At 62.5% G+C, this 55,135-nt stretch carries 54 protein-coding genes, 1 tRNA gene, 2 rRNA genes and 3 pseudogenes (1 of these 60 running past the window's edge); 28 read left to right on the top strand and 32 right to left on the bottom strand.

Going from position 1 to position 55,135, the window contains the following annotated elements:
- Positions 1-77 precede the first annotated feature (77 nt).
- The 7 genes from SL003B_RS03330 (at position 78) to SL003B_RS23240 (ending at position 4,574) form a co-directional block, all read left to right on the top strand.
- Entirely contained in the window at positions 78-503 is a 426-nt protein-coding gene (locus SL003B_RS03330) for an Hsp20/alpha crystallin family protein (protein ID WP_013651408.1), read from the top strand.
- A gap of 14 nt (positions 504-517) precedes the next feature.
- Complete coding sequence (locus SL003B_RS03325) at positions 518-916, top strand: Hsp20/alpha crystallin family protein (RefSeq protein ID WP_013651407.1); 399 nt, start codon at positions 518-520, stop codon at positions 914-916.
- A gap of 20 nt (positions 917-936) precedes the next feature.
- Positions 937-1,428: an Hsp20/alpha crystallin family protein gene (locus SL003B_RS03320; RefSeq protein WP_013651406.1), complete on the top strand. Its 492-nt coding sequence runs from the start codon at positions 937-939 to the stop codon at positions 1,426-1,428.
- 114 nt (positions 1,429-1,542) lie between these two features.
- Positions 1,543-2,034 carry a phosphate-starvation-inducible PsiE family protein gene (locus SL003B_RS03315; protein ID WP_013651405.1) on the top strand — a complete coding sequence of 164 codons (492 nt, stop codon included), beginning with the start codon at positions 1,543-1,545 and terminating at the stop codon, positions 2,032-2,034.
- Entirely contained in the window at positions 2,031-3,149 is a 1,119-nt protein-coding gene (locus SL003B_RS22630) for a S1C family serine protease (RefSeq protein WP_013651404.1), read from the top strand. The genes SL003B_RS03315 and SL003B_RS22630 overlap by 4 nt, the downstream gene beginning before the upstream one ends.
- 9 nt (positions 3,150-3,158) lie before the next feature.
- Positions 3,159-4,103: a zinc metalloprotease HtpX gene (locus SL003B_RS03305; protein ID WP_013651403.1), complete on the top strand. Its 945-nt coding sequence runs from the start codon at positions 3,159-3,161 to the stop codon at positions 4,101-4,103.
- A 216-nt stretch (positions 4,104-4,319) separates the two neighbouring features.
- Positions 4,320-4,574: a hypothetical protein gene (locus SL003B_RS23240; RefSeq protein ID WP_148259244.1), complete on the top strand. Its 255-nt coding sequence runs from the start codon at positions 4,320-4,322 to the stop codon at positions 4,572-4,574.
- Here SL003B_RS23240 and SL003B_RS03300 read toward each other — a convergent pair.
- Entirely contained in the window at positions 4,566-5,138 is a 573-nt protein-coding gene (locus SL003B_RS03300; protein WP_013651402.1) for a recombinase family protein, read from the bottom strand. The two genes, SL003B_RS23240 and SL003B_RS03300, sit on opposite strands and share 9 nt — an antisense overlap.
- Positions 5,139-6,226: 1,088 nt before the next feature.
- Here SL003B_RS03300 and SL003B_RS03295 point away from each other — a divergent pair.
- Positions 6,227-6,856: a tyrosine-type recombinase/integrase gene (locus SL003B_RS03295; protein WP_242390322.1), complete on the top strand. Its 630-nt coding sequence runs from the start codon at positions 6,227-6,229 to the stop codon at positions 6,854-6,856.
- Positions 6,857-7,086: 230 nt separating this feature from the next.
- Here SL003B_RS03295 and SL003B_RS03290 read toward each other — a convergent pair whose 3' ends face one another.
- Both SL003B_RS03290 and SL003B_RS03285 read right to left on the bottom strand, forming a co-directional pair.
- Entirely contained in the window at positions 7,087-7,698 is a 612-nt protein-coding gene (locus tag SL003B_RS03290) for an acyl-homoserine-lactone synthase (RefSeq protein ID WP_013651400.1), read from the bottom strand.
- A 105-nt stretch (positions 7,699-7,803) separates the two neighbouring features.
- Complete coding sequence (locus tag SL003B_RS03285) at positions 7,804-8,013, bottom strand: helix-turn-helix transcriptional regulator (RefSeq protein ID WP_013651399.1); 210 nt, start codon at positions 8,011-8,013, stop codon at positions 7,804-7,806.
- 47 nt (positions 8,014-8,060) lie between these two features.
- On the opposite strand from SL003B_RS03285, the pseudogene istA reads away from it, so the two are divergent.
- Both istA and istB read left to right on the top strand, forming a co-directional pair.
- A pseudogene (gene istA, locus SL003B_RS03280) lies at positions 8,061-9,515 on the top strand (IS21 family transposase); the annotation flags it as partial.
- Positions 9,516-9,552: 37 nt separating this feature from the next.
- A complete protein-coding gene (istB, locus tag SL003B_RS03275) occupies positions 9,553-10,323 on the top strand; it encodes an IS21-like element helper ATPase IstB (RefSeq protein ID WP_013650723.1) in 771 nt (256 codons plus the stop codon).
- On the opposite strand, the gene SL003B_RS22625 is transcribed toward istB, so the two are convergent.
- Positions 10,256-11,023, bottom strand: coding sequence for a helix-turn-helix transcriptional regulator (locus SL003B_RS22625; protein ID WP_013651396.1), 768 nt, complete (start codon positions 11,021-11,023; stop codon positions 10,256-10,258). The genes istB and SL003B_RS22625 overlap by 68 nt on opposite strands.
- A gap of 176 nt (positions 11,024-11,199) precedes the next feature.
- Here SL003B_RS22625 and SL003B_RS03265 point away from each other — a divergent pair, with 176 nt between their 5' ends.
- From SL003B_RS03265 to SL003B_RS03250, 4 genes are all read left to right on the top strand, one after another.
- The gene (locus tag SL003B_RS03265; protein ID WP_049792543.1) at positions 11,200-11,853 is read left to right on the top strand and encodes a ParA family protein; all 654 of its coding nucleotides are present in this window, start codon (positions 11,200-11,202) and stop codon (positions 11,851-11,853) included.
- A 1-nt stretch (position 11,854) separates the two neighbouring features.
- The gene (locus SL003B_RS03260; protein ID WP_013651394.1) at positions 11,855-12,082 is read left to right on the top strand and encodes a hypothetical protein; all 228 of its coding nucleotides are present in this window, start codon (positions 11,855-11,857) and stop codon (positions 12,080-12,082) included.
- Between the two features lie 278 nt (positions 12,083-12,360).
- Positions 12,361-13,956 carry a type IV secretory system conjugative DNA transfer family protein gene (locus SL003B_RS03255; protein ID WP_049792542.1) on the top strand — a complete coding sequence of 532 codons (1,596 nt, stop codon included), beginning with the start codon at positions 12,361-12,363 and terminating at the stop codon, positions 13,954-13,956.
- Between the two features lie 15 nt (positions 13,957-13,971).
- Positions 13,972-14,343 (top strand): hypothetical protein, encoded by a 372-nt coding sequence (locus tag SL003B_RS03250; RefSeq protein WP_041375347.1) that lies wholly within the window; start codon positions 13,972-13,974, stop codon positions 14,341-14,343.
- 6 nt (positions 14,344-14,349) lie between these two features.
- Here SL003B_RS03250 and SL003B_RS03245 read toward each other — a convergent pair whose 3' ends face one another.
- The 3 genes from SL003B_RS03245 to SL003B_RS03235 all read right to left on the bottom strand — a co-directional run bounded on the left by SL003B_RS03245 (position 14,350) and on the right by SL003B_RS03235 (position 17,281).
- Positions 14,350-16,041, bottom strand: a complete 1,692-nt coding sequence (locus SL003B_RS03245; RefSeq protein ID WP_013651392.1) for a relaxase/mobilization nuclease domain-containing protein — start codon at positions 16,039-16,041, stop codon at positions 14,350-14,352.
- Positions 16,031-16,582, bottom strand: coding sequence for a plasmid mobilization protein (locus SL003B_RS03240; RefSeq protein ID WP_041375346.1), 552 nt, complete (start codon positions 16,580-16,582; stop codon positions 16,031-16,033). The genes SL003B_RS03245 and SL003B_RS03240 overlap by 11 nt, the downstream gene beginning before the upstream one ends.
- A 504-nt stretch (positions 16,583-17,086) precedes the next feature.
- On the bottom strand, positions 17,087-17,281 hold the full coding sequence (locus tag SL003B_RS03235) for a hypothetical protein (RefSeq protein WP_041375345.1): 195 nt from the start codon (positions 17,279-17,281) through the stop codon (positions 17,087-17,089).
- A 483-nt stretch (positions 17,282-17,764) separates the two neighbouring features.
- Between SL003B_RS03235 and SL003B_RS03230 the strand changes: the two genes are divergently transcribed.
- Complete coding sequence (locus SL003B_RS03230; RefSeq protein ID WP_013651390.1) at positions 17,765-18,451, top strand: hypothetical protein; 687 nt, start codon at positions 17,765-17,767, stop codon at positions 18,449-18,451.
- A gap of 20 nt (positions 18,452-18,471) precedes the next feature.
- Positions 18,472-18,831 carry a hypothetical protein gene (locus SL003B_RS03225; RefSeq protein WP_013651389.1) on the top strand — a complete coding sequence of 120 codons (360 nt, stop codon included), beginning with the start codon at positions 18,472-18,474 and terminating at the stop codon, positions 18,829-18,831.
- A gap of 15 nt (positions 18,832-18,846) precedes the next feature.
- On the opposite strand, the gene SL003B_RS03220 is transcribed toward SL003B_RS03225, so the two are convergent.
- The 7 genes from SL003B_RS03220 to SL003B_RS23230 form a co-directional block, all read right to left on the bottom strand.
- A protein-coding gene (locus SL003B_RS03220; RefSeq protein WP_085997572.1) for an IS3 family transposase occupies positions 18,847-20,036 on the bottom strand; the annotation gives its coding sequence in 2 pieces (ribosomal slippage) (positions 18,847-19,784 and positions 19,784-20,036; 1,191 coding nt in all).
- A 305-nt stretch (positions 20,037-20,341) separates the two neighbouring features.
- Entirely contained in the window at positions 20,342-20,560 is a 219-nt protein-coding gene (locus SL003B_RS03210; protein WP_041375359.1) for a hypothetical protein, read from the bottom strand.
- Positions 20,561-21,080: 520 nt separating this feature from the next.
- Entirely contained in the window at positions 21,081-21,446 is a 366-nt protein-coding gene (locus tag SL003B_RS03205) for a hypothetical protein (RefSeq protein ID WP_013651385.1), read from the bottom strand.
- A 281-nt stretch (positions 21,447-21,727) separates the two neighbouring features.
- A complete protein-coding gene (locus SL003B_RS03200) occupies positions 21,728-22,237 on the bottom strand; it encodes a hypothetical protein (protein WP_013651384.1) in 510 nt (169 codons plus the stop codon).
- A 66-nt stretch (positions 22,238-22,303) separates the two neighbouring features.
- A complete protein-coding gene (locus SL003B_RS03195) occupies positions 22,304-22,600 on the bottom strand; it encodes a DUF736 domain-containing protein (protein ID WP_041375792.1) in 297 nt (98 codons plus the stop codon).
- A gap of 910 nt (positions 22,601-23,510) precedes the next feature.
- Entirely contained in the window at positions 23,511-23,762 is a 252-nt protein-coding gene (locus SL003B_RS03190; protein WP_013651382.1) for a hypothetical protein, read from the bottom strand.
- Positions 23,763-24,135: 373 nt separating this feature from the next.
- Entirely contained in the window at positions 24,136-24,321 is a 186-nt protein-coding gene (locus tag SL003B_RS23230; RefSeq protein ID WP_148259243.1) for a hypothetical protein, read from the bottom strand.
- A 386-nt stretch (positions 24,322-24,707) separates the two neighbouring features.
- Between SL003B_RS23230 and SL003B_RS03180 the strand changes: the two genes are divergently transcribed.
- Positions 24,708-24,965, top strand: coding sequence for a hypothetical protein (locus tag SL003B_RS03180; RefSeq protein ID WP_013651380.1), 258 nt, complete (start codon positions 24,708-24,710; stop codon positions 24,963-24,965).
- Here the strand turns inward: SL003B_RS03180 and SL003B_RS23775 are convergent.
- Positions 24,932-25,060 (bottom strand): annotated as a pseudogene (locus SL003B_RS23775) (beta-ketoacyl-ACP reductase); the annotation flags it as partial. The gene SL003B_RS03180 and the pseudogene SL003B_RS23775 overlap by 34 nt on opposite strands.
- A 264-nt stretch (positions 25,061-25,324) precedes the next feature.
- Positions 25,325-25,669 carry a phasin family protein gene (locus tag SL003B_RS03175; protein ID WP_013651379.1) on the bottom strand — a complete coding sequence of 115 codons (345 nt, stop codon included), beginning with the start codon at positions 25,667-25,669 and terminating at the stop codon, positions 25,325-25,327.
- 144 nt (positions 25,670-25,813) lie between these two features.
- Here SL003B_RS03175 and SL003B_RS03170 point away from each other — a divergent pair, with 144 nt between their 5' ends.
- Genes SL003B_RS03170 through SL003B_RS03155 form a run of 4 tightly spaced genes read left to right on the top strand, consistent with a single transcriptional unit; the run spans position 25,814 to position 30,771 of the window.
- A complete protein-coding gene (locus tag SL003B_RS03170) occupies positions 25,814-26,404 on the top strand; it encodes a TetR/AcrR family transcriptional regulator (protein ID WP_013651378.1) in 591 nt (196 codons plus the stop codon).
- A complete protein-coding gene (locus tag SL003B_RS03165) occupies positions 26,401-28,182 on the top strand; it encodes a PHA/PHB synthase family protein (protein WP_013651377.1) in 1,782 nt (593 codons plus the stop codon). Before SL003B_RS03170 ends, SL003B_RS03165 begins: the two co-directional genes overlap by 4 nt.
- Positions 28,183-28,189: 7 nt before the next feature.
- Entirely contained in the window at positions 28,190-29,596 is a 1,407-nt protein-coding gene (locus SL003B_RS03160) for a bifunctional enoyl-CoA hydratase/phosphate acetyltransferase (RefSeq protein WP_013651376.1), read from the top strand.
- Positions 29,593-30,771: an acetate/propionate family kinase gene (locus tag SL003B_RS03155; protein WP_013651375.1), complete on the top strand. Its 1,179-nt coding sequence runs from the start codon at positions 29,593-29,595 to the stop codon at positions 30,769-30,771. Before SL003B_RS03160 ends, SL003B_RS03155 begins: the two co-directional genes overlap by 4 nt.
- 217 nt (positions 30,772-30,988) lie before the next feature.
- On the opposite strand, the pseudogene SL003B_RS23225 reads toward SL003B_RS03155, so the two are convergent.
- The 6 genes and pseudogenes from SL003B_RS23225 to SL003B_RS03130 all read right to left on the bottom strand — a co-directional run.
- Positions 30,989-31,087, bottom strand: a pseudogene (locus SL003B_RS23225) (IS1595 family transposase); the annotation flags it as partial.
- A gap of 66 nt (positions 31,088-31,153) precedes the next feature.
- Positions 31,154-32,953, bottom strand: coding sequence for a ParB/RepB/Spo0J family partition protein (locus SL003B_RS03150; protein ID WP_013651373.1), 1,800 nt, complete (start codon positions 32,951-32,953; stop codon positions 31,154-31,156).
- Positions 32,954-33,017: 64 nt separating this feature from the next.
- On the bottom strand, positions 33,018-33,332 hold the full coding sequence (locus tag SL003B_RS03145) for a hypothetical protein (protein WP_013651372.1): 315 nt from the start codon (positions 33,330-33,332) through the stop codon (positions 33,018-33,020).
- Positions 33,333-33,347: 15 nt separating this feature from the next.
- Positions 33,348-33,740 carry a DUF2958 domain-containing protein gene (locus SL003B_RS03140; protein ID WP_013651371.1) on the bottom strand — a complete coding sequence of 131 codons (393 nt, stop codon included), beginning with the start codon at positions 33,738-33,740 and terminating at the stop codon, positions 33,348-33,350.
- A 380-nt stretch (positions 33,741-34,120) separates the two neighbouring features.
- On the bottom strand, positions 34,121-34,903 hold the full coding sequence (locus SL003B_RS03135) for a DNA helicase UvrD (protein WP_013651370.1): 783 nt from the start codon (positions 34,901-34,903) through the stop codon (positions 34,121-34,123).
- 78 nt (positions 34,904-34,981) lie between these two features.
- A complete protein-coding gene (locus SL003B_RS03130; protein WP_013651369.1) occupies positions 34,982-35,842 on the bottom strand; it encodes an SDR family oxidoreductase in 861 nt (286 codons plus the stop codon).
- A 180-nt stretch (positions 35,843-36,022) separates the two neighbouring features.
- On the opposite strand from SL003B_RS03130, the gene SL003B_RS03125 reads away from it, so the two are divergent.
- Positions 36,023-36,388: a winged helix-turn-helix transcriptional regulator gene (locus SL003B_RS03125; protein WP_242390321.1), complete on the top strand. Its 366-nt coding sequence runs from the start codon at positions 36,023-36,025 to the stop codon at positions 36,386-36,388.
- Positions 36,389-36,401: 13 nt separating this feature from the next.
- On the opposite strand, the gene SL003B_RS03120 is transcribed toward SL003B_RS03125, so the two are convergent.
- The 3 genes from SL003B_RS03120 to slyA are packed head-to-tail and all read right to left on the bottom strand — an operon-like array spanning position 36,402 to position 39,695.
- On the bottom strand, positions 36,402-38,033 hold the full coding sequence (locus SL003B_RS03120) for an MDR family MFS transporter (RefSeq protein ID WP_013651367.1): 1,632 nt from the start codon (positions 38,031-38,033) through the stop codon (positions 36,402-36,404).
- Entirely contained in the window at positions 38,026-39,216 is a 1,191-nt protein-coding gene (locus tag SL003B_RS03115) for an HlyD family secretion protein (protein WP_041375341.1), read from the bottom strand. Before SL003B_RS03115 ends, SL003B_RS03120 begins: the two co-directional genes overlap by 8 nt.
- Complete coding sequence (gene slyA, locus SL003B_RS03110; protein ID WP_013651365.1) at positions 39,201-39,695, bottom strand: transcriptional regulator SlyA; 495 nt, start codon at positions 39,693-39,695, stop codon at positions 39,201-39,203. The genes SL003B_RS03115 and slyA overlap by 16 nt, the downstream gene beginning before the upstream one ends.
- 146 nt (positions 39,696-39,841) lie before the next feature.
- On the opposite strand from slyA, the gene SL003B_RS03105 reads away from it, so the two are divergent.
- Together SL003B_RS03105 and SL003B_RS23220 are read left to right on the top strand one after the other, a co-directional pair.
- A complete protein-coding gene (locus SL003B_RS03105) occupies positions 39,842-40,315 on the top strand; it encodes a universal stress protein (protein WP_013651364.1) in 474 nt (157 codons plus the stop codon).
- Positions 40,275-40,658 carry a hypothetical protein gene (locus tag SL003B_RS23220; RefSeq protein ID WP_148259242.1) on the top strand — a complete coding sequence of 128 codons (384 nt, stop codon included), beginning with the start codon at positions 40,275-40,277 and terminating at the stop codon, positions 40,656-40,658. Before SL003B_RS03105 ends, SL003B_RS23220 begins: the two co-directional genes overlap by 41 nt.
- Here SL003B_RS23220 and SL003B_RS03100 read toward each other — a convergent pair.
- Entirely contained in the window at positions 40,655-41,239 is a 585-nt protein-coding gene (locus SL003B_RS03100; RefSeq protein ID WP_013651363.1) for a tyrosine-type recombinase/integrase, read from the bottom strand. The genes SL003B_RS23220 and SL003B_RS03100 overlap by 4 nt on opposite strands.
- Positions 41,240-42,418: 1,179 nt before the next feature.
- Here SL003B_RS03100 and SL003B_RS03095 point away from each other — a divergent pair.
- Positions 42,419-44,140: an ATP-dependent nuclease gene (locus SL003B_RS03095; RefSeq protein ID WP_013651362.1), complete on the top strand. Its 1,722-nt coding sequence runs from the start codon at positions 42,419-42,421 to the stop codon at positions 44,138-44,140.
- Entirely contained in the window at positions 44,133-45,551 is a 1,419-nt protein-coding gene (locus SL003B_RS03090; RefSeq protein ID WP_013651361.1) for a UvrD-helicase domain-containing protein, read from the top strand. Before SL003B_RS03095 ends, SL003B_RS03090 begins: the two co-directional genes overlap by 8 nt.
- Positions 45,552-45,836: 285 nt before the next feature.
- On the opposite strand, the gene SL003B_RS03085 is transcribed toward SL003B_RS03090, so the two are convergent.
- Together SL003B_RS03085 and SL003B_RS03080 are read right to left on the bottom strand one after the other, a co-directional pair.
- Positions 45,837-46,994 carry a porin gene (locus SL003B_RS03085; protein ID WP_041375340.1) on the bottom strand — a complete coding sequence of 386 codons (1,158 nt, stop codon included), beginning with the start codon at positions 46,992-46,994 and terminating at the stop codon, positions 45,837-45,839.
- 454 nt (positions 46,995-47,448) lie between these two features.
- Positions 47,449-48,357 carry an ArdC family protein gene (locus SL003B_RS03080; protein WP_013651359.1) on the bottom strand — a complete coding sequence of 303 codons (909 nt, stop codon included), beginning with the start codon at positions 48,355-48,357 and terminating at the stop codon, positions 47,449-47,451.
- Positions 48,358-48,932: 575 nt separating this feature from the next.
- Between SL003B_RS03080 and SL003B_RS03075 the strand changes: the two genes are divergently transcribed.
- Together SL003B_RS03075 and SL003B_RS23505 are read left to right on the top strand one after the other, a co-directional pair.
- Positions 48,933-50,900, top strand: coding sequence for a type IV secretory system conjugative DNA transfer family protein (locus SL003B_RS03075; RefSeq protein WP_013651358.1), 1,968 nt, complete (start codon positions 48,933-48,935; stop codon positions 50,898-50,900).
- A gap of 91 nt (positions 50,901-50,991) precedes the next feature.
- Entirely contained in the window at positions 50,992-51,153 is a 162-nt protein-coding gene (locus SL003B_RS23505) for a hypothetical protein (protein WP_206771955.1), read from the top strand.
- 355 nt (positions 51,154-51,508) lie between these two features.
- On the opposite strand, the gene SL003B_RS03065 is transcribed toward SL003B_RS23505, so the two are convergent.
- From SL003B_RS03065 to SL003B_RS03050, 4 genes are all read right to left on the bottom strand, one after another.
- Entirely contained in the window at positions 51,509-52,468 is a 960-nt protein-coding gene (locus tag SL003B_RS03065) for a replication protein RepA (protein WP_206771954.1), read from the bottom strand.
- Between the two features lie 228 nt (positions 52,469-52,696).
- Positions 52,697-52,773 (bottom strand) — tRNA-Met (locus SL003B_RS03060).
- A 100-nt stretch (positions 52,774-52,873) separates the two neighbouring features.
- Positions 52,874-52,988: ribosomal RNA gene (gene rrf / locus SL003B_RS03055) — 5S ribosomal RNA — on the bottom strand.
- Between the two features lie 304 nt (positions 52,989-53,292).
- Positions 53,293-55,135: ribosomal RNA gene (locus SL003B_RS03050) — 23S ribosomal RNA — on the bottom strand; it runs 877 nt beyond the window's last position.

Here is a 55,135-nt window from a genome sequence, read left to right as displayed (position 1 = left end):
CACATCCGGCCGGCACCGTTGCTCGGTCCCTCCATGCCGACGGTTCGGGGGCATCGATCAGCAACAGGAGGCCAGCAATGCTCTACCCGACATATCTGCGCCGCAGCGATCCCTTTGCGCTGATGCGCTCCATGATGCGCGATCTCGACCGCGGTTTCTGGCCGCCGTCCCGCGCGGCGTTCCCGGCGGTAAATGTCTGGCAAGGCCCTGAGGCCGTTGCCATCGCCGCTGAACTTCCCGGCATCGAACCGGGCGACATTGAAATTTCGGTCAAGGACAACGTCCTGACGCTTTCGGGCGAACGCAAGGCGCCCGAGGTTCCCGACGGTGCGCGCTGGCACCGCAACGAACGCGGTTACGGCAGGTTTTCCCGCGCGATCCGCCTGCCATTCGCGGCTTCGGATGACAAGGTCGAGGCGAGGATGACGAACGGCGTATTGCGGATCGTCATCTCCCGGCCCGAGGAAGAAAAGCCGAAGAAAATCGAGATCAAGGCAGCCTGAGAGGAGCTGGAACGATGAGCACCGACATCACGCAAGCCGCCGAAAAGACGCCGACCGACGCGCCTGAAACCGCCGCCGGCGGACGCATCTATCGCCCGTTGACCGATATCGTCGAGACCGATCAGGGTGTCTCCATGATGCTTGAAATGCCTGGAGTCGCCGCCGATGCGGTCGAAATCACGCTCGAAAATCGTGTGTTGACGATCCGCGGCAAGGTTGACCCGGTGCGGCCGGAAAACCTCGAACTTGCCTATGCTGAATATGGCGAGGGCGATTTCGAGCGTGCCTTCACGCTTTCCGAGGACTTCGACCCCGATAGGATCGAAGCCGAGATGCGTGGAGGTGTCCTCACCCTGACGCTCCCCCGAGCCCCTGAAGCGCAGCCGAAAAGGATCGCCGTCAAGGGCGCCTGAAAACCGAAGGAGACCATATCATGCAGATCAAAGACCTCATTCCCTGGGCGCGCAAGGACGGCGCGCCAGATTCCAAGAGCAGCGAAGATAACCCGATCGCGACACTCCAGCGCGAAATGAACCATGTGTTCGAGAACTTCTGGAACCGGGTCGGTCATTTCGAATGGCCCTTTGGCAGCGGCGAAGCGAAATCCGACGTGGTCGAGACCGACAAGGCGATCGAAGTATCGATCGAGCTGCCGGGCATGGAGATGAAAGACATCGAGGTGACGGTCAACGATGACATGTTGACTGTGAAGGGGGAGAAGAAGATCGAGCGCCAAGAGGAGAAGAAGGGATACTATCTCTCCGAGCGCAGCTACGGCGCAATCTACCGGACAATTCCGCTCCCTCCCGGTGTGGATGGCGAAAAGGCGCAAGCATCCTTCAAGAACGGGGTTCTGACGATCAAGCTGCCCCAGACCCCCGAGGCGCAGGCGAAGGTCAAGCGCATCGAGGTCAAGAACGGCTGATTTGCCAAATCGGGTGTCGCCGGTTTGCGGCGCCCCCTCCGCTCCGTGCGATATCGCACCGTCTGGCGAAGCCCCGGGGAGCTTGTCTCTCCGGGGCGGCTTTCGAGGGCAATCATGAAGGACTTGCAACGATCCGGGCTGACCCGTGAACAATGGTCGGCGATGACGCTCTACGAGAAGTTCGAACAAGTTGTCATCTTCGTCCTCAGCGTCATCATTGCGGCGATCGTCGTGGCATCGGTCTGGGCGCTGATGCGCGAAGTCGTGAACCGCTTGGTTCTGGGGGCATTCGACACTCTCGATTACGCCACCTTCCAGGTGGTGTTCGGCATGATCTTCACCGTGGTGATCGCGCTCGAGTTCAAGCGCTCCCTTCTTGTTGCGACCGAACGCAGCTTCGGGATCCTCCAGGTCCGCACGATCGTGCTGATCGCGCTCCTCGCCATCGCGCGCAAATTCATCATCCTGGACCTCGGCGAGACGGAATCATCCAAGATTGCCGCACTCGCGGGCGCGGCGCTTGCGCTCGGGACTGTCCATTGGCTCGTGCGCGATCAGGACCGACGCGAACAGCCCCCTACTAAAAATGCAGATGGCGGTCAATGAACCGAACCTTTTTCATTCGACTTGTTTCAGCAACCTCTGCCGCGCTCCTTATCATAATTGTGTGGCAGAGCTTTCCTATCATTCAGGGCGTTGTGCTCGGTCGGTTTGCCGAACCGCGCGCCGTGGCTCCGCGCGGCGACTTGGCGGCGTTTGAACAAAGCACCATCACGGTATTCAACGCCGCTCGAGACAGTGTCGTCTTCATCACGACGGCCGAGCGTGTAGTCGATCCCTGGACCCGGAATGCCTATGACGTTCCGCGCGGGAACGGTTCAGGATTCGTCTGGGACGAACTCGGTCATGTGGTGACGAACAATCATGTTATCGCCGGCGCGAGCCGGGCAGTCGTCAGGCTGGCTGATGGCCGTGCCTTCTCCGCGCGCCTGGTGGGGCGCGCCCCCGAGCACGATCTGGCAGTCCTGCATATCGGCGTAGGTTCTGACCGGCCACCGCCAATCCCCATCGGCACCAGCAACGAGTTGCGTGTCGGTCAGAGCGTGTTCGCCATCGGCAATCCGTTTGGCCTGGACTGGACGATGACGACCGGAATTGTCTCGGCTCTCGGCCGCGAATTGCCGGGAGAAGGCAGTCTCCCGATACGTGGCCTGATCCAGACGGACGCAGCAATTAACCCCGGAAATTCCGGTGGGCCTTTGATCGACAGCGCGGGGCGTCTGATCGGCGTCAACACGGCCATTTTCAGTCCATCTGGCGGCAGTGCAGGGATCGGCTTTGCGGTGCCCGTCGATACGGTCAACCGGGTGGTACCACAGCTCATCGCTCGCGGCAGCTATGCACCGCCACGACTCGGCGTCTTATTCGATCCTCGGATCGATTCAATGCTCGTGCAAAATGGCACTTCCGGCGTCCTGGTCCTCGGAGTCGATCCTGACGGTCCCGCGGCCCGCGCGGGACTGGTGCCCGCCCGCATCAGCGGCGATGGACTCATTGTCGCCGGCGACCGGATAGTCGGCCTTGGCGCGACCAAAGTTGACGAAGCTGTTGACCTGATCGCGGCGCTCGAAGCGCATCGCCCTGGGGACCAGGTTGAATTGCATATCCGGCGCGGCGATCAACGCAAGAGCTTCAAGATCACACTCGGCGAACCGCGATAGGAGCCGGAAATGCCCGCTGTCTCGACGAGGCATCGATTTATCAATCTCGTCCAATCCGCGCTCTTGCTTGGCCTTATGGCGATGATCGCCTGGGTGTCCATGACAGCGGTCGTCGGCGCGGAGGTCGGGCTGCTGCTTGCCTTCGGAATGGTTGCGGGTCTGATTTTTGCCCCCAATCTGCCGCAAGACTTCTTGCTGTCCGCATATCAGGCGGAGCGCATAACGGGACGTGATGCGCCCGGCCTTGTCGCAGGAATAGCGGAACTTGCGCGACGTGCCGATTTGCCGCGCGCGCCGAAGCTCTATCGCGTATCGAGCCCGTTGCCGAACGCCTTCGCGATGGGCAGTCCGGAAGACAGTACAATCTGCGTCACCGATGGACTGCTTCAACTCCTCGACGGTCGCGAACTCGTCGGCGTCCTGGCTCACGAAGTTGGCCACATCGCGAACCGCGACCTGTGGATCATGGGATTGGCAGATATGATGTCACGGTTGGTTTCCATCGCGAGTTGGCTTGGACAATTCCTGCTGCTCCTCAACCTACCTCTTATTTCCGCGGGCGCGGTCTATGTTCCGTGGCATATCGTGGCGCTTCTCATCTTCGCGCCCACCTTGATGGCGCTCGTGCAGCTCGGCCTGTCGCGCACCCGCGAGTATGACGCAGATCGCGCGGCGGCAGAGCTGACTGGCGACCCGGAGGGTCTCATGAGAGCGCTGAGCAAACTCGAACGTCGTGTCGGAAGGTTCTGGGAAGAAATTTTTCTTCCCGGCCGACGCATTCCCGAGCCGTCTCTCTTGCGGACGCATCCCCCGACACAAAAACGCATTAACCGGCTTCGACAACTTCGCGCGCAAACGCGCGGTCAGGCTGTACCCATCTTTGCACCTCTAGCGACGAAGTATGATTTTACGTCGACACCCCCCAAGTTCCGCGCTTTGGGCTTCTATTGGTGAAATATTGGAATAGCTTTATGATTTCCATGAAGCCATTCTACACGAGATTGCCGGGCGCGACGTAGTGCCATTCGATGCCGCGCCTCTACCATTGGAGCATAGCATTTGAGGTCAGTTCGGCGCCTCTGGTCATCTCCTGTCAATAGACCATCGCCGGCTGATCGCCATTCAAGCTATGCCAACATTTGTTTCGACCGCTTCTTATCGCACGATATCTTGAGCAACCTTCAACTGAAGCTCGCTGCTTTGACGGGGGCGGCTTTTACGACCGGGATGCCGGAACCATCCCATGTGCTCACCGCAATCGGCCTTAGGGATAAAGAAGCCGAGGCTTCGTTCCAGTTCAGCCTCGGTCGACAAATGTTGGGCAACGGCGTTGACGAAGTGATCCGGTTTATCGGCGACACGCTGCGTCGTTTGGCCGCCAATGGCTGGACAAGTCTATCGAGCGGCCAACTTATGTCAGGATGACCAGACACTTTCCCGCCGGCCGGGCAAATATCGGTATAAGGTGGCGATGGACACACCAAGGCGCTCGGCCACTTCCGCAACGCTAATTTCCGGGTCGCTCAGCAGTGTCTTGGCTACGCGAATGTCCGCTTTGGACAACTTCCTTGGTCGTCCACCCTTGCGGCCCCGAACGCGCGCGGCTTCAAGCCCGGCCCTTGTGCGCTCCCGAATGATAGCGCGCTCGAACTCGGCCAAGGCACCGAAGATGTGGAACACCAACATGCCCCCGGCGGTCGTGGTGTCGATTGCTTCAGTCAGGGAGCGGAAGCCTATGCCCTTCGACTGGAGAAGCTCCACGGTGTCGATAAGCTGGCGCATGGACCGGGCCAGACGGTCGAGTTTCCAGACAACAAGCGTGTCGCCCGGCCGCATGAAGTTGAGGGCTTGCTCAAGCCCCGGTCTGTCAGATTTGGCACCCGACGCGGTCTCACCGAAGATGCGTTCACACCCGGCCGCCTTCAGAGCGTCGGTTTGCAGGGTCGATTTCTGTTCATCAGTGGAAACGCGGGCATAACCAATATTCACTTTTCTCAAAATCCATTAATTGAAACGCAATCAGTGTATCAGGTTTTGCGACGTGATTTGAGAAAAGTGGAAAGGCGGAAACTCTTTCCACCTTTCTCAAAATAATATTTAATCAATAATGGTGCTTATTGCGTCGCGCATAATGCGTACGCGATTGTTGTTCCGCACTCGATACTAGCAATCCATCCATTTCCATATGGCCTATCCTGAGTGGCAAAGCGATAAACGTCATCGCAGCCGCAAGAACTTTGGAACACATAACCGCCGCTAACAACTCTCGTTCCTGCCGGGCATGCGGCGACCGAACTAGACCGACAAGCAGAAACCGCGCCAGTCGCGATCTGCACTGAACCTCCACCCGCCATTCCTCCCCAAGCGGTGCCGTTGCAGAACTCCATTGATTGGATGCTTGCATTGTAGCGGATAGCACCGGCCCGTTCTGCGTTGCACACCTCGGACTCTCCCGCCACCCTGATTGCCCCCGCCACGTCAAGCGCAGTCGTAGCAGGCCCAGAACCTATCCCAACACCAGTTGGCAGGGTGACCGGTCCTGACACAGAAAGTTCACCGCCAACCGTGAGGGAGCCACTGACCGTTGAACTCCCACCTACAGTCACGTCGCCGGAAAACTCACGTTGTCCCGCAGCGCTCGTGCATCCGTCCGTATTGGCATTGACGCTGGTTGGCGCATAGATCAATCCAGCAGCCGTACACGCATTCATGCGCTGTTGCTCGTTCTGAAGCACGCTCAACATCACGTTCTGCTTGGCGCCTTCGGCACCACCCCGGTTCGGTGTCGAAAAGAACTTGCTCTGAGCAAAGGCGGGGCCCGTCACCATCAGCGCCACAACAATTAGGCCTTTCACACAATTAAATCTCCATTTTTCTTGAAACAGAATTACCAATACTGTCAATAATATGAACTATCTCACTTTTTTATTATGTTTTACACCGAAAAACGTGAGCTGACTCCGAACTGACGGAGCCAAGTGCGTACAGGCACATAAGAATCCACCGCTGAAACGGAATTGGTAATTCTGTTGCACGCTGCGGAATGACCGCCGCACGTGGTGGCACACAACGGGCGGTTGAGCGATGGCTCGCCGCCGATTTCAACAATCGAAATGAAACCGATGTCAGGACAACTGTTTGATCACGACGGTCAGCGAAAATATCTGACGGCTGATGAGCGCGAGGCATTTCTCAAGGCTGCGGAACGCGCACCACGCGAGGTCCGCACTCTATGCGGCGTGTTGGCCTTCACCGGTTGCCGCATCTCCGAAGCGCTAGCGCTGACGGCCGATCGCGTCGATCTTGCCGGTAGGCTGATCGTTTTTGAAAGTCTGAAGAAGCGACGTAAGGGCGTGTACCGCGGCGTACCGGCTCCCCCGGCGCTGCTCGACGCCCTCGACCTGGTGCACAACATCCGCCAGCTCCAGCAAGCGCGCGGCGGCGGGAGAAACGCCCGTCTATGGAGTATGAGCCGCCCGACTGCGTGGCGGCAGGTAAAGGCTATCATGGACGCCGCGGGGATCGGCAGCGGGCCGCAAGCCAGCCCCAAAGGTCTGCGTCATGGGTTCGGCGTGGCGGCTGTCTCCGCAGGTATCCCGCTCAACATGGTGCAAAAGTGGCTCGGCCATGCTCAGCTCAGCACAACGGCGATCTACGCGGCGGCCGTCGGCGATGAAGAGCATCATATCGCTTCGCGTATGTGGTAGCCGCCGCCCTAGAAGCCAATGAGCTCACGGCCCATCCGGGCCATGACCACGCGGTTGATCGGCAGTTTTGGTCGGAGCGATGGACTCTAGCGCTTCTGCCGCTTCCGGAAATCCGCCGCGTCGGGCCTCTTCCGCAAGGTAGCGGATACACCATTCGAGCCGGTCTGCCGTGATCTCTTTGCATTCGCCGCGACGATTTGGCGTTGCGGCAGGCCATTCTGTATCGAACGTCATGCGGCGACCCTTTCGCTAGGCAACTCATCTAGGTTGGCGATTACAGGACCAGGAACCCCAGCGCGATCGCGGACACGCGCAAGGAAGGCAAGGGAGACTTCCAACCACTCGGCCGCTGCGGTGTCCGTACCAGTCTCGATGGTCCCGCCAAGCCGCTTCGGATTCCATCCCGCGCGGCGCATAATCGGCTCCATGCGGATATCCGACACCGACACATAAGCGCGGAACCCTGAGAACAGGCCGAACTCCAGCATGCCGGCCATGAGCACGGCCGCGATATTGGCAGGCGCCGATTCCTGATCGGCACAGAAGCGCGTGCTCTCCCAAACGTCCGGCGCACGGGGTGGCGTCCCCTCGACTAAGCCAGAGAACACGTCGGCCAGCAAGTAAGGACCTGTTGTCGGCAAAAGCCGGGTACAGGCATTGACTTTGCCATCCGGTGCATAGTGAACCAGGTAGTGGGCATCCGGCAGATCGAACTGGTCGAGCTCAAGGCCGTTGACGACGCTCACATCCCAGCCAAGGCGTTCTCGGAACACCTTCCGCCTCAGCTGGTGCATGGATGCCAGCGCATCCCAATGAAGATGCGCGTTCTCTTTTGAAATCACGTGAAGCAATGGCTTTCCTCCCAATTTGTTTGGGAGCATTGAGCCAGAGAACGAAGCGCCTGCCATCCTGTCAACCTCCACAGGTTACTGGCGAGTAAAGCGCTTTCAGGGCGAGATGATGCCCTCCATGATTGCCTTCATCACTGCGTGATAGACGTTCACAACGCCCATCTTGGAGCGGACATTCGCCAAGTGGAAATAGACCGTTCTATACGAAATCCCGAGTATCTGAGCAGTCTGTGAGAGCGGCGGTGCAAAATTCGGCCACGGTAGCGGCGGGATAGTCCTGCCGCGGGCGGCGTAAAAGTCGTCCACCTATTTTCCTTCTGCAACATGTGCAGGAGGGTCAGGGGATCTACACCGTGGACTTATATCTGAAGGTGCGTCTGGCGGTCTCGGAGGGGATGAGCCGACGTCAGGCAGCGAAGCATTTCAATATCTCACGCGACAGCGTTTCCAAGATGCTGTCGTATTCGACGCCTCCGGGCTATCGCCGTCAGGCCCCGGTGCGTCGGCCGAAGCTGGACGCCTTTGTTTCGACCATTGATCATTGGCTGGACGAAGACCTGAAGGTACCGCGCAAGCAGCGCCACACGGCCAAGCGTGTGTTCGACCGGTTGCGGGCTGAGTGCGGGTTCACCGGCGGCTATACGATCATCAAGGACTACATGCGCGAGCGGGAGCAGCGCCGGCAGGAAGTGTTCGTGCCGTTATCGCATCCGCCGGGCCACGCGCAGGCTGACTTTGGCGAGGCTGTGGTTGTCATCGGCGGCGTGGAGCAGAAGGCGCACTTCTTTGTGCTCGACCTGCCGCACAGCGACGCCTGCTATGTGCGGGCCTATCCGGCGGCGGTGTCAGAGGCCTGGATTGATGGCCACGTCCATGCGTTCGCCTTCTTCGGGGCGGTGCCACAATCGATCGTCTATGACAACGACCGCTGCCTGGTGTCGAAGATCCTGGCCGATGGCACGCGCAAGCGGACAGTGCTGTTCAGCGGCTTCCTGTCCCACTACCTGATCCGGGATCGCTATGGCCGCCCCGGCAAGGGTAATGACAAGGGAAGCGTCGAAGGCCTCGTCGGCTATGCCCGTCGCAACTTCATGGTGCCGATCCCGCGCTTTGCGACGTGGGATGAGTTCAACGCCTGGCTGGAAGAGCAATGCCGCAAGCGCCAGCGCGACAGGCTGCGCGGCGAGAGCGAGACGATCGCAGAACGGCTGCAGCGCGATCTTGCGGCGATGCGGCCGCTGCCAGCTTCGCCTTTTGAGGCCTGCGATCAGGCCAGCGGTCGGGTCTCTTCCCAGGCGCTGGTGCGCTACAGGACCAACGACTACTCCGTCCCGGTCGCCTTCGGCCATCAGGATGTATGGATCCGGGGCTATGTCGACGAGGTGGTGATCGGCTGCCGTGGCGAGATCATCGCTCGTCATCCTCGAAGCTGGGAACGGGAAGACGTTGTGTTCGACCCGCTGCATTACCTGCCGCTGATCGAACAGAAGATCAACGCGCTGGATCAGGCCGCTCCTCTTCAGGGCTGGGATCTGCCCGAGGCGTTCGCCACGCTGCGCCGCCTGATGGAAGCGCGCATGGCAAAGCATGGCCGGCGCGAGTATGTGCAGGTGCTGCGGCTGCTGGAAAGCTTCGAGCTTGCCGATCTGCATGTGGCGGTGAAGCAGGCCCTCCAGATCGGGGCCATCGGCTTCGATGCCGTCAAGCATCTTCTCCTGTGCCAGGTGGAGCGGCGGCCGCCGAGACTGGACCTGTCCATCTACCCGTACCTGCCAAGAGCCACCGTCGAGAAGACATCGGCAAAGGCTATATGCGGCTTCTGTCGACGCATGCGGGAGATGCCGCATGAGCACCCAAGCGTCAGACAATCCCCCTGCGATCCTGCTCTCCCACACGCTCAAGACCCTCAAGCTGCCGACCTTCCAGCGCGAGTATCAGAAGCTGGCCCGGCTCTGCGCCACACAGGGCGTGGACCATGTCGGATACCTCACTCGGCTTGCTGAGCAGGAGATGATCGAACGGGATCGCCGCAAGGTCGAACGCCGCATCAAGGCGGCGAGGTTCCCGGTCGTCAAAAGCCTCGACAGCTTCGACTTCGCCGCTATCCCGAAGCTCAACAAGATGCAGGTGCTGGAGCTGGCCCGCTGCGAATGGGTCGAGCGGCGCGAGAACGTCATCGCGCTTGGCCCCAGCGGCACGGGCAAGACCCATGTGGCGCTCGGTCTCGGTCTGGCCGCCTGCCAGAAGGGCTTGTCCGTCGGCTTCACGACCGCCGCTGCCCTGGTCAGCGAGATGATGGAGGCGCGCGACGAGCGACGTCTGCTGCGTTTCCAGAAGCAGATGGCAGCCTACAAGCTCCTGATCATCGACGAACTGGGCTTCGTGCCATTGTCAAAGACCGGGGCGGAATTGCTGTTCGAGCTGATCGCGCAACGCTACGAACGCGGTGCCACCCTGATCACCAGCAATCTGCCATTCGACGAATGGACCGAGACGCTGGGATCGGAACGGCTGACCGGCGCACTGCTCGACCGGCTGACCCACCACGTCAACATCCTCGAGATGAACGGCGACAGCTATCGTCTCGCTCAAAGCCGCGCCCGAAGGGCAGGCTGAAGCCCCTCAAAAAGTCGCCAACGCCGCACGCGGGAAACTCTGGTCGGGCTACGCCCTCCCGACGTTCCCCGCGTGCGGCGTCAGGTGGCCTACTTTTACGCCGCCCAATGGACGACTTTTGCTCCGCCGTTGACACAGTCTGCCAAGCCGACTTTCCGGCAGCAGTCCAGAGCAGGCATTCGCGCTCGCGCGGGGTCAGGCTGACGGTGGTGCGCCCCATCCGGCCCAGCGCAAGCAACTCGCGGGCATGATTGTGGAAGGCGAGCGACAACAGGTGCACGTCCTGCCCGACGGTGGACATGAGCCGGTCGAGCCCCTCCACGCCATGATCGGAGACCATGGACGCCATCGCGAGCGCACCGCGGGCACCATGGATCGGGATGCCAACGCCTTCACCAACGCCAAACTCGGCCGCCTCTGCGAAAAGGCGTCGTTGTTCCGGCGAGGGATCGACGCCGAAGGACATTGCGCTCCAGGTGAAGGGCGCTACCTGGTTCGGGCCGTTCAGGATGACCGGATCGACGCGGTGATAGCCGCTGTCGATATAGTGGTTGTACCAAGCATCGGAAAAGGTCGTGAGGATGAGCGGCTTCTCATCCGGCAGCGCGTCTGTGCGGATGACCTGATAAGCCCATTCACGGAAGCCGAGATCCCAGAGGGCTTTCGAGAAGGCCGCTTCGAGAGACGCCACGTCTTCCACGTGGCGTATCTGATCAAGAAAGGCGATGACAGTTGACCGGATACGCGACCCCTCCTCGCATGATGTCTACAGAATACTTATGAGCCGCGCCGAAAATTCGTGAAATAACGAATTGTATATGTCATTATTTATTGAATTCGTCCTTTCGTTAAAAACAACAATAAGAAAGATTGGACATGACTCTTTTCATTGGAACCGTCTCTCAAAAAGGTGGCGTCGGCAAAAGCACGCTGGCCAGGCTCATCGCACGCGAGTATGCGCTTGCCGGATGGAACGTGAAGATCGCCGACCTCGACATACAACAGGGCACCAGCTTCAATTGGCAGGCGCGCCGCCTTCAGCGCGGCGTCGATCCGGTGGTCGCGGTAGAACGCTTCGGCACGGTCGGTCAGGCCATCAAGGCGGCTGCCGGCTATGATCTGATGATCCTCGATGGCCCTCCGCACGCCACAATGGGCACCCTTCAGATTGCTGAAGCCAGCACGCTGGTCGTGTTGCCGACCGGTCTCGCGCTCGATGATCTGGAGCCGACCATCTTGCTCGCGCACGAGCTGACGAAGAAGGGCGTGCCGGCCGGGAGGATCGTCATCGCCTTCTGCCGTGTCGGCGACAGCGAGAGTGAGCTTGCCGAAGCCAGCACCTATGTGCGCCAGGCCGGATACCGGCATCTCGCGAAGGTCCTGCCGGAGAAGACCGGCTTCCGACGCGCCAGCGACGAAGGCCGCGCACCCACGGAAACGCGCTTCCCGTCCCTCAACGAACGGGCAGAAGCCATCGCGCACGAGATTGCCGACATCATCCAGGTCAACACCGACAGGGAGGCTGCATAGGATGAGAAAGATTCCGCCACCTCAACGCACCGGCAAAGGTCTGCCGCCCGCACCGGCAAAGGTCGTCCACAATCTCGACCGCGCAGAGGCCGGCACCTTGACGGCGCTCAATTTCAAGGTCAGCCCCGAGTTCCACCGCGAGTTCAAAGCCTATGCGGCCGTCCACGGCGTCTCGATGGTGGATATCTTGAAGGAGGGTTTCGCGCTCGTGAAACAGCGGCGCGGATAACGAAATGACGAAATGGAGAAATCGTCATATAGGTATTTATTTCCGAAAAACAAGCTGCGGAGGTTGACAGGTTACACCACGCACCGTCGATACCAATAAATACATTAGGAAGGCGTTGCCGGCTCCTGGGAAAAGTCAACGTCATAGGACATCGGTGACTGGAGCCGGCAACACTTCCATTATTGTTTACGTCAATCGGATTTACCACACGTCAGTCAGATAAATTTGCAAGCCGCCCATAAGCCCTTGGGAAAAGTCAACTACCAAGGGTATGCAACATGGGACATTTGCGCCTGTTGTGGCGCCTGCTCAGGTTCGCCACGTTCGAGCTTCCGGTCTGTCTGCTGATCGCGACGCTCATCTGGACCATCATCGACAACCTCACTTTGACGACGAACCGGCTGTCGGTCCTGCTTGTGGCCGGCGGCCTCGCCCTTGCCTGCATGTGCTGGCTCGCTTGGCGCCTGGCAGGCCGCCGATCCGACGCGCATGGCTCGGCGTCGTTCGCCACCTCCGCCGACATCGCCCGTGCGGGCCTGCGCGCACAGGGCGCCATCATCGGCAAGAAAGGCGGGCGGCTGCTCCGCTTCAACCGACCGGGGCACCTGCTGACCTTTGCACCGACGCGCTCCGGCAAGGGCGTCGGCGTCGTCATCCCGAACCTGCTGGATCATCCAGGCTCGGTGGTGGTGACGGACATCAAGGGAGAGAACTACCGGATCACCGCCAAGCACCGGGGCACGCTCGGCCCGGTTCATGCCTTCGCGCCGTTCGATCCGGACATCGAAAGCGCCTGCTTCAACCCGGTCGAGTTCATCCGCGCGGGCACAATCAACGATGTGGACGATGCGCGACTTATCGCCGAGATGATCGTGCCGCCCGAGGGGCACGACACCAACCACTGGGAACGGGAAGCGCGGGTTCTGGTGACCGGCCTTTTACTTTACATCGCCAATGACCTGCCGCCCCACCGGCAAAACCTGCGGGAGCTGAGGCTCCTGCTCATGCGCTCGCGCGACGGCTTCAACGCGGTGCTCGGCGGCATGGCGGCGAGTGAACACGCCGTCGTCCAGCGAATTGCCGAAGGCTTCGCGCAAAAGGAAGACAAGGAGCGCTCGGCCGTCGTCTCGACGGCGCAAAGCCGCACGGAAGTTTTCGACAGCCCCCAGCTCGCCGCGATCACCGGCCGTTCCACCTTCCGGCTCGAAGACCTCAAGAACGGCGTCATGTCGATCTTCCTCATCGTGCCACCGGAATACGTCTCGGTTTACCAGCCGTTCCTGCGCCTTATCGTCGGCCTCACCACGGCGGCGATGACGCGCAACAAGCGGATGCCGCGACACCCGGTGCTGTTCCTGCTCGATGAGCTGCCGGCTCTCGGCCCCATGCGGCCAATCGAGGACGGTATCGGCTACCTTGCCGGATACGGCGCGCACCTCTGGCTCTTCGTGCAGGACCTCGACCAGCTGCAGAAGACCTATCGCAAATGGCGCTCCATGATCGCCAACTGTGCCGTGCGTCAAGCCTTCAACGTCCAGGACCCGGACACCGCTCAGCTGCTCTCGGCAATGCTGGGCCAGCGCACGGTGGCCGTTTCCAGCAGCGGCAAGAGCGGCCGGTTTCCGTGGCTCGGGCTGGCATCGAACTATAGCGCGCACCACAGCGAGATCGGCCGACCGCTGTTGGCTCCTGACGAGATCATGCTGCTGCCGGAGAGCTGCCAGCTTCTGTTCGTGCAGGGCTGCCGCCCGATCCTGGCGCAGAAGCTCCGGTATTTCGAGGAGCGCGCTTTCAAGGGCCGCTGGATGCCGTGGCGTATGGGCGATGTCCACGACGAAGCGCGCACCGACCTCGTGCACGAATTAACGAAATAGAGAAAGGACGAAATCATGAAGGAGATTTCCAAGAACTTTGAGGCTTATGCCTCTTTCGGCATCCTTGTCCTCGGCCTCCTATACATACCGCTCGTCGTTGTGGTGGCTTCCAAGGCGCATGCCGCCAGCCCCGCACTTCCGCGCTGCGATGAGGCCCGGACGATTGACCGGGTGCGAGGTGCTTTGGAAGCACAGAGCGGCAAGGTCATTCTTGGGCTGCACAGTGCAGTCGAAACTCATGTCACCGATGGCACTGACTATCGCCGCTGCATGGCAACCGTCGTGACGGACGGCGACGAAGCGACGGTCAGCTATGCCATCGGCTGGTATGACCGGGAGAACGCCGTCCCCTTCTGGGCGGGCGACGGGCTGCCAAGATCACAGTAGGCCGCCTCATTCATCGAACAGGTTGAGGTCGAGCCCGAAGGGCCGGCCTCGTTCGTGTTTGCGTTCCTGCTCCAGCCGGCGTTCCTTGGCCTGCCGCCACGCCCTGTGCATCTGCTTGCGGCGCTCGTCTGACAGATTGGCTTGCTGGATGGCCCGTTCGGTCACGTGCGAGAGGGCACGCGCTCGCGCCCTGATCTTTTCGAGCACGGTGTCGCGCAAAGCCTCTGGCGTGCCGGCAATCTCCCGCAAGAGTTCATAGTCCCGCACTGCCTGCGCGACCCGTCGTCGTGCCCGCTCGATCTCGGCGCGGGTGTGCTCCAGACGATTGACAGCGTCGCGCCATTTGCGACGTCGTTCCGCCAGGTAGCGGAAGTACCGCTTTGCCTCCTTACGTGCGGCGGAGCGGGTCTCGCCCATGCGGATGCCGCGCACGGCCCCGAGGATGAACGGGTTCTCCTCAATCATCCGCTCGGCATCGAGGATGCCATGCTTCTCTTCCAGCGCATCCCAGAGTGTCCGGGCCTTTCCCCCGTCGCGGTAGATCTTGGCGAGGATGTCGTCGAGGGTTCGGCTGCGCTTGGCCAACCAGGTCTGGTCGCGCCCCTCCTGTTTCTCGTTGAAAGCTTGCTGGCGCTCCGCGTAGCGGACCTTGCCGGCCGCCGACCTGTAGGAAGCCTCGATCTGGCTCCAGTAACGCAAGTCCATATCCGCGTCGTCGAACTGGCGGACGGCAAAATCGGCCATGTCGGCGCGCGGCTCCTCGGCGATGAAGCCTGCGACGGTGCGCCGCTCGGCATCGTCCAGGTCGCGGGTGTCGATCTGCTCGCCCGGTTGCCGATCGGCGCGGGCGATCTCGGCGGCCCGCCGCGTCATGTAGTCGTCGAAGTCCTCTCCGAAGCGTTCCTCCAGCACATGGAAGCGCACGCCCTTGCCCATGTCGGAGAGCTTGGCTTCCCGCTCGCCGTCGGTCAGCACCATCCCTTGCCCCTTGCGCTCCAGGGTGATGCCCCGGGCGGCCAACCGCTCGCCCAAGTCGTCCCAGCTCCGGGCGCCGCGGAAGTCGTCATAGAGCGTTTCCCGCAGATATGTGACCTCCTCTTCGTCAAAGCGCGACCGGAACTGCCGTCCGTCGCGGCGGGCCTGCCAATAGTCGGCGTCGGTCGGTAGAAGGCCCTGATCCTCCCGGTCACGGCCGAGCTGCCGGTCGTATTCCCGGTTGCGCAGCACGTTCAGGCCAAACTCCTTGGCCAGCTCCATCGTGATCCCGGTCAGGCGTCGTCCGTCCTGATGACGGTCATAGGCGACATGCCGGCTCGGATGGATGCGGTTGACCAGAAAGTGCATGTGGGGATGGTCGGTATCCTTGTGGGAATAGACCAGCACCTGATGTTCGGTCAGGCCCATCTGCTCGATGACCTTGTCGGCGACCTTGCGCTTGACCTCCTGGGTGACCTTGCCGGCGGCGGCGTCCTTCGGGTCGAAGGTGATGATGAAGTGGTAGGCGGGTTGTTTGCAGCGGGCGGATTGCCGGGCGGTGGCGTCCATCACAGCCGCGGCGGCGCGCGGCTCGTCGGTGTGGAGGTTGCGGCGTTCGACGAACTCCACCCGGTCGGGGGACAGCCCCTTCACCAGCCCGGCGAGGTAGAGGGCCGATGCCCGGAAGCTCTCCGGCTGCTGCTTGGGAACCTTAAAGCGCATCCCGTCCGTCGCCCAGGTTCGGCTCCCGGTCCTGCGTGCCTCCGGAGCGCTTCACGGCCTTGTGGACTGGCTCCAGGACGCGACCAAGAACGGACAGGGTCTCCTCGATGTCGCGGGCGTCGAGCTCCTTGCCCATGTTCGCCCGCCGCGCCATGGCATTGACCATGTGGCCGACCCCGTTGATGGCCTCCAGGTTGTCCTCGATCAGCGGCGCCAGTTCGTGGCGGTCGGTCACCCGCTCCACCAGATCCCCACCGACATAGCTGGCCCACTTCCCGAACGTCTCGTCGCCCGTCGCGTCCTGAAGCTGGGACAGGTTCGTGGCGATCGACGACAGCTCGTACAGCAGCGCCGTCATCACCCGGTCCTTGAGCGGCCGGGGCTTCGGCCGCCGCCCCGCCAAGGTGGCGCGGGCGTACTCCGCGAGCGTCACGCCAGCCTCGGCGGCAGCCCGCCGGAGGTCGTACATCTCCGTCGGCGAAAGGCGGAGGTTCAGAGTCTCGGAGCGCCTGCGCTGGGGATCGAGGGACGGTCTGGCCATGGGTCAAATGGCCCCCGTCCCGGTGGCCTCGCAGAGCAAGATGCCATGAGCTTGAGACCCCGTCAGGAGGTCGAATGCAGGGCCTGTTGGGTGGAAAAGACGGACGCTTGCCGGACCGGCGGAGCCGGGGCCGGTGTCGGGGCGGCAGCCTCGACACGGACGTTTTTGTAACACAACATCCATCTTGCCTCCCCCCTGTGACACGAAAACCCTCCCCCACTTATGGGGTCGGTCCACAGGGTGGAGTGGATTCGGACTGACGGGTCAGATACTTAATCTCAACGATGGACAACGCGATACTAACCGCAATCGCTCTGAATCACAAGCCTCAACACCTGCCAACGGCCACCAACAACATCCGCTGCCGGAACCAGCTCAGCGCCAGCGGGCGGGCGAGAGACGCGCCAGCGCCGCCTCGGCCGCCCGAAGGATGTCGGCGGACAGGCACGCGAAAGGCCCCGCAGGGGCAGCCTGCGGGGCTGGCGCGAGGGAGCGCGGCGGCGGTCAGTAGCCCCAGTCGGGCAGCATCAGGGCGGCGCTTACCGGGTGGACGTTGATGTCGTACCAGAAGCGCACGCCCGACTTCACGTCGCCGTTGGGCGTCCGGTCGAAGTACTCGACGAAGGCGATGGTTACGAACTCGACGTACTGGTCGAAGGTCAGGCTGCGGATGAGATCAAGGGTGGATGGGTTGCTCATGGTCGGTCTCCTCTTGGGTTTCTTGGGCCGCACCGCGCGGCCTTCGTGGCCAAGATGAGGCAGCGGCGCAGGAGCCCGCCGCACCCGGAGGGCCGCAGCGCAGCGGAGGACGGCGAGGCCCGTCTTTCTTGGAGCGCAGCGACCGCGAGGAAGGCGCCGCAGGCGCCGGGGAAGAAAATCGGGCACGAGCCGTTGCGGCGGGCGACGCCGATGCCAGATTGGCCGCAGTCGAAGGCCCGTGCTGGTGTGGCTGCTGTTTTCCCAAGAGGAGAGCGGACGTGGGCGACCGACGCCCCTCGGCCGGGCTGAGCTTCCGGCGGTATGGCGGAACGTCGAAGGCTTTTCGCCGCCGTCTCAGCCGGTACCCCAGGAATGAGACGGAATGGACAGCCCGACAAACAAATCGAATTGGCAGCGGGATCGGCTTGCCTTGCTGCGCCTCCTGGGCAGACTTCTGAGATACGCTGCCTGACGGAGCCCAGCATGGACTGGCCAAAGCTCAAGCCGGCTCTGGTGCCGGACCTGATCCGCTACTTCCTCCTTGAGATGCAGCGGCAAACGGCGCTCGCCCGCGATGCGATGCCTCACCTGCTGGACGCGGTAATTGCGAAGGATGGATACCGCGCTTTCGGCCTTCTGAACACGGCCCTCCATCACGGGACGCAGGCTTACCACATCGCCTGGCCCTCAAAGATGGATCACGACACCGAACGGCGGCGCTGGGTGCGTGTTGCTCTCGGCCTGCGCCCGGAACGGTTCGAGACATTCGACCGGAGCTTTCGAAACGCCGTCGCCCATTTCGACGAACGGATGGACTTGGCGATCTGGACCAGCCTGAGGAACGGGGATCTGGCCCTGGACGCAAAATTGAAACCCGACCGGGTGTATCCGTCGGTCGAACGCTTCGCCGACGAAAGCTACGGTGCCGACCTGGGGGTCTTCATGCGCCAAGTCGAAAACGATAACGATCCGACCTCCATCGAGGTTCAGCTCTTCGCCGAGCGGTTCGACCTTCTGGCGATGATGGATCGCGTCAATGAGTTGTACGGACGGTCTGAAGAAGCCCTCGATGCCGATCGGACTTCCACCATATGGATCAACAGCCATGGTAAAATAACTGAAGCCGAGGCACTTGCATTCTCGGCCGACGATTCCAACACCTCCAGATAATTCAACATCTGGAGGACTCTATGTCCGTTACCGTTTCCGAAAAAGAGATCGTCTTTCCGTCCGACTACTGGCAGCGACAACACTACTATCGCCTCGATGCCGAAGGCCGTGCCAAGGTCGATGTCAAGGACACGCTGAACCGGCTGTCCAGCAACCGCAAAAAGTCCATCCGGCAAGAGATGGAACAGGCGCCTATCTCAATCCATCCCGACTGGGTGTCGTTCCTCTGGGACGAAATCCAGGAATACCGAGGCATGATGCCTGAGAACGAAGAGGACGCAGCAGAACTTGAGATTGCGCTCACGCGCATCGTCCTCAAAGCAATGGCGGAAGAACGGGTGACTGACCCATCGCGACTGGCCATGACAGTGCTCGACTGACCTGCCACTGAACTTTCATCCAGCGGCGATTAGAGCCTCGGCCGTTTCTGTTACGCCGTAGGGCGCGGGTTGAGCAACCGGTGGAGACGCGAAGCCCACATCGAGCGGAGCGTCGGAGCCGGTTGCGGTGAGGATCTCGGCGAAAGCCGCCGGGGTCTGGTAGCCGAGCGAGGAATGCGGCCTCGCGGTGTTGAAATCTTCCCTCCATTCGGCGATGGCGCTGCGCGCATGGTCGATGCCGAAGAACAGGCTCTCGTTCAGCAGTTCGTCGCGCATCCGGCCGTTGAAGGATTCGACATAGCCGTTCTGCATCGGCTTTCCGGGCGCGATGTAGTGCCACTCGACACGGTGATCCTTCGACCAGGCGAGGATGGCGTTCGAGGTGAACTCGGTGCCGTGGTCCGAAACGATCATGTCCGGCTTGCCGCGACGGCTGATCAGGTCGGTCAGTTCACGTGCCACCCGACGACCGGAGATCGATGTGTCCGGGATCGCGGCCAGGCACTCGCGCGTCACGTCATCGACGATGTTGAGCACGCGAAAGCGCCGCCCGCAGGCGAACTGGTCGTGCACGAAGTCCAGCGACCAGCGTGCGTTCGGTCTTGCCTCGACCAGGATCGGCGCTCGTGTGCCCACTGCTCGCCGCCGCGCCCGGCGCTTGCGAACCGTCAGCCCTTCTTCCCGGTAGAGCCGATAGATGCGGTTGATGCCGGATGGCTCGCCTTCCCGCCGCAGCAGGATGAACAGCCGCCGATAGCCAAAGCGTCGGCGCTCATTGGCAAGGTCACGTAGCCTGCCGCGCAGTTCGGCCTCCGGCGGACGGCTCGACTGGTAGCGGATCATCTTGCGATCGGCTCCGACGAAGGAACAGGCCCGACGCTCCGACAGGCCCATCACGGCCTGCAGATGCGCGACGGCTTCGCGCTTGGCGGCGGGCCCTACCATTTTTTTGCCAGAAGCTCGCGAAGTGCCGAGGCTTCCAGCATCTGGTCGGCGAGCAGCTTCTTCAGCTTCGCGTTCTCGTCTTCCAGAGCCTTCAGACGTTTGGCGTCGGACACGTCCATCCCGCCATACTTCGCCTTCCAGTTATACAGCGTTGCCTCGCTGACACCGTGCTTGCGAGCCAGATCGCTCGCCTTCGCTCCGGCCTCGTGCTCCCGGAGCACCGTGATGATCTGCTCTTCCGTAAACCGCTTCCGCTTCATCTGTCCGTCCTTCAATCGAGGCCGGACTCTAACTCCAGGTGGAGGAAAAACTCAGTGGCAGGTCACGACTTCCGTATCCCGAGATACGAAGGCTAAGCCTTCTTCAATCGACAAGCCCGGCGGAAGTCGGGCTTTTTTCGCGTCCGGATCAGGCTGAACGGTCCGTTCGGTCATGCCGGAAGGCGGCCTGACCTCGGCAGCGAACCGCCCGTCGCCGCCGCACCCCAGCGGCAGCAGTGACCCGCCGGACATGACGAAGCCCCGCCGGGATACCCGACGGGGCTGGGTGCGCGGTCGCGGCTGGGTCAGGCGGCCAGCGGCCGACCCTGGTGACGCCGCAGGTCCATCAGGGCGATGGCGCAGCCGATCGGGCTCAGGCCCCGGTCGTAGGCCCGGACGATGTCGGCGTACTGGTCTTCGTCGATGTCGTCGCCGGTCTCCAGCAGGTAGTTGTCCTCGACTTCGATGACGTACTCGTCCCAGGTCAAGTCCAGAAAGCTGTCGGTGGTGTTCAGTCGGTTCATGGTCTTTCCTCCTTCCGTTGTCCTGGCCGCGACCGCGGCCTTCCATGGGCGACGAAAGGCGGCGGCAAAGGCGACCAGCCGCACCCGCAGGGCCGGAACGAAGTGGAGGACGGCGAGGCCCGTCTTTCTTGAGCGAAGCGACCGCGAGGAATGGCCGAAGGCCAGGGGAAGAAAGTCGGGCACGAGCCGTTGCGGCGGGCGCCGCCGGCGCCACGTTCGCCCAGGTCAGGAAGGCCCCGCCGGTCACGGCCAGAGGAAGGATGGGAAGGCCCCGGCTGAACACGCCGGCTGTCTCGCAGACTGACATGCCGGACGGCGGCATCGGGGCTCCGGGCGCCTGCCGGGCACGGCGACGATCAGCGGGAGAGCCAAGTGTTCCCGTCGGCCAGCGCACCGAGGCTGAGCCGGGGCGCCTGCGTCCGGCCTGCTCGGCGGTGACTCATGGCGTCCGTCAGCCAACCTACCCCAGCACGACAAAAGCCGCCCGTTGCCGGGCGGCTTCGTCGATGGTGCCAGAGGCTCACCACCACGATGTGTAGAACACCGTCTTCCCTTCGGCGATGGCCGCGCGCGCCTTGGCGATGAAGGCCAGATCGTCATCGCGCTCGCTGCCGTCGGTCGCGCCGAAGAAGAATCCTTCGGTGAAGGGCAGCGCGTTCGCCTCGATGTCGGCTTCAAGCCGGTCGAGGTCGTCGGCCGTCAGCGCGACGTTGACGCAGTTGAAGGTATCGTCCTGCCCGCCCTTCTCGCGGTAGAGCCGCTCCATCCATCCGTGCAGGTTGGGGTGTTTCCGCCAGTAGGCGAGTTCGCTGGCGGTCTTGGCGGTGAAGTCCACCTCGGCCTCGACAGCCTCGGCGGTGGTGAAGGCGTACATATCCAGTCCCATGATGATCTCCTTTCGGTCGTTGGTTGCGCGTCCTGACGGACGCGACCGAAAGGGCGGGCGGCATGAGCCGCCGCCGTCCTGACCAACACGGGCGGGCCTGCCCGCCGGCGCGGGCAGGTCATGGACGGCAAGGCGCCGCCCGCTACGAACGCGAACATCCGAAGGGCGGGCAACGGACCGGAAGGGGTCGGGACTGGATGTGTGCGTCCCCGCCGCAGCACGGCGACCGGGAGCACAAAAAGCCCCCGACGGCGAACCGACGGGGGCAGTTGATGGACGCCTCAATCGAGGCGGATTTCAAGCTGGCCGTCGCCAGCCCACGGGCGTTCGGTGACGAGGTAGCCCATCCGGTTGACGAAATGGCAGCCGGACAGAAGGTAGAGGCCGTCGTCGTCATCGCTGCTGACGAGCGTCCAGATGCAGGCCGGGTCGGCCGCAGCGACGGCGTCGAGTTCGGGGCCGAAGGTCTCGAACATCAGGCCGTCGAAGGGCGCATCATTGCGGATCGTGTTGCGGACAGGCCGATAGGCATCGCGCCATTCGTCGTAGCTGAGCGCAGGCGCGGGCGGCGTCGGCTCAGGGTTGGCCGCCTCGCTGGCGACCGCTTGGAGTGCGAGCTTGAAGCCGGCCGCTATGCCGTCGGCCTCCTTCCACGCATCCCAGTCTTCGGAATCGTCGGTGTCTTCGGCTGTCGCGAGGCGGCGGTCGGCTTCCTCGAAGAGGCGCGCGGCCTCGGCGTGCAGGCGTTGCATATGGATGTCGGTCAAAGTGATCATGTCGAAATCGTCCATTCGTTAAATCGTTAAACTATGCGGAGGCAGTGCCGCCCGCCGTATGGCGGGCGGCGTCGCCTGCGGTCAGCGGCTCCAGATGAGGGCGAAGCCCTTGTCCTGCTGCTCGACCAGGTTGGCGTAGATCGGGGCGACGAAGCTTGGGTCGTCCAGCTTGATCGAGATGTACTCGTTGCCGCCCTTGCTGGTGCGGTGCCAGGCCGCGCCGATCTCGACGGTGCCCGCCTTGACGCGGAAGTCGGGGGCGGAGTCGTTGGTCTTCTCGACGCCGGTGATCGCGACCTTGGTGGCCTTGAGGCCGAGGGTCTGGATGGTGCCGGTGAAGCCGCTGTCGGTCTTGGTGAAGGTGCCGATGGTTGCCATGATGAAAGTCTCCTTGCGTTTGGTTCTGGCGGTCGCGCCCATCGCGACCTTTCCATGGCCCATGACAGAGACCGTCGAAGCACGGCCCCGCACCCCAAGAGGCGCGGAGGGGCGAAGCCCCGACCGGGACACGAAGCGGGCGGAACGCAGTGGGAGACGGCAAGCGGGCTGTTTCTTGATGCGCGTAGCGCCCGCGAGGAATGCGGCGCAGCCGCAGGGGAAGAAACCGACCGTGCGCCGTTGCGGGGACGGGCGACGGGCTCAGATGTGGCCATGACAGGAAAGGACGCAGATGGGTGGCTGACCGATCCAAACAGTTAGGAAGCTCAGCCTTGGCGACCTCAGCGCCCCTCACCCGACGTGCGGCGCGGCAGTATCAGATCCCGCTTGGCCGAAGCAGGCCGGTCGCGTTCATCGGTGATGTTGAGAAGTCCGCCTGCCCCCGTCACGAAGCCCAAGGTGCAGGCGAGAAAACGGCGCACGCCACACCTGAACGGCACGGTGCGCGAGAGGTATTGGTCACGGCAGACGACCGGGGGAGAATACTCGCCCGACGCCAATCTAATCGGCGAGCGGCAAGGTTACCTATGAAGAGCCGTGACGCTCGATGCCGCCTGTCGTCGGTTGGCGGCTCAACGGTGTGAGGCGGACAAGGGTGGGCATGTCCCGTTGACGGGCTGCCAGTGGCCGCCTCGGCACAGATAGTGGACGACTGGGCGCGGCATGGCTCCGGCGCATCCGCATTCAGCAACATGGTCATGCAAGGTGGCGGGACACGCCATGAGGCCAATGCGGATAGCCGGGCAGTCGAGCGGGTCGCCGGTTGTCCGGACATAGGCGTCAGTCGCGCCGCGCGGCGAAGCTGCACAGGCGGCAAGAGCGAGTACGCAGACCGTCGAACCGAGCTTCCTCACTTGACGACCTTGATGCGCGGTTCGTTCGAGTTTGGCAGTTCCTCGATGCCGCTGATGACGAAGCCGGCCTCCGACGGATAGTCGCGCGCGAGAAGCCGTGCCGCTTGCTCGATGGACTCTGCCTTGACCTCCACATAGCGTGCGTCGGCCCATGCATCGCTGAAGCCCGTTACATTGGGCTCGCCCGTGTCCAGCAACAGCCGAACCCATTTATTGTAAAGTTGCGCCTCGTAAATCCTCAGCTTCACGTCATGTGGTTGTCCTATGTTGGGCTCGATCTCAATAGTGGCTGGAGGCGCTCAACGGTGGTTGGCGGCACCCCCGAACACGTTCGATCAGCCGAATTTTCCGCTGGTGAGGCTGGCGGTCCCCCGCCAGCCCCTGAGGATATATCCATCTCTGGATATGCGAATATTGTGAAACAAAATCGTCTATTCTGTTGCATTGAAGCGATCGCGCCAGATTTCCTTCGAAATCTGTTTAACTGAAAACAACATTTACAGTAATTCATCTTGCTGTTCCGAATGTTGACAGAATAGACGATTCTGTTTCAGCAGCAGCGAAGTCTCAAATCCAAGGAGTGCGCCACGCCAGCACGGCACGGCGCACGTGGGAGCACGGTCAGCGAGAATGCGGTCCGCTTCGGATTGCCTTCATAAGCCGGCCGACGAGCATCAGGACATAGAACAGCCCAATAGCCGCGAACGGGCCGACGAAAAGCACCGCCACGAAGGCATCGGCGCTACCGGTTCCGGCGCTGACGAAAGCGGCCAAGGCGATGACCGCGACGGTGACGATGACGGGCATGATGACCCACCGATAACGAATTGACGAAAGAACGAAAAGGAAGCCCGCCCTTCGGGGCGGGCTTCCTCGGTCGGTCAAGCGGCTGACGGATGCCAAGCAGTGGGCGTTAGACACCGAGAGCGGCATCCGCAAGGGCGAGCTCAAGAACGTCGTCCGCACGGCTGCCAGCAAGACTCTCCAGGACGTGATCGACCGCTTCCGGAAGGAAGTGTTCGTCCACCGGGAGAGAGCACCAAGCGGGCGGAAGGCTCCTTCCTCGCCTACTGGGAAAAGACCCTCGGGCAATACTCCCTCGCCTACATCACCGCCGACACGGTCAGCGACAAGCTCGCGGAGCTTGCTGCCGCCGGCGACGGCCGGCGCAAGCCGCCCGAGGAAGGCGAGAGATGAAAGCCCAGAAGGCGCCGCCCAAGCCGAAGAGCCGCAAGACGACGAAGCACTACCGCGACATGCTGGCGGTGCTGTTCAAATACGCGATCCAGTGGGGGTGGACGGGGTCGAGCCCGCTGGACGGCGTGAACCGGATCACCAAGATCAGAAATGAGCGGATGCGCTATCTCAGCGATGCGGAGTGCTTTTTATACAACTCGGGACATCCCCCGCATTTTGCGAATGCGGTTGCCTCGGCATCCTTGCCGAAGTAGTGGGCGACAACCCGGTAACCGGCGGCCTTAAGGGCGACGCAGGTGGCCGCACCGATACCGGTGACGCCTCCCGTGACAAGCGCGATACGACTCATGATAGAATTCCTTAGGTTTCAGCTGCCTTTCCAAAAGGCCTGCGGTTCACCTCCCTTTGACGATTCTATTGGTCGCGTATGGCGTCAACTCGGCGCGCCAGTTCTCTCCAGATTGCGCTCGCAACTCGCTCGGCACGCGGGAGGGCGCCTTACGTCTGAGATCCGAGAATGGTGCGTCTACGAATTGAAACGGCGGCGTCCGCTAGAACGCGGACGTTATGTGTCGAGGCCTGCTGAACAACACGAAACGCAGCAGACGAGACGCTATTTTGCGAGCCCGATTGTTGCGACACTCGAACGAAAACTGTCGAACAGCTTCGGTCCATCCTCGAGGAGGCAGGAGGCCGATTGCTGGGCGAACGCCGCATTGAGCTTTAAGGCCTCGGCAGGATCGGTGCACTGGGAGAGCGACTTCAGATAAGCCGCCTGATCTTGCAACCGGTCCGCCGCGAGGTCGATGGCCTTCCCCCAGCAGCCAACATAGAGCTTGGTCGACGCCTCGGTAACCGATTTGAGCCAGTCAGCAGTATTGCCGGAGGGAGGGAATACCGGTTCAGATGCGATTGTTTGGGCTTTCTGTGCCTTCTGTGTCGCCGTTTCTGCAGTCATAGCACACGTTCCTTTCGTAAGGCTGGGTTAGACAAACGTCTCCCGCCAGCGCGCATGATTAAAATGAATTAGATCAACAATTGTTGACTGGTTTAAATACTACCGCTATTCTTTCCCCATAAGCAACCAGAATTTGGAGTTCCCATGGCTCGGTCGACAGCGCAGGCTGCGGCGCTGAAGCGCGAGCAGATTCTTGACGCAGCAATCCGCCGGTTCGCGCGGCTGTCCTATGAGGACGCGTCCCTGAGAGCCATCGCTGCCGATGTGGGCGTCGATGTTGCACATGTGCACCGGTCCTTTGGTTCGAAGGAGATGCTTTTGGCCGAAGCCGTCCGCGCAACGGCACGCGCGGAACGTTTCCATGCGAACTCGCCCGACGACCTGGTCGACAGGCTCTGCGCGGTGCTCTTCGCTGATCAGGCGATGGGCGACAAGGACGAGGTTCGCCCGATCGACATCATCGTGCATTCGCTGAGTAGCAGCGACGCCTCCAGCGTTCTGCGGGAGACCATTCTCACCGATTTCATCGAGTCGGTTTCCAAAACGACCAGTCCACCCTCAACGCAGCGCGCCGCGTTGATAGCGGCCTTTATCCTCGGGGTCGGCGTCCTCAGGGATGTCCTGCAGATCAAGCCGCTCGTCGATGGCAAGAGCGGGGCAGTTGAGGACCTCACCACGCAGGCGCTCAAAGTGCTGGCCGGCGGCGATCTGCCGGCTCGGGGAGACGAGCAATGACAACAGCGGAGTCTTCCGCGGTCAAGGCTGCAATGGACGGCCACGACAGCGTCGGCACCGAGGCTTACCGCGCCATGGACCGCATGCGGGAGGCGCTCACCGCCCAGATGACCGGGGGGATGTCGCCAGCCTCATTGGCCCTCGCCCTGTTCGACTGGTCGATCCATCTTGCATTTGCGCCGGGCAAGCGGATGGAGCTCGTCAACAAGGCGGGCCGCAAAGCGGCACGCTTAACGGCCTATCTTGCCGCCGCGAGCACCCATCCCGACACGCCGCGCTGCATCGAGCCCCTGCCTGGAGATTCGCGCTTCAGCGCGGAAGGCTGGACGAAGCAGCCTTACGCGGCCTTCGCGCAGGCATTCTTGCTCAATCAACAATGGTGGCACAACGTCACCCACGAAGTGCCGGGTGTCACGCCGCATCATGAAGAGGTGATTTCCTTCGCGGCGCGGCAACTGCTCGACATGCTCTCACCGTCAAACAACGCCTTTCTCAATCCCGAGGTGATTCAAAGGACCATCGAGAAAGGCGGCGCGAACTTCCTTGAAGGGTACCAGAACTGGCTCGAGGACGTCCGGCGTCTCGCCACCGGGCAGCCGCCGGTGGGCAGCGATGATTTCCTGCCCGGCCGCAACGTCGCGGTCACGCCGGGAAAGGTGGTTTACCGCAACCATCTGATCGAGCTGATCCAATACGCGCCAACGACGGAAGCCGTGTTTGCCGAGCCGGTGCTGATCGTTCCGGCATGGATCATGAAATACTACATTCTCGATCTGTCCCCCCAGAACTCGCTCATCCGCCACCTGGTCGAGGAGGGTCACACTGTCTTCTGCATTTCCTGGCGCAATCCGACGGCGGCCGACCGCGACCTTACCATGGACGACTACCGGCGGATGGGTGTGATGGCGGCATTGGACGCGGTGAGCGCGATCGTTCCGGAAGCGAAAATTCACGCAACGGGTTATTGCCTTGGCGGCACGTTGCTGACCATCGCGGCGACCGCGATGGCCCGCAGAAAAGATGACCGGCTGGCCACGTTGACGCTACTTGCAGCGCAGACGGACTTCACCGAGCCCGGCGAGCTTGCCTTGTTCATCGACCACAGTCAGATGCATTTCCTCGGCAGTATGATGTGGAATCGGGGGTATCTCTCCGCGGACCAGATGGCGGGAGCCTTCCAGCTCCTGCGGAGCAACGACCTCGTCTGGTCGCGCCTCGTGCATGACTACCTGCTGGGCGAACGGACGCCGATGATCGACCTGATGGCGTGGAATGCGGATTCCACCCGCATGCCCTACCGGATGCACGCCGAGTATCTCCAGCGGCTCTACCTCGACAACGAACTTGCCGCCGGCCGCTTCATGGTCGAGGGCAGGCCTACCGCCATCCAAAACATCCGCGTGCCGATGTTCGTGGTCGGGACTGAGCGCGACCACGTCGCGCCGTGGAGATCCGTCTACAAGATCCACCAGCTCACTGACACCGATGTGACCTTCGTCCTCACCACCGGCGGACACAACGCGGGCATCGTTAGCGAGCCTGGTCACCCGGGTCGGCACTTCCGAATCGCGCTCAAGCGTACCGCCGATCCTTGTCTCGGTCCCGACGAATGGGCGCACGCCGCAGAGCAGAAGGATGGCTCTTGGTGGAACGAGTGGACCCAATGGCTCGCCAGCCACTCGACCCCGGTGCGCGTTGCTCCACCCGGCATCGGTGCTGCCGGCAATGGCCTTCCGGCCATCGCAGACGCGCCCGGCACCTATGTCCTTCAGCGGTGAAGCCAGAATGAACGAGACATTCCTCAAGAACCGGACCTTCAACGAATTGAGGGTCGGCGACACCGCCTCGTTGGTCCGCATTGTCGGCCGCGACGACATCGATCTCTTTGCTGCGGTGTCGGGCGACGTCAATCCGGCGCATCTCGACGCGACGTTCGCGGCCACCGACCTGTTCGGCCACGTTGTTGCCCATGGTATGTGGACGGCAGCGCTGATCTCGGCCGTGCTTGGCACCAAGCTTCCGGGTCCTGGCACGATTTATTTGAGTCAGGACCTTCATTTCCTGAAACCCGTCGCCCCTGGCGACATCGTCACCGCGACCGTGCAAGTCAGGGAGAAGACGCCAGACAAGCATCTCGTTGTTCTGGACACCACGTGCACGAACCAGAAGGGCGAGCAGGTTCTAACAGGAACTGCGACTGTCATCGCCCCCACCCGCACGATCGAATGGCCCACCACTCGACTGCCTGACGTCTCGCTCCGGCGGCGCGATCGTTACGAACATTTCATAAGGGACGCGAGGAGCCTTCCCGCCATCCGGGCCGCCGTCGTGCATCCCTGCTCGCCCGAAGCGGTTCTGGCGGCGGTTGAGGTGCGAGATCAGGGTTTGCTGGAGCCGCTCCTGGTCGGACCGGTAGCAAAGATCCGTGCCGCCGCGGAGAGAGCGCAGGTTTCACTCGACGGCATCGCGATTGAGGACGTTCCGCATAGCCATGCCGCCGCCGCCCATGCCGTCGAGCTCGCCGTCGCCGGCAAGGTGAGCGTGCTCGTAAAGGGCAGCCTTCATACCGACGAGTTGCTCGGCGCCGTCGTCGCGCCCGGCTCTGGCCTCAGAACCGAGCGGCGGATCAGCCACGTCTACGCCATGGACGTGCCCGCCTACGACAAGCCGCTGATCGTGACCGACGCAGCCATCAACATCCAGCCGACCCTCGAGCAGAAGTGCGACATCTGTCAGAACGCCGTGGACCTCCTGCACGGCCTGGGCATGGAGACGCCGAAGGTCGCCGCGCTCGCCGCGGTGGAGACGGTAAATCCAAAGATGCCAGCCACGCTGGACGCAGCCGCACTCACCGTGATGGCGGCGCGTGGCCAGATTTCCGGCGCCTTGGTCGATGGTCCGCTCGCCTTCGACAACGCCATCAGTCCCGATGCTGCGCGGACCAAGGGAATTCACTCTTCCGTCGCCGGCTATGCCGACATCCTGCTCGTGCCCGACCTGGAAGCCGGCAACATGCTGGCCAAGCAGCTCATCCACTTCGCCGGCGCTGTGGCGGCCGGCCTTGTCCTTGGTGCGCGCGTGCCGATTGTGCTCACAAGTCGCTCCGACCCGCTAACGGCCCGTGTGGCTTCCGCCGCGCTCGCCAAACTCGTCGCCACGCCGCGCCCGGCGGCGGGCCTACCGACACCATGACGGGTGACCTGCTCGTTACCTTCAACGCCGGCTCTTCGACGGTCAAGATCGGCCTGTTCGAGACGGAAACGACCGGTGTCAAGCGGCTTGCCAAAGCTGTCATTGACTTCAGCAGAACGCCTCTCCACTTTCGCATCTTCGAAGGTCCACAGGTCTTCGAGATCGCCCTCAATGCTACGGCATCCGACGACCTGACCGACGTCATCGCCGAGACCTTCGGCTGGCTGGCTCGGCATTTTGACATGACCGCAACCACCGCTATCGGCCATCGCGTGGTCCATGGTGGCGATCGCTTCCACGGCCCGGTTCGGCTTGATGAGGCTGTGATCGCAGAAATCGACACGCTCACACGGCTGGCTCCGCTCCACCAACCGCAGTCGCTCCGGCTCATCCGCGCCGTTCGCGCGTGGCGTCCGGAGCTCGCTCAAATCGCATCATTCGACACGGCCTTCCATCAGGGTCATGCTGACGTCGTCCGGCGGTTCGCCATTCCCCGTGAGCTGCATGACAAAGGGATTAGACGCTACGGCTTCCACGGCTTGTCCTATAAGTTCATTGCCGAAGAGCTGGCCCGACGTGCGCCGAAGGTCGCCAAGGGCAATGTGATTGTCGCTCATCTCGGCAGTGGCGCCAGCCTGTGCGGGATGGAAAACGGGACCAGCCGCGACAGCAGCATGGGATTCTCCGCGCTCGACGGGATCCCGATGGCGACGCGCTGCGGCGCCCTTGATCCGGGCGTCATCCTCTATCTGTTCGACACCGAGGGACGCGACGCGAAGGAGGTCGAAAACCTCCTCTATCGGCAATGTGGGCTGCTCGGCGTCTCGGGCATCAGCGCCGACAGCCGCGAGCTTCTGGCGAGCGCCTTGCCGGAAGCCAGGCAGGCGCTCGACCTCTTCACCTTCCGCATCGCCGGCGAGCTGTCGCGCATTGCCGCGACACTCGGCGGGCTCGACGGCATCGTCTTCACCGCCGGCATCGGTGAGAATCAGCCGTGGATCCGAGCCGAGGTTTGTCGGCGTTTGATGTGGCTCGGTATCGAGATCGATCCGTCTGCCAACGAGAAGAACGCCGCCGTGATCAGCAGCTCGGCCAGCCGGGTTTCGGTATTTGTCATCCCCACCGATGAGGAGCAGGTGATCGCGCGCGAAACATTGCAGGCCTTGGAGGAGTGAGCCTTGTCCACCATTGTCGATCTCGCCGGCAAACGCGGTCTTGTTGCGGATGATGTGTATGAATTTTTGTCTTAAATGATGAAGAAGGTTATGTACCCTTCTTCAGAACAAAAAGGATTTCACAGAATGAATTATTTCGCCTGACTGGACGTTTCAACGAAAGAAACCGCCATTTATATTGTTGATCAGAATGGAAAGAAAGCCTTACGAGCCCGAGCAGGGCGCGGAAAGCGTGCAGGCTCTCGGCGGAGAAGTCGTCGATCTGGGCCTGCCGGATGCGCCCAAGGCCGCCGTCGCCGACCTCGACCACGCCGGCAAACGCCCTTATGGAAAGCGGCGAAAGCCCTGTCGGGGCGTGACCCGACAGGGCAACCGTGGGCGGTTACGCCGCCGCCTCGGTGAGGTCGTCCTGTTCATCCGCCTCGATGTCCTCGGCCTCCTGCTCGGCGGGCGTATCCGCCGTCACGGCGGGGAACAGCATCGCGCCGGGCAGCCAGTTGCGCCCGCGCTCCCGCAGGTCGGCGGGCAAGGTCGCGTCGTCCTCTGCACAGCGCTGGAAGTGATTGGCCAGCGCGGCGGCCAGCTTGCCCTTGGCGTAGTCCTTGAGTTTGCCGAGGCGGCTGACCGCCCCGCTCTCGCGGGCGATGGCTTCCAGATGCTCCTTGCGGCGGCGATAGAGGAAGTCCTCGTCGGGCACCCAGCGGTCGCGCATGTCCACGCCCAAATCCACGGCCACCTGATTGAACAGGCTGTCGGTGGTGTCGAGCGCCTCCATGCTCTCCTGCCCGAAGGCCAGCGCGGTCAGCAGCAGGTGCAACTGCTCAAGTTCGCTGTCGGACAGAGTCTTCACCGCCGCGTAAAGCTGCGCGGCGCTCTTGTCGTCGCCCAACAGCACATCCCACGCGCCACGGCTGGGGCGGGCGTAAGGGTGGCGTTCGCCGCCCTCCAAGCCCAACGCCGCGACGAACTCCTGCGCCGTCCGTTCCACGGCGCTGTAGCTGACGGGCGGCCTGTCGCTGGTAGAAAAGAACGCCAGCGCGGGGTGGGCATCGACCGCGATGCGCCCGTGATAGCGGATACCGCGCATCATCTGGATGACGGCGACTTCCTTGGCCTTGCGGGCATCGGCCAGCAAGGCTTCCATGACGGCCATGCTCTTGTGGGCAGCCACCATGCGCACCACAGGCCCCGTATATTCGGGCTGCGGCTTAGGCGCGGCGGGGGCTGCCGTTTCCTCGGCCACGCTCGGCCGCACGTCGCGGCGGACAAGCCCCTCGCGCACATCCACCCGACCGCTCGGCTTGAAGTGGATGACCACGCCGCCCGCCTCGTCCTGCTCGGTGTTGGCCTCGCGGTACTGCCACCATGGCGCATAGCCCTCGGTCAGCACGTCGACGAAGGCCGCGCCCGCCTCGCGGTGATGCGCGGCCAACGCCTCGACCGCTTGCGACTGCAAGCGGAAGAACTGTTCGGCATCGTCAAAGAAGGTGTTGTCGTCGTCGGCGAACAGGTCGGCGGTGACGGTGCCGTCGTACTGCTCCATCGGAAAGATGGCCAGCGACACGGCGGGCTTTTCGCCCGTCAGCATGCCGCGCACATCGTCGGCATCGTAGTGATAGCCCTGCTCCAGCCGCTCGATGAGGGCGCGTTGCTGGTCATGGGTGGCCAAGGTCAGCGCCTCGGCAACCGACAGGGAAAACTCACCCTCCCGCACCAACGCCTTGGCCTCGTCGCACAGGCTGGCCAGCGCCACGCGGCGCTTGACGGTCAGCACCGACACGCCCGCCTTGGCGGCCACGTCCTCAAGGCTGGCACCCTCGCCCAACAGGGAGGCGAACGCCTCGGCCTCGTCCATGGGGGCAAGCTGCTCCCGCTGGATGTTTTCCACAGTGGCAAGCCGCAGCGCGTCGGCCTCCGACAGCCCGCCGCGCACCTCGACGGGCACGGGATGGTCTTTGCCGATGTCGCCGCGCTCGGCCAACAGCGACAGGGCACGATAGCGCCTCTCGCCCGACACGATGCGGAATTTCCGCCCGTCCTTGCGAACGACAAGGTTCTGCAACAGGCCGTCGGCCTTGATGGAAGCTGCCAGCCCGTTGAGGGCGGCGGCGTCCATGCTGCGGCGGGGGTTGTTGCCGTCAGCGACGGTCAGCTTGTTCAGGGGGATGGTCTGGATGGTCATGGTGTTCGTCCTTTCGTGATTTCGTCATTTCTTGCCCACCCCGTCACCGAAGCGGGCGGGTTGGTCAGGCATTGGTGATGGCGATGTCGGCGAGCGCGGCATCTGCCGCCGCCATGCGGTAGATGAGGCGGGTGCCCCACTCGTCGCCGTGGTCGATGACCAGCGTTTGCGGGTCGGGGAAACGGCAAAGACGGGCGGACGGGAAGTCCAGCCACGTCTTGCCGCCGCCCCTATCGGGCATGGTGAACCACACCCCGTTGGTCTGGACGTGGGCGACGGTGCGGCGCTGGACGCCGCAATCGCGCTCGTTGTCGATGTACTGGAACGTCCAGCAGGGATGCGCCAGCAGGGCGCGTTTGAAGTCGGCAAGGCATTTCATGGTCTGCCCTCCCGACTACGCGACGATACGGCCAGCAAGCCGCGCCTCGGCGGCGTAGGCCGTCAGGCTCTTGGTCGGCTTGAAATGCTGGTCGCGCTCGATGGTCAGGCCACCGGGGCCACGGATGGCGGCTATCTCCGACAGGCGCACACTGCCCAATTCGGGGCTGCCCATGCCCAAATCACACAAGCCGAAGGCAATATCCGGCTCGTCGGGGTCAAGTTCGGACAGCAGCCACGTCGCCGCGCCCCATGGGCAGAACAGCTTCACCACAGGCCAGAAGTCGTGGGTGTTGCCGTCGTCGTCGATGCGCTCGGCATTCTCCCGCCCGTTCCGCAACATGCGGGCGCGTTGCTCGTCGGTCAGCAGCGCGGCAGCGCTGCCAAGGTTCGTCGTCGTGTCGTTCATTCGCTCAATCCTCCGTGCAGTCGTTACAGGCGGCACAGGACACACACGCCCCGCGCCTGAACCTCTGCCCAGCGGCGAGCGACGACAGGAGAAACAGTGATAGTCAGTCAGTGCAGTCGGCCTGGCGGCGGCGCGCCGACATCCGGCGGGCTCCAAGAGAGCCGCCCCGAAGGGGTGCAATCCGGCCAACACGGGAGGGCAGCTTGCTGCCCGAACGGAGCGGGCGGGCCGGACGGCGACCTTGGGCAAGCCCGGCGGGGTCGGCACAAGCTGGCCAGAGAGGTTCCGCGCGCAGCGCGAAGAAAGAAATCAACATCGGCCCGTAGGGCCGTCCTTATCCGCCGCACGGGGTAGCGTCAGCGCGGGTCCCGGTGCGGCGGCTACCGGGGCGTTGCGGGCACGCCCGCAGAGGGGGTAGAGGAAGACCGCTTGGCCTTTTCGCTTAGTCTAATCGGCCAACCCTCGAAGATGATCACTTCGTCGAACTGCTTACCCTTGGCCTTGTGCATATTCATCACGACGACACCGGTCTCAGGTTTGGCGTTGGTGGAAAAATGCTCCTGGACGAATGCCTGCCGAATGATTGCCAGCGCGTTGCGATAGGCGCCGTTGTCCCGCCAGTCTTGAGAAAGCGCCTGACGGAGTTGGGTGCCCCGCTCCAGCACGCGGATGTTCCGCACCTCCTGAGCGATCTCTTTCAACCGTGGACAGGCACCGTCCTCCAGAAGTTGCCGCATGGCTCGCCAGTCCTTGTCCGGATCACCGGTGAGCGCGAGTTCTCGTGCCTGACCATAGACGGCGAGCATGGCAACCAGGATGCTGTTCTTTCGGAGCGCTTTGCCGGTGGCGAGGCAAGCAAGGTGTTCGCCGTAGGCTTTCTGGATATTGGCAGCCTCGTTCAGAGCGCCTTTGGTCGGTGTGTCGCCGCCCTTGCCATGGAAGTAGTTGCGTATCAGGGCGATGAACCGCTCAAAGTGAGCGCCATCGGTATCCGGCTGCATGAGCAAAGCGATAACCTCGGCGCCGAGGATCGCGGCTTCCAATTCGATAACCGCCGAATGCGGAGTCTCGGTCATCCCGCCCGGCGGCAACCGAAAGGCGTCTGATACCAAGCGGGTCATCTTCTTCGTCGGCACGAGGATGGCCAGCGACCATTCCTTCATACCGGCATCAACAAGCCGCTTCCGCGCTTTGCGGTTCCCTGACTTTGACGGGCTCCGGACTGTCCTGATGCGGCTGTTTCAATCCTTCTTGAACGCTCGCGCATGGTCCTGCGCAAACTGCCAGAAGCTGCGCGCCGGGCGGCCGGTCACCTTCTCCACCGTATCGAGCACGCCGGCCAGATGACCGGCGGGGGCAAGTGCGTAAAGCTCGTTCATCGCCTCCGCCAGCATCTCCGGCATGCCCATGCTCGTCATCGCTTGCTTGGCCTGATCCAGCGAGATGGGAACGTAGTTGACCGTGTGACCCGCAATCTCAGTCAGTATTGTCCCCAACTCAGCACCGCTGAGCGCTTCCGGCCCGGTTACCGGGTAGGCCTGGTCCTCGTGTCCCGGCTCGGTCAGAGCCTTGGCGGCAACGGCGGCGATATCGCGCGCATCAATCCAGCTCACCTTGCCCTCGCCCAAGGGCATATAGAACTCGCCCTTCTCGCGGATTGCTTCGGCATACATCAGGAGGTTCTGCATGAAGAACCCCGGCTGAACGAAGGTCCAGGCCATGCCGGACTCCTGAAGCTGCTTCTGGTTTTCACCGTGCCAGCGCCCGATCTGCACGGGCGCATCCGGGGCCGCGCCAATGCCGGTGGACATGACGACATGCTTGACCCCGGCCGTCTTGGCCGCTGCGATGAGGTTGGCGCGCATTTGCACCTGGTCCGGCACGAGGGGGGTGACGACGAAGACCTTTTCGGCCCCCTGTAGTGCTTCGGGCAAGGTTTCCGGCTGGCGCAGATCCCCGGCAACCGTCTCGACGCCCTGTGCTTTGAGGCCGTCCGCCTTGGCCGGATCGCGTACCAGCGCCTGGAAGGGCGCGTTCTCCGCCTTCAGCAGCCGGACCACCTCGCTGCCGATTGTTCCGGTTCCGCCAACGACGAGTATCATGACCCTTCTCCTTTCCTTTTTGCACGTGTGAACAAAGACAAGCCGCCGCTCGCAGGGGCATCATGGCGCTCGACGGCGATCATTATTGTCGGTATGGTATCTAAAGGGAAGCAGGAACCTTCAGGTAACCACAAAGTGCCCCGCAACCCGCCGCCGCCAGTCTGTCCCGTGGATGCGCTCTTGCGCCTGCTCATGGGGTCATGGACGACTTACATACTCTGGCATCTGCGCCAGGACGGGCCGTTGCGTTTCGGCGCGTTGCGGCGGGCGATCCCCGGCATCTCGTCGAAGGTCCTGACGCAACGCCTGCGGATGCTCGAAGAACACGGCATCGTCTATCGCCACCATGTTCCCTCGATCCCCCCGGAGGTCTCTTACGGCCTGACGCCGCAAGGCGCAGAGCTTGGAGACGTGTTCGACGCGCTCGAAAATGTCTCGCGCCGCTGGCTGGCGCGGGGATGGCCGGAGAGGGAAGGCCGGGACGCCACCACCTCTCCCTCCCTCGCAATCGGCCCCCGGCTGAACTTGCAGCCGGACGACCGCTGACGAAGGCCGTTTCTCACCGGGCAGGCTGAGGCACATCCTTTGTATGGGCTGCGCCACGCCTCGCCGCATCACTTTGCGCTGGCGGGCGCTGTGGCCGTCGGCGCATCATCAGCGCCGGGACAAGGGCGGCCAGGAAGATCACGCCGACGATAAAGAAGCTGTCGCGGTATCCCAGCATGTTGCCCTGGCTGTAAATCACGCGGCCGAGATAGTTCATCGCCCCGGCCTGGCGAATCGCTTCCGGCACGCCGGCCTGCGCGAGCAAGCCGGTTACTTCGCGCAGCATGTCGGCCGTCGCGCTGTTGCCCGCGTGCTGCGCCGCCGTGAAGCTGTCCACGTAGAGCTGCGAGCGCCGTTCCAGGGCGATGGAAAGAAGATTGACGCCGAACGCCCCGCCGAGTTGGCGCACGAAGTTGATCGCTCCGGAGCCCTGACCGAGTAGCGTCATGGGCAGCGCCTTGAGGGCGCCGGCGTTCAGGCTCGGCATGATGAAACCAAGGCCGATCCGCCCCAGCATGATCCACCAGGCGAACAGCCAGAACGACGTATCGGTGTCCACGCCGGTCATCAGGAACGACGACAGCGCGAAGACCGCCAGCCCGAACATGACCGTGGCATAGGCTGGCGTCTTGTCGGTCAGCCGTCCGGCGATCGGGAAGACCAGGGCCAGAATCAGACCGGCTGGCATCAGCAGCAGGCCCGAGCGCGTCGGCGTATAGCCCTGGATTGTTTGCACGAACAGCGGAATCAAGAAGGTCGAACCGAAGATCCCCGCCCCGAAAATGAAGGCCACGACGGATGCGCCCGCATAGACCCGGTTCGTGAAGAGCTTGAGATTGAGCATGGGTGCCGGTGTACGCAGTTCCCAGACAATGAATCCGATGCCCGTGACAAAGGCGATAGCGAAATCGCGCAGGATGGGATCGGACATCCAGCCGTAGCGTTGCCCGTTCGACAATCCGTTCAGCAAGGTGACCAGGAACACTGTCAGCAGGCCGAAGCCGATCCAGTCGAATTTGCGCGGCGGTCCGGCAGTTGCCCGGCCCGGCATGAAGAGCGTGGCCAGGAACAGGCCGATGAGGCAGAACGGCACGGCCATGAAGAACACATAGCGCCAGTTGAAGCTGTCCACCATGATCCCGCCCAGCGTCGGGCCCAGGGCAGGAGCCAGCACCACGCCGATGCCGTAGATGCCCATGGCCGAACCCCGCTTTTCCGGTGGGAAAACCTGGAAGATCGTCTGCATGGCGAGCGGCTGGAGGATGCCGGCCGCGCCGCCTTGTAGGACGCGAGCCAGGATCAGCACGCCCTCGGCGGGTGCGAGCCCGCCCATGACGGAGGCGATGATGAAGACTGTCAGCGCCAGCATAAAGGTCGCGCGCTGGCCGAATGTCTCGACCATCCAGGCATTCAGCAGCATGGTCCCGGTCATCGCGGCGAGGAAGCCGGTAGAGAGAAGTTGCGCCTTGTCCTGGCCCATGCCGAAAGCGCCCATGATGTCGGGCAGGGCCACGTTGACGATGGTGGCGCTCAGGATGGTCGCGATGGTGCCCATCATGACCGTCACCGTGACCAGCCAGCGATAGGACGGGCCGAAACGGGCGAACAGGCCCTCGATGCTGTCCGGGCGGGGCGCGCTAGTCACCGGCCCTGGCCTCCAGCTCCACCATCATGCCCGGCTTGAGCTCGCCGCCGTCCTGCCGGACGGCGATGCGCACCGGCAGGCGCTGGGTGATCTTGGTGAAATTGCCGCTCGGGTTTGGGTTGGGCAGCAGGGCGAACTCGCTGGTGGCGGCCTGCCCGACGCGCGTGACCGTGCCCTCGAAGCGCCGCCCCGGCAGGGCATCGACGGTGATCGTGACGATCTTTCCGGGCTGGAAGAAGCGGATGTCGGTCTCCTTGACGTTCGCCTCGACGCGCACTTGCTCCGGGTCATGCACCATCAGAAGACGCTGGCCGGGCGTGATGTATTCGCCTGCGTCCACGAAGGTCCGGTCCACCACCCCGTCGAACGGCATGGCGATGGTGCGGTCTTCGAGATCGAGCGCCGCGCGCTCCCGTTGCGCCCGCAGCCGTTGTTCCTCCGGACCAAGCTCCGCGAGCTGGGTTCTGAGCACCGTGAGTTCCTCGCGCGCGGCTTCGGCCTCGGCAAGGGCGGCGCGGGCATTCTCCAGGTCGGCCTGCGCGCTCAGCACCTGCTGTTTTGCCGTCTCCAGCGCCGCCCGCGTCTGGTCCAGGCGCGCGCGGGTGATGGCGCCGCTCGGCACCAGCTTCTCAGCCCGATCATTGTCCTGTCTGGCAAGATCGCGTTGCGCCATCGCTGCGGCCAGCGCGGCTTCGGCTGCCCTCACCGCCGCCTCCTTGGCGGCGATCCGGCTCGCCGTCTGGCGGTCGGTCAGCTTGATGCGCGCCTCGATTTCCTCCCGGCGGCGGCTGATCCCGACGATCTGCGCATCAAGCTCCTGAACGAGCAGACGGCTTTCCCGGTCGTCGATCCGAACCAGCACGCGGCCCTTTTGAACGGAATCGCCCTCGATGACCTCGACGGCCGTGACCCAGCCGGGTACCCGGCTGCTCAGAGCAACAATGTCGGCGGCAACGCGGGCATCCGTGACAAAGACGTGGATGAACTGCTGATACAGCCACCAGCCACCGGCTCCGAGAACAATGAGCGCGGCCAGGGTCGCGCCATAGAGCCGCCACGGCCGGGTGCGGGCAGGCGGTGACACCGCCTCTGACGCGGCCTCCGTCTCCTTATCGGGGGCTGTGCGCAGATCGGTTTCCGGATGGTGGCTCTGGCGTCCCAGGCGGCTCACACGCTGGTCCATGGCTCACCTGTCCGTCGGTGCGTAAGCTGCATCGCCGTTTCCGCGCCACCCAGCTTGCCGGCGATCTGCTCGAAGACCTTCAGACAGGTCGTCACTTCGGCATGGGATATGTCGGACAAGATTTCCGCGCGCACCGCCGCCGCGGTCGCCTCGATCCGTTCCAGGACGGGGGCGGCCTCCGCGCGCAGGTGAACCGATTTGGTGCGGCGGTCGGCAGCTTCTGTCCGACGCTCGATCAGCCCCTCGGCTTCAAGCCGGTCCAGCGTGCGCACCAGGGTCGGCCCCCGCACACCGACCGCCTCAGCCAATTCACGCTGAGTTGCCGCTTCGGCCAGCCGAGAAAGATGCAACAGCGTCAACCAGCGGGCTTCGGTGAGGCCAAAGGTGGCCAGCCGCCGATCGATCTCGGCGCGCCACAGCCGGGCGACCAGGCCGAGGCGGAGGCCGAATTGTTCCTGATCGCTGAGAGGCTTCTTCATTTCCTTGCCTGAATGGTTGCTCTGCTATATTTGATAAATAATAGATAGCCACCTATCGAATGTCGAGAGATATCAGCCCGGATGGCTGTTCTGTCCGCTTGGCCGGGAAAGGCATTCCATCGCGATCACTAAGAAGGAGAACCACGATGTACCGGACGATCCTGCTGGCCTATGACGGCAGCCGGCAAGGCCGCGAGGCGTTGGACCAGGGGGCCGAGCTGGCCTCGCTTTGCCGGGCCCGTGTCTACCTCCTCGCCGTCGTTGCCCCCGAGCTGGGTGTTGCGCTCGCGGAAGCTGCGGCACCCTCAGACTTGCCGGAGCGAGAATATCAGGAAGTGCGCCACCTCCTTACCGAGGCCGCCGAGACCTTGCAGGCATCCGGTCTGCCGGTCGAAACCCGCCTGGCCGTCGGCAATCCGGCGGAAGAAATCGGGCGCACGGCCCGTGAGGTCGGCGCGGAGCTGATCGTCGTTGGCCACCGCGAACAGACCGCGCTGGCGCGATGGTGGCGCGGCTCCACTGGCGCTTCCTTGCTTGCTCACGCGCCGTGCAGCTTGCTTGTTGCAGTATCGAAGGAAGATGATGCTGGATTCACTTTTCAAGTGCGACACCGAGGTTGAGGGCGAAAGCCTCGATTGGTGTTCGGAAGCCGAGGCACTTTCGAGGCGTTGTGTTGAGGCTCCAGATCACGTCGTCGATGCCGTCATCGGTGTAGTCTCCGAGGCGGGTCTTGCGCGGCAGCTCGCGGCGCAGGCGGCCGTTGCTGTTCTCGATCGAGCCGCGCTGCCAGGGGCTGTGCGGGTCGCAGAAGAAGGCCCGGATGCCGATGGCGTACTGGCCAGAAGGAAGCCGGCACCGAGATCGGCCACGAGTTCCTCCATGGTGCGGGCGTCATCGCCTCTTTCGTTGTGTGACGGAATGGGCAATTCAGTCACAGAAATCAAGCGCCAAAAATCCAACTAATCCCATAGCTTCCGGGCCATGCGGCGCTCTTCGGCGCCGACGGCATCGCCGTAGATTGCCGTGGTCGCCAGCTTGGCGTGACCCAGCCATTTCTGAAGCAGCGTGATCGGAATCCCGCGCTCCAGCGCGGCCACGCCAAAGCCGTGGCGCAATCCCTTGGCTGTCGCGTGCGGGCCGCTGACACCCGCCGCCTCCATTACCTCCTTAACACGCCGGTGCCCGGTCATGCGGTGCCACGGCCAAAGCCGCACCGAAGTGCCGCCCGACGGGGCACCCTGAGCGGCGCGCACCCCGTGCACACGATCGAGTTCAGCCAGCACCGTCGGCGACACGGGCACCGCCCGATGCACGCCTAGTCGGCGCTTTTTAAGGCTTCGGAAGACGATGACGCCCGCGCGCAGATCGATGTGATCGGCGGTCAGAGCGAGCGCCTCGGAAAGGCGGCAGCCCGTGTCCTTGAGCACCAGGCAGAGCGTGTAGACCTCCGGCGCCTGGTTCTTCGCAGCCTTGATGAATGCCCGCCGTTCGGCCTCGGTCAGGTACTTCCGGTGGCCGGCCGTGTCGAACAGGCTCCAGTCCATATCGCCTCGCGTCTGAAAGAAGGCCGTCCCTCCGTTACTGTTTCAACTTCTTGAATCGTAACGCAGGACCGCTTGGGCGAGCGACACTATTGCCCATTCTGTCACTCACTCGACCTGACGCCCTGTTGCAGAGAAACCACGATTCTTCTTCGACGCGGGTCGGTTGGCTTTTTTTCGACAACCCGCTTCGGGAGGACAGGATGTCAAGGAGTTGGCGCACGTTTCCAGTAGTCGCGTTGCTTGCACTCACCGCCTGCATTGGCGGCGACAGGGTCGAGGTCAGAATTATCGGCAAGGAGAATTTGGGTGAAGGATCGGCCCGGACCTGCATGGTGAATGTGGAGATCACCAACCGAGGTTCCGCCATGTTGAGGACTTTCAACTACTGGCTGTCCTTCAACGACAACCGGAGCAATGTGCCTTGGCCCGGTCCGGTTAGCGACGTTCCTGCCGGCGGAAGCAAGACAAGCTTTGTTCAATTCGTAGGTGTCCCCTGCGCTCAGGTTCCGGCCAGGCTAGAATTACGTGTACTGGAATGCGTCATGGGCGAGCGCGACTGCACGAACGCTGTCTCGTTACGGTCTTGACGGATCGGGCAATGCACAGAGGCTGACTAAGAACGAGAGAAAGGCGGCCGTCAGGCCGCCTCCTCCGCTTCGGCGGAATGCAGGCCACCGAGGAAATCGGTGGCCTTGGCTGCCTGAGAGGCGGCGTGAAGATGGCCTTCTTGTCGGCGTTGAGCGCCTTGACCCAGTTGTCGATATAGGCGGCGTGGTCGGGACACGGGGTAAGCGTCACGCTGCCATCGAAGGAACTCCAAGGGAGCCAGCCCGTGAGGGGAAATACGTCCAACACAGGAAGGCCGCTTCAGCCGCCGAATGGAGCGGGCAGGCCGGACGGCGACCTTGGGCAGGCCCGATGCGGGGGGCACAAGTTGGCAAGAGAGGGTATCGCACCAAGGCGCCATTAGAGAATCGACTCCGGCCCAAGGGGTCGTCCGCTGCCACCGCATCAGGCAGCGTCAGCGCGGGTCCCGGAGTGGCGGCGTAGTGTGACGTCGGGAGTGCTCCCTGCTCGTAAGGTGCACCCTGATGTATCATGCTCGCTGCGAAGAGAACTGGGCGATTCCTGTTGCTTCATGTACCCCGTGAAGAAAATAGAACCGTAAGGGCATGCCACATGGCGCGAATCCGCAAAGTCGAAATCAACAACTTCCGTTGCATCCGTTCCTTTGTCTGGTACCCGTCAGCCGGCATCAACTGCCTGATTGGTCCAGGAGATAGCGGCAAGTCGACCATTCTCGACGCACTTGATCTGTGTCTGGGCGCTCGCCGCACCCTTCAGTTCACCGACGCCGATTTCTATAACCTCAACGTCGATGAGCCGATCACGATCACGCTGACAATCGGTGCGCTGGATGAAGCGCTGAAGAATATCGAGAGCTATGGGCTGTTTCTGCGCGGTCTCAATGCGGCGACCGGCGAGATGGAAGACGAGCCGGAAAAGGGCCTGGAAACGGTCCTGTTCCTCCAGCTGACTGTGGGGAGCGACCTCGAGCCCGTTTGGACGCTCGTTTCCGAGCGGGCCAAGGCGCAGAACGCAACGCGGAACCTGACTTGGAAAGATCGCGTCGCCTTGGCGCCGACGCGGATTGGGGCGCTGGCGGAGTCCAATCTCGGCTGGCGGCGCGGATCAGTTTTGAATCGCCTGACCGACGAGAAGGCGGACGCGTCGGCAGCCTTGGCGAAGGCGGCGCGGGATGCACGCTCGGCCTTCGGAACGGATGCGGAGAAGCAACTCGGCGAGACGCTGAAACTCGTCGGCGAGGCCGCGAGAGAGCTGGGGATCGATATCGGCGCGAACGCGCGCGCGTTGCTCGACGCCCATTCCGTGACGTTTAGCGGGGGAACGATTTCGCTCCACGACGCTGACGGCGTGCCGCTTCGAGGACTCGGTATCGGGTCGATGCGGCTGTTGATCGCCGGATTGCAGCGCAAGGCGGCCGAGACGTCGTCGATGCTGCTTGTGGACGAGTTGGAGCACGGTCTCGAACCGCACCGCATCATCAGGTTTCTGGGGTCTCTGGGTGCTAAGGAGACGCTACCACCGCTTCAGGTGTTCGCGACGACACATTCCCCGGTCGCGCTGCGAGAACTCTCGGGAGCGCAGCTGTTCGTCGTGCGGGAAACGGCAACGGGCCATTCCGCGACGTGCGTGGGCACCGATGACGACGTTCAAGGAACCATTCGCCTCTTCCCGGAGGCGTTCTTGGCAACGTCTGTGATGGTTTGCGAAGGGGCGAGTGAAGTCGGCCTCCTGCGGGGGTTGGACCATTATTTCACGACGCAGAACGCAACCTCGATCTCGGCCTGCGGCGTGTCGCTGGTGGACGGCAAGGGTGTGTCGAAGCTTTTGAAGTTGGCGAAAGCCTTCATGGCGCTTGGATATCGCGTGTCTATTCTGCGTGACGATGACGTCCAGCCGGACGCCGCGGAAGAAGCCGCGTTCAAGGCCGCGGGCGGCGAGGTGATGATGTGGCGCGATCGTCGCGCCCTCGAAGACGAGCTGTTTGCGAGCCTGCCTGCGGCTGCTGTGGGTTTGATGGTCGAGAGGGCTGTTGCCTTGCATGGCGAGGCGCTGGTCGATGCGCACCTCAAGTCGACCTCGGCGAACACCTGTGACCTGGCGCGGGCGCGGGCGGAAGCTATCTCCGAAACAGTTTCGGGCGAAGTGAGGACGGCTCTAGGAAAGGCATCCAGAACCAAGGAGACACCCTGGTTCAAGAACGTTACGGCCATGGAAGGGGTGGCCTGCGACATCGTCGGGCCGCATCTGGCGCAAGCCGACGACGGGTTGCGCGCGGTGGTGGATGCGGCGTTTACGTGGGCGCACCATGCCTGAGCCGGAGATCGACCTCCTTGCCATTGCGCGTGGCACCGTTGCGGCACCGGCCGGGTGCGGAAAGACGCACCTGATCGCCGAAACGCTGAAGCGGCACACGGGCACGAAGCCAATCTTGATCCTGACGCATACGAATGCGGGGGTGGTGGCGTTGCGCGCGCGCCTCGACAAGGCGGGCGTGGCAGCGAAAGCCTATCGGCTGTCGACCATCGACGGTTGGGCCATCCGCATGGTCGGATTGTTTCCAGCGCGGACGGGGCTCGATCCGGCTACCTTGAAACTGAACGACGCGCGGCCGGATTACCCAATAATCCGCGAAGCGGCTTGGCGACTGCTGAAGGGCGGGCATGTGCTCGATCTGCTCAAAGCCACCTACGCGCGGATCATCGTCGATGAGTACCAGGATTGCTCGATCGGCCAGCACGCCATCGTCTATTACGCCGCTCCGGCGCTGCCCGTTTGCGTGCTGGGCGATCCGATGCAGGCGATTTTCGGCTGGCCGGGAAACGAGCTCGCCGATTGGAACGCGCACGTTTGCACGCATTTCCCAATCGTCGGAGAATTGGCGACGCCTTGGCGGTGGCGGCTCGCAGGGACCGAGGACCTCGGTGCTTGGCTGCTCGACACACGGCGTCGGCTGCACGCCGGGCAGACGGTGGATCTGACCGCCGCACCGCGCGAGGTGAGCTGGGTCAATCTGGACGGAACGGAAGACCGGGTGCGGCAGCTTCGTGCTGCTGGCACGGCGCCCGTCACGGCCGGCGGTTCCGTGCTGATCATCGGCGACGGCGCGAAGCCAGAGAGCCAAAGGCTGTTTGCTAGTCAGATACCGGGAGCGGTCACGGTTGAAGCGGTTGACTTGCGGGACTTGGTCTCGTTCGCGCGGGACCTTGATCTGGCTGCTGTTGATGCGCTGGGACGCATCGCACGTTTTGCTTCGACATTGATGACCAATGTCGGGCCTGATGACCTGCTACGCCGCGTCGACAGTCTCGAACGTGGGACAGCGCGCCGGGAGGCGTCGGAAACGGAGACGGTCGCGCTACGGTTCAACCGTTTGCGAACACCGGCCGCAGCCGCGGACCTGCTTGTCGCGATCAGCCGGGATGCAGGGGTGCGGACGTACCGTCAGGCGGTGCTTCGTACGTGTCTGAAGGCGCTTCAAAGCTGCGAAGGCGCAGGCGGAAATTCATTCCATGAAGCGGCACTCGCCGCCCGCGAGCAGAACCGGCTGGTCGGGCGTCCTCTACCACGACGCGCTGTCGGCAGCACGCTTCTCTTGAAGGGCCTGGAAGCGGACGTTTCGGTCGTTCTAGATGCTTCCGTTCTCGACGCGAAAAACCTTTATGTGGCGATGACGCGCGGTGCCCGTCGGTTGGTGGTTTGCTCGTCAGCTTCAACGCTTCCCTAAGGAGGCCTGACCGAAGACCGCCCAACCGGCGGACGCGGAAAACCGCAAGCAGAGAATCAGCTTCGGCCCAACGGGCAGTCCGTGTCTGGGGGCGTTTACGGGGCAAGGGCCCTTATAATGGGTGCCGGAAATCGTCGAAGGCGGTGGCAGGCATGGGAACTCTTTCCCCCAAAGATATGTTCGAAAGAAAAGAAAGCCCCCGACAAGCGAGGGCTTTCCGACTGGCTACCCACCTTGGAGGGTCGGGCAGCAGTTCTTTGTACACTTTTTGTTCTAATTTTTCAACTAGAACTTCACGCGGAGGTTCAGAGCGTACAGGTGGATAGCGTCGGTGCTGGTACCGGTCAGATCCAGATCCAGGTGACGGTAGAGAGCAGCCAGGCTCACACCGTTACCCATGTTATACTGACCTGCCAGACCCCACGCTGTGGCATCATGATCGACAGTCGTTGCGATAAACATATCGCTGTGGTGCGAGTAGTCGGCAGCCACCTCGAAGGCATCCCACGTATAGCCTAGCTTCACATAGTAAAAGCTCGGATCATCGTTACCGGCAGATTTGCGATCCAGGCTTTGTTGGCCATAAGCAAATGTACCGCCGATACCGCTGTCATGCTTCACCGACACCGAACCAGCCCACTGGTGATCCAAGATATCGTTTGTTACGTTTGTCACAGCACCGCCTCCAGTCGAAGCGTTGCCGTTATTGAAAGCTACATAACCTACCCCACCGCGTACTTCGAACGCATCGATCTTGCCGCTGTACAGAACAGCTGCGTCGATGTCACCGCCTTGAGCAGTAGCAATGCGTGCTTGAAAACCGTTGAAGATAGGCGAGTCGTAACGGATGCTTTGCACGCGGTCGCCAGCGTGCGAGCGCGACCCGATGCCATCCAGGTTGTCGAACACTTCGCCGACGGTACGCACTGGCGTCCCGGCAATGTTGTTCTGACGGAAACTCAAGCCGCCGCCGAAGCGGTCAACGCCCGAGCCCAGTACGTCGTCAGCGCCAGCGATGTCGATCTCGGTGATGCCATCGGTAGCGGTGCCGGTGCGGCCTACGAATACGGCGCCCCAATTACCAGCCAGACCCACGCGGGTGTGGCGTTCGGTGATACCGGCGGCGGCGATTGCAGCGGGGGTGCTAGCTTGGTTGGGAGCAACACGTTGGGCGATGTCGTTAGAAGCGCCTTGGTTGGATTGGACCTCAGCTTCCAGCAACACCGAAGCGGTCAGGCCGTTCGACAGGGCTTGCGAGCCGCGCAGGCCGAAACGAGTCGAGGACTTGTCGTTGTCGACGAAGTTCACTTCGGTATCGCGACCGTCGTCATATACCAGAACCGATTTGTTCACTTGACCATACATGTCAACATCTACGGCAGCTGCGGTAGCAGCGTTCAACGCCACGATTGCAGTACCAGCAAGAAGAAGGGATTTTTTCATTACAATTTCCTTTAAATTGCATGTTAGAAATACGCAGATTTAAGCAAGCTGATTCTATCTTGTCGATAAATAATCAAAGTAATATCAGTTTTCAGCGCATCCCTATATGGCAAATTGGCAACATGTACGAATAATATACAATCATCTGTAGATTGAAATTCTTGCAAAATAGAATCCAACCATAAATTTGAGTAATGAAGTGCCCATGGGTCATTTTTGAGATGACTTTATTACCCCGTAGGCTGACATCAGGGGCACCAATTATACGCTCGCGCGGAGCTCGGCTTATCTATCGGCGCGCTCTGCAAAGCCGCTGGTGTATACTTGGCTGCGTATTACTAGTGACGTTCGGGACGGGGCATCATTCCGGAGACGGAGGCGGCGGTGCGCGCCGCGATCCGTCGATTGGTCAAGCGCTCACGGTCGAAGTCGGAAGGCTCGACGTTGAGGCCGCCTAAGCGGCGGCCTCGGTAATGTTGGTGGCTTGCAGCCCGGCGAGGAAGTCGGTTGCCTTGGCGGCGGCGCTGGCGGCGGCGAAGATGGCCTTCTTGTCGGCCTTGAGGACCTTGAGCCAGCTGTCGATGTAGGCGGCGTGGTCGGGGCGCGGGGTAAGCGTCACCCCCAGGTCGGCACAGAGGAAGGCCGCGCCCAGCTCGGCCACGAGCTCTTCGACGGCATAGGCGTCATCGCCGAACCGCTTGCCGAACTGGCGGTCGCAGCGGCGGGTGTCGCCCGTCCAGTGGGTCAGCTCGTGCAGGAGGGTGGCGTAGTAGCTCTCGGTCGCCGTGCTGGTCTCGGTGCCGAGGAAGCGCTCGCGCTCGGGCATCTGGATGATGTCGTCGGAGGGACGATAGAAGGCGCGCGTGCCGCCGTGACGGATGATCGCGCCGGTGGCGGTGATGAAGCGCTCGGCGGCTGCCACGGTTGCGACGGGGTCCTTGGGCTCGGGGAGCGCGGGCGCCTCGTAGCCGTCCACCTGGTCGGCGTTGAAGACCCAGCTCGCGCGAGCCATGAGGCGCTTGCCGTGCTCGGTCTCGCCGGTGTCGTTCCGCTCTTCCACTTCGAACTCCTTGTAGAAGACCACAAGGCTCGACTTCTCGCCCTTGCGGACCTGACAGCCGTTGGCCTGCCATTGGCGATAGGTGCCCCAGGTGCCGGTGATGAAGCCGCGGGCTTGGGCGGAGGCCCAGAGGCTGACGACGTTGATGCCGCGATAGGCCTTGCTGGTGTCGATGTTGACGGGGCGGTTCAGGCCCTCGCCGCTGCGGTGCCAGGGCATCTGCCAGTCGCCCGCTCCCGCCTCGATGGCGGCGATGATGTTGTTGGTGACCTGGGTGTAGACGTCGATGCGTTCGGTAGTCATGGGGTCCTCTCCTTGTCTGGGAGGCCGCGCCCATCGCGGCCGTCCGATGGCGACCGGAGAGGCAGGGGCAAGCCGGGCGGCGCACCCCAAGAGGCGCGGAGGGGCGAAGCCCCGACCGGGACTTCGCAGCGGGCTGGAGGGAACCGGAAGACGGCGGGCGGGCTGTTTGTTGGAGCGCAGCGCCCGCGAGGAATGCGGCCTCGGCCGCAGGGGAAGAAACTGCCCGACCGCCGTTGCGCCAAACGGCGTCCCTGCCAGGTCAGCCACACCTGAGGACGGCCCGTGGAGCGCGGCATCGGACAAGGTCGAGAGGAGCCCAACCGGACGCCTTCGACGTGCCCAAGGGCACTGCGTCATGCCGCTATCGGGCGCGGGGCTTTTCGACTGGCTGCCCCCACGGGCACCGTGCCGGACAGGCAACCCCGCCCCGCTTCATCCGCCCAGAGCCAAGCCGCGTAGAACCAAGGTCAAAGCCACGTCCGGCCAAGCATTTCCGGCGGATTCATTGGCAATTTGGTGGTAGCGTGGTGGCAGGCAGGGTGGCTGTCAGGGGAGCATTCGGCGCGGGAGGAGCGATGGTGTGGAAGAAGCTGTTCGGGGGTGGAGGCGAGAAGGAACCGTCGCCGCGCGAGATTGAGCGCAACCGCCGGATTGATCGCTGGCTGGATGCGATGGGGCCGGAATGGGCCGAGGCGTACATGATCATCGGAACCGACCCCGCCATTGACAGGGTGTTCTTTGAGAGCCTGCATTACAAGTTGAGAGATGGTGAAATCGAGGAAGCGCGAAAGCACTTACGCGTCTGCATGCGCTTCCTTACTGACGAATCCCGCGAGAAGCTGCGCAACGTCGGCCAGGCGCAGCGCTGGGCCACCTTCGATCAGATGGCCGAAGCGGGCATCGTCATCTCAAGCAACGCGACCTTCCCGATGGACGCGCTGCAAATCGCCAAGCAGCCGGTGCCGGATCGCCCGGACCTTGAGTTCCCGCTCTACTTCCGGGGCGAAGGGCATCTGCTGACGGTGGCCCCCACGGGCGCGGGCAAAGGCCAGCGGCTGATCCTGCCGGTGCTGTTGGATTTCGAAGGGCCGACGGTGGTGCTCGACCCCAAGGGCGAGAACTACGAGCACACGGCCTGGCGGCGCAGCCTCTACGGGCAGGTGTTCAAATGGGCGCCGGGCGTGCCCGATTCCGACTGCTACAATCCCCTCGACCGGGTGACGGGCTGGGACGAGGCACGGCTTCTGGCCGAACTGCTCGTCATTCCCCAGGGCAAGGAGCCGTTCTGGGACGAGGCCGCGCGCGACCTGCTGACGGGGCTGATCTTTTACGTCATCCGCACGCGGCCGGAAGGCCAGCGCAACATGCGCGCGGTCTGCCGCCTGCTTACGCCGAGCAAGGCGGATTTCGCGGCGATGGTCGAAGACCTGCAAGGGTCGGACGACGAGCGCCTGAAGGAGCTGGGCAATATCCTGGAGACGCAGTCGGAGGCGCTGCGCGCCTCGATCTCGACGACGCTGCGCACGCAGCTTGCCATCTGGCGGTCGGACGACGTGGCCAATGTCACCTCCTCGACGACGCCGGGCTGGACGGTCGAGGACATCCTCGTCCGCGACAATATCAGCGTCACCTTCGCCGCCAAGACCGGCCGCGCGCCGGGCTGGCACCAGCGCGATGATGGCGGGGTGACGCGCGGCAGCGCAGCCACGGTCTATCTGGTCGTGCCGCCCGAGAAGATGGCCGCCATGCGCAGCGTGCTGCGGGTGATGCTGGGCCAGCACCTGAGCGAAGCCATCCGGGTGCGCAAGATGATCGACGCGGTCAATGCCGAGGATGACAGCCTGCCTGCCGAATATCTCGATTGGCCGATGATGTTCGTTTTCGACGAGATGCCGCAACTGGGCTACATGCGGATCATCGAGGACGCGGTGGCGATCACGCGCAGCTACCGTGTCCGCCTGTGGCTATTTGCGCAGGACCTGGCGCAGCTGGAAGAGGTGTACCCGAAGTGGCGCAGCCTCGTCGCCAACTGCCGCGGCCAGATCTTCTTCCGCCCGAATGACACCAGAACCGCCGAACACGTGGCCGAGCGGCTGGGTCGGCGCAAGGACATCTGGGGCGGCGAGGATTGGGTGGCCTCGCCCCAGCAGCTGATGGGGCCTGAGTTTCGCGACGACTGCGTGATCTTTCAGGACGGCCTGTCGATCCGGGCCAACCTGTATCCGCCCTACTACGCCAACGAGAAGCTGAAGGAATGGGTGGCGCAGAAGAAGCGCGAGCTTGGCGACACCGTCTACCGCGCGCCGCGCCCCGTCCTGACGCCAGAGTTCGAGCCGGACGAGGACGACGCCGACCTGAAGGACGACCCCGAGTATCAGGCGGAGCTCGCCGCGCTTCAGGCGCGGATGCGGGGGCGCAAGAATGGCTCGCCGCCAATTCCCAAAGCCGCGCCCGAGGACAATGGCTCCAGACCGCCTGAGCGGCCTTCTGGTTCATCCGAGACGCCGCGCCGCCCACCGGCCCCTCCCAGCTTCGACAAATGAACTGAAAGGGCCGCCAGCGCGCCACACGCCCCCTTCAAAACCCTACGGCCTAAAGAGAGGAGCGCCGCCGATGAGATGGATAATGGATAACGTGACGACGATCATTGCGCTCGTTGTCATCGCATTCGGGCTGTTTGTCTGGGTAATGCGCAAACGGTACGCCGAATCCTTTAAGAGTGAGATGGCGCGCACTCAGGCGGAAAGACGCGCTCGCCGCGAGGAGGCTGCACGCCTCCGTGACGACGACTTCTGATTCGCCGGAACGGCACCTGCCCATAGTTGATGGGAATGCAGAGCGGGTTTCTCAACTCGAACCCATTCGAGAGCCCCTTTGCCGCGGTCACAGCAACGCCGGAGCGTCCAGTAGAATGCCACGGAAAGCAGCGGCGCCGAACTGTCCACAGCACTCTGGCCTCAACTACAGGATTTTAATAATACAGGACCATATAGGTATATAGCGGGAGCGTTTATGCGTAATCGCGGGAGCGTTTATGCGTGCCTAATTTTCGCATTCAAGAGATACCGCCACATTCCCCGCGGGAGCGTTTATGCGTGGATAAGTCCTGAAACTCACAGAGCTATCAACAGGACTTCTGGCGATCGATCGATTATTTGCAGACGTGTGTGCGGCTGGGCAGAAGAACGAGACTGTCGGTTGTGGTGTCAAGACGAGCAGCCGGATAGACGACGGCGACTTTGCCGAGCGCTCGGAGGAACGCCTTCTTGAAGTCCCTACGGCCCTGATCGGATGTCGGATAATCGGCGCCAAATTGGAGTTGCAAGGCGCCCCACGGCACCGCCGTGCGTGCTCGCACATAGGACATTCGGTATGTCAGCCAGAGATAGACATCGAGCGCCATGGGTGAACGCTTAAGCGCTCGTAAGGCGCGCAGGTCGATCGGCACGGGGTTCTCCGTGATCTCGGAGAAGAAGCGCTCGGAAAGAACGACGGTGCTCTCCCAGAGCGTGCCCTGGTCGGGTTGGCGTGGGGTCCACCAGAGCGTGGCCTTGTCGGCGATATTGACGTTCTCAAGCCCGAAGGTGCTTCCTGATGAGTAGGTGCAGGAGATCGAGCACGCGAACAGCCGGGTCATTTGATCCCGCAAGCGCGGGATAGTGCCCCAACGGCCGCCGGTAGGAACGAGGTCAAGCTCCGCCATAAAGCGGCTAAGGCTGCTGCCGAGAACGATGTGACGGCTCTTGGTGCGGACAGCCTCGGTCGTCAGGTAACCGGTCACCAGACGCGGAATGCTGCCGTAAGGAAGTCCGATCTTCGAGGGCGCCAGCATCGTCAGTGAGAATGCACCATTGGTGCGAGTGAACTCGTTGCCAGCGACACGGCGATGCGGCATCGTCGCCTGCACCATGGCGCGCGCCATGAACCCGAGTGCACCGGCTTCCTTTGCTGCTTCGAGCTCAATGGCCAAGGCCGTCCCGAACAGCTTGTCAAGCGTACGGGAGATGGGCTGGTTGTCATTGGCGAACTCCGGCAGGCGTTCAGGAGCCATGGGGGCGAAGCCATCGAGTGGCTCCATAGCGTCGAGGTCTAGTAGGTGACGCGCTTTCATCCTCGTTGGCAGTCCTAGTTCTGTTTTTGTTCTAGACACACTAACACAAGGGGATGATGTCGTGGTCAGGAATCGACGCGGACGACGACGAGCGGCGTTGCTGGGAATTGTTGTCGGCTCTTGGCACAGCTTGGTTCTGAGTGTGCCAAAACTGTGCCAAAAACGCCGAAAGCCCCGTCCGTGAGGACCGGGGCCTTCGTATGAAGCGTTGATTTTGTTAGGTAATTTTGGTTGCGGGGGTAGGATTTGAACCTACGACCTTCAGGTTATGAGCCTGACGAGCTACCGGGCTGCTCCACCCCGCGGAGAGGTTTTTTTTGCCTTGGTTACGGGGCTTGAGGAGCGCCGTTGTGGAATGAGGCAAAGTTGAATGTTCTTGCGTTGAGGGATGTCTGCGCTTTGCAGGCCTGGCAGCGACCTACTCTCCCACATCTTAAGATGCAGTACCATTGGCGCTGGGGAGTTTCACGGCCGAGTTCGGGATGGGATCGGGTGGGGGCTCCCCGCTGGGGCCACCAGGCCGGCGAAGCGCAGATGAGAGGAACTGGTCTTTTTTTTCAGGTTTGTTTCTGATCGATGACATCCCGTATTGGGAATGATGCGGTGCGAGGCGCGTTACGAACCGGAGGGTCGCAAGCGCAACGCGCGCCGGCCGTTAGGCCGCCCTTGCGGAGGGCTTCGCCCGTGAGCGGCGCCTGATTACGGACCGGAGGTCCGCAAGGCCGAGGGCCGCCGCGGCTGATGCCGCGCGTGGTTCGCAAGGCCGCGCGTTGGCGCGGACGCCCGTGAGACCGTTTTCAGTGAATGGACATTGACTAATGAGAGTGATCAAGCCGAACGAGCTATTAGTAAGGCTCAGCTTCACGCGTTGCCGCGCTTCCACATGCCTCCTATCGACGTGGTGGTCTTCCACGGCTCTTCAGGGAGAACTCGTTTTGAGGTTAGTTTCCCGCTTAGATGCTTTCAGCGGTTATCTATTCCGAACATAGCTACCCTGCACTGCGGCTGGCGCCACAACAGGTCCACCAGAGGTTCGTCCATCCCGGTCCTCTCGTACTAGGGACAGATCCTCTCAATTCTCCTACACCCACGGCAGATAGGGACCGAACTGTCTCGCGACGTTCTGAACCCAACTCACGTACCGCTTTAAATGGCGAACAGCCATACCCTTGGGACCTGCTCCAGCCCCAGGATGCGATGAGTCGACATCGAGGTGCCAAACAACCCCGTCGATATGGACTCTTGGGGGTCATCAGCCTGTTATCCCCGGCGTACCTTTTATCCGTTGAGCGATGGCCCTTCCACGAGGGACCACCGGATCACTATGGCCGTCTTTCGACTCTGCTCGACTTGTCAGTCTCGCAGTCAGGCAGGCTTATGCCATTGCACTCGACGAGCGATTTCCGACCGCTCTGAGCCCACCTTCGCGCGCCTCCGTTACCATTTGGGAGGCGACCGCCCCAGTCAAACTACCCGCCACACACGGTCCCGGATGCTGTTACATCGCGGTTAGATATCCATGACGACAAGGGTGGTATTTCAAGGATGACTCCACGAGAGCTGGCGCCCTCGCTTCGACGTCTACCACCTATCCTACACATGTCGACACGAATACCAGTGTGAAGCTGTAGTAAAGGTGCACGGGGTCTTTCCGTCTGACCGCAGGAACCCCGCATCTTCACGGGGAATTCAATTTCACTGAGCCTGTGCTGGAGACAGCGGGGAAGTCGTTACGCCATTCGTGCAGGTCGGAACTTACCCGACAAGGAATTTCGCTACCTTAGGACCGTTATAGTTACGGCCGCCGTTTACCGGGGCTTCAATTCGGAGCTTGCACACCTCCCCTTAACCTTCCGGCACCGGGCAGGCGTCAGACCCTATACGTCGCCTTGCGGCTTCGCAGAGCCCTGTGTTTTTGATAAACAGTCGCCACCCCCTGGTCTGTGCCCCTCCTGGCTGGTTGCCCAACCAGAAGGCTCCCTTCTCGCGAACTTACGGGAGCAATTTGCCGAGTTCCTTCAGCACAGTTCTCTCAAGCGCCTTGGTATGCTCTACCAGTCCACCTGTGTCGGTTTCGGGTACGGTCTATACGCGGGGGCTGTTTCCTGGAACACCTTCACCGCACCCCCAATCCAGTAAGGGGATACGATACACGGCATTCGTCACCACCCGCAGGCCCACGAATATTAACGTGGTTCCCATCGACTACGCCTTTCGGCCTCGCCTTAGGGGCCGGCTAACCCTGCTCCGATTAACGTTGAGCAGGAACCCTTGGACTTTCGGCGAGCGGGTCTCTCACCCGCTTTGTCGTTACTCATGTCAGCATTCGCACTTCCGATACCTCCAGCAGCCCTCGCGGGTCTGCCTTCATCGGCCTACGGAACGCTCCGCTACCGCGCACTTGCGTGCACCCGCAGTTTCGGCACATGGCTTGAGCCCCGGTACATTTTCGGCGCGGAACCCCTTGTTTAGACCAGTGAGCTGTTACGCTTTCTTTAAATGATGGCTGCTTCTAAGCCAACATCCTGGTTGTTTTGGGAGTTCTACATCCTTTCCCACTTAGCCATGATTTGGGGGCCTTAACTGGCGGTCAGGGTTGTTGCCCTCTCCACGACGGACGTTAGCACCCGCCGTGTGTCTGCCGGATAGTACTTCTCGGTATTCGGA

Origin of the sequence: Polymorphum gilvum SL003B-26A1, assembly GCF_000192745.1 — a bacterium.
GTDB classification, from domain to species: Bacteria; Pseudomonadota; Alphaproteobacteria; order Rhizobiales; family Stappiaceae; genus Polymorphum; species Polymorphum gilvum.
The sequence above is the reverse complement of the archived record's forward strand: the minus strand, read 5'-3'. Positions and strand labels throughout refer to the sequence as shown.

What these genes read in the sequence shown, in the direction of transcription:
- SL003B_RS03085 (WP_041375340.1), bottom strand. Translation starts at nt 46,994, where the DNA reads ATGAAAAAATCCCTTCTTCTTGCTGGTACTGCAATCGTGGCGTTGAAC.
- SL003B_RS03245 (WP_013651392.1), bottom strand. Translation starts at nt 16,041, where the DNA reads ATGCGCTTTAAGGTTCCCAAGCAGCAGCCGGAGAGCTTCCGGGCATCG.
- SL003B_RS03225 (WP_013651389.1), top strand. Translation starts at nt 18,472, where the DNA reads ATGTCCGTTACCGTTTCCGAAAAAGAGATCGTCTTTCCGTCCGACTAC.
- SL003B_RS03115 (WP_041375341.1), bottom strand. Translation starts at nt 39,216, where the DNA reads ATGGACCAGCGTGTGAGCCGCCTGGGACGCCAGAGCCACCATCCGGAA.
- SL003B_RS03075 (WP_013651358.1), top strand. Translation starts at nt 48,933, where the DNA reads ATGGTGTGGAAGAAGCTGTTCGGGGGTGGAGGCGAGAAGGAACCGTCG.
- SL003B_RS22630 (WP_013651404.1), top strand. Translation starts at nt 2,031, where the DNA reads ATGAACCGAACCTTTTTCATTCGACTTGTTTCAGCAACCTCTGCCGCG.
- SL003B_RS03170 (WP_013651378.1), top strand. Translation starts at nt 25,814, where the DNA reads ATGGCTCGGTCGACAGCGCAGGCTGCGGCGCTGAAGCGCGAGCAGATT.
- SL003B_RS03315 (WP_013651405.1), top strand. Translation starts at nt 1,543, where the DNA reads ATGAAGGACTTGCAACGATCCGGGCTGACCCGTGAACAATGGTCGGCG.
- SL003B_RS23230 (WP_148259243.1), bottom strand. Translation starts at nt 24,321, where the DNA reads ATGCCCGTCATCGTCACCGTCGCGGTCATCGCCTTGGCCGCTTTCGTC.
- SL003B_RS03200 (WP_013651384.1), bottom strand. Translation starts at nt 22,237, where the DNA reads ATGGACGATTTCGACATGATCACTTTGACCGACATCCATATGCAACGC.
- SL003B_RS03330 (WP_013651408.1), top strand. Translation starts at nt 78, where the DNA reads ATGCTCTACCCGACATATCTGCGCCGCAGCGATCCCTTTGCGCTGATG.
- SL003B_RS03095 (WP_013651362.1), top strand. Translation starts at nt 42,419, where the DNA reads ATGGCGCGAATCCGCAAAGTCGAAATCAACAACTTCCGTTGCATCCGT.
- SL003B_RS03100 (WP_013651363.1), bottom strand. Translation starts at nt 41,239, where the DNA reads ATGGACTGGAGCCTGTTCGACACGGCCGGCCACCGGAAGTACCTGACC.
- SL003B_RS03175 (WP_013651379.1), bottom strand. Translation starts at nt 25,669, where the DNA reads ATGACTGCAGAAACGGCGACACAGAAGGCACAGAAAGCCCAAACAATC.
- SL003B_RS03090 (WP_013651361.1), top strand. Translation starts at nt 44,133, where the DNA reads ATGCCTGAGCCGGAGATCGACCTCCTTGCCATTGCGCGTGGCACCGTT.
- SL003B_RS03235 (WP_041375345.1), bottom strand. Translation starts at nt 17,281, where the DNA reads ATGAGCAACCCATCCACCCTTGATCTCATCCGCAGCCTGACCTTCGAC.
- SL003B_RS03325 (WP_013651407.1), top strand. Translation starts at nt 518, where the DNA reads ATGAGCACCGACATCACGCAAGCCGCCGAAAAGACGCCGACCGACGCG.
- SL003B_RS03240 (WP_041375346.1), bottom strand. Translation starts at nt 16,582, where the DNA reads ATGGCCAGACCGTCCCTCGATCCCCAGCGCAGGCGCTCCGAGACTCTG.
- SL003B_RS03165 (WP_013651377.1), top strand. Translation starts at nt 26,401, where the DNA reads ATGACAACAGCGGAGTCTTCCGCGGTCAAGGCTGCAATGGACGGCCAC.
- SL003B_RS03065 (WP_206771954.1), bottom strand. Translation starts at nt 52,468, where the DNA reads ATGAAAGCGCGTCACCTACTAGACCTCGACGCTATGGAGCCACTCGAT.
- SL003B_RS03205 (WP_013651385.1), bottom strand. Translation starts at nt 21,446, where the DNA reads ATGGGACTGGATATGTACGCCTTCACCACCGCCGAGGCTGTCGAGGCC.
- SL003B_RS23220 (WP_148259242.1), top strand. Translation starts at nt 40,275, where the DNA reads ATGATGCTGGATTCACTTTTCAAGTGCGACACCGAGGTTGAGGGCGAA.
- istB (WP_013650723.1), top strand. Translation starts at nt 9,553, where the DNA reads ATGAGCACCCAAGCGTCAGACAATCCCCCTGCGATCCTGCTCTCCCAC.
- SL003B_RS03150 (WP_013651373.1), bottom strand. Translation starts at nt 32,953, where the DNA reads ATGACCATCCAGACCATCCCCCTGAACAAGCTGACCGTCGCTGACGGC.
- SL003B_RS03140 (WP_013651371.1), bottom strand. Translation starts at nt 33,740, where the DNA reads ATGAACGACACGACGACGAACCTTGGCAGCGCTGCCGCGCTGCTGACC.
- SL003B_RS03080 (WP_013651359.1), bottom strand. Translation starts at nt 48,357, where the DNA reads ATGACTACCGAACGCATCGACGTCTACACCCAGGTCACCAACAACATC.
- SL003B_RS03195 (WP_041375792.1), bottom strand. Translation starts at nt 22,600, where the DNA reads ATGGCAACCATCGGCACCTTCACCAAGACCGACAGCGGCTTCACCGGC.
- SL003B_RS03210 (WP_041375359.1), bottom strand. Translation starts at nt 20,560, where the DNA reads ATGAACCGACTGAACACCACCGACAGCTTTCTGGACTTGACCTGGGAC.
- SL003B_RS03320 (WP_013651406.1), top strand. Translation starts at nt 937, where the DNA reads ATGCAGATCAAAGACCTCATTCCCTGGGCGCGCAAGGACGGCGCGCCA.
- SL003B_RS03250 (WP_041375347.1), top strand. Translation starts at nt 13,972, where the DNA reads ATGAAGGAGATTTCCAAGAACTTTGAGGCTTATGCCTCTTTCGGCATC.
- SL003B_RS03265 (WP_049792543.1), top strand. Translation starts at nt 11,200, where the DNA reads ATGACTCTTTTCATTGGAACCGTCTCTCAAAAAGGTGGCGTCGGCAAA.
- SL003B_RS03135 (WP_013651370.1), bottom strand. Translation starts at nt 34,903, where the DNA reads ATGAAGGAATGGTCGCTGGCCATCCTCGTGCCGACGAAGAAGATGACC.
- SL003B_RS03105 (WP_013651364.1), top strand. Translation starts at nt 39,842, where the DNA reads ATGTACCGGACGATCCTGCTGGCCTATGACGGCAGCCGGCAAGGCCGC.
- SL003B_RS03145 (WP_013651372.1), bottom strand. Translation starts at nt 33,332, where the DNA reads ATGAAATGCCTTGCCGACTTCAAACGCGCCCTGCTGGCGCATCCCTGC.
- SL003B_RS03180 (WP_013651380.1), top strand. Translation starts at nt 24,708, where the DNA reads ATGAAAGCCCAGAAGGCGCCGCCCAAGCCGAAGAGCCGCAAGACGACG.
- SL003B_RS03160 (WP_013651376.1), top strand. Translation starts at nt 28,190, where the DNA reads ATGAACGAGACATTCCTCAAGAACCGGACCTTCAACGAATTGAGGGTC.
- SL003B_RS03155 (WP_013651375.1), top strand. Translation starts at nt 29,593, where the DNA reads ATGACGGGTGACCTGCTCGTTACCTTCAACGCCGGCTCTTCGACGGTC.
- SL003B_RS03130 (WP_013651369.1), bottom strand. Translation starts at nt 35,842, where the DNA reads ATGATACTCGTCGTTGGCGGAACCGGAACAATCGGCAGCGAGGTGGTC.
- SL003B_RS03260 (WP_013651394.1), top strand. Translation starts at nt 11,855, where the DNA reads ATGAGAAAGATTCCGCCACCTCAACGCACCGGCAAAGGTCTGCCGCCC.
- SL003B_RS03305 (WP_013651403.1), top strand. Translation starts at nt 3,159, where the DNA reads ATGCCCGCTGTCTCGACGAGGCATCGATTTATCAATCTCGTCCAATCC.
- SL003B_RS03230 (WP_013651390.1), top strand. Translation starts at nt 17,765, where the DNA reads ATGGACTGGCCAAAGCTCAAGCCGGCTCTGGTGCCGGACCTGATCCGC.
- slyA (WP_013651365.1), bottom strand. Translation starts at nt 39,695, where the DNA reads ATGAAGAAGCCTCTCAGCGATCAGGAACAATTCGGCCTCCGCCTCGGC.
- SL003B_RS03255 (WP_049792542.1), top strand. Translation starts at nt 12,361, where the DNA reads ATGGGACATTTGCGCCTGTTGTGGCGCCTGCTCAGGTTCGCCACGTTC.